The following is a 57,671-nucleotide window of genomic DNA, read 5'->3' as shown; positions in this document are numbered from 1 at the left end:
TGCTCTTGTTAATTTCTGGAATTCTCACAAGAGCATGGATGTTGATTCTTTGATAAATTTCTTAAAACTGTTGTCTGAGCATCCGGATGGTGAAAATGTTCCCTCTATTGCTGCTGAAGCAGAAGGTCTTGATTTTAACCTCGAATAGAAAGGGGGTGGAGCGCATTGGGGTGGGGAAAGGTGCTTGTGTCATATTCTCCATTATAGTTGTTGCTGTTATAGTTGTTGGACCATGGAAAGTTAATCCGAGATTTTTTGGTATTGACCGCAGTGAGGCTGGTCAACGCCAGGTCACGGTTTTTATTGACGATGGCTTGTCGGAATCTGATGGTGTAGAAGTAATCACACTTAATTCGGGAGGTTCCCCCGGGGAGCATTTTGATATATTGTGGAGGAGGTATAGTGCCAATGTGGGGGAACCTGAAGACGTCTTTGTGATTGATGTGGTTGGTGAAAACAAAATTGCTAACCCTGAGGATATCGCTAGGGCTATTAATCTTGCTATTGAAAAAAATGCAAAAATAATAAATATTAGCCTGTCGACAATAAATGCTGATGTTTATCTTGAGCAGGCGGTGAAAAGAGCTGTTGATGAAGGGATAATAGTAGTTTCATCAACAGCTAGTGGTCTAGAAAAAATACCTTCATACCCCGCGTCCCTTCCTGGTGTTGTTGGTGTATACCCTAAGGCCTCTAATAATAAAAACTATTGGTTTTCAAATACCTATGGTGCAGATCTTGGAGTTGTGGTTGAACCTGAAGGGGGGTCATCTCTGGCAGCTGTACTTGTGACAGCGAAAATTAATCAGTGCGTTGATAATGAATTTCGCACTGAGCGTCAGGTGATTCAAGGCTTACTTGCATGTAGGGCGGGAGTTGCTGTAAGTCAGTAGAAATACAGGAATCTGCGAGGGGGGGATGTGTTTAAGTTGAGCTTAATGAGTAGGTAACTGTGCACCGATAGAATTTTTATAGATTTAGTAAAATCATCACTCGTATTGTTGAGTAGTAAGGCTTATTCATTAGGGTAAGTGGAGCAGGCTCACAGTGAAGCTGCTGGCTCGGTACCTGGCGTGAATCGCCTAGCGAGGGAAACGAATCAGGCGAGAGGGTCGGTAACGAGTGTGAGTCTGCAGAACCCATTATGAATAAACTTCAGTCTCTCGTGATTCTGGTCATGCAGGGTGTGAATATTTGTGACTTAGTGGGGATATGGTGCCTGCCCTATTAAGGCTGACTGTACTTACCATATCCAATTTCGGGTGAGGACGAATAGACCAGGTCGGCCTTGCCGTCGGCCAGGTGGTAGAAGACGCCAATGACGGCCAGGGAGCCGTCCTCAATGCGCTGACGAATAATGCCCGACTGCTCAGCAATCCGGGCCGCAGTCTGGCGGGTATGCTCCACCACCATATCGTTGATGGTGGCCCCCTCGGGTAGCTCCGGGGAAATCACCGACGGCAAGATACCCTCCACCAGGTTGCGGATAAAGCCACCGGGCATTTCACCCTCGACCAGGGCCTTCTGGGTGGCTGTGATCGCGCCGCAGGAGTCATGGCCCAGCACCATAATCAGCGGGGTATTCAGGGACCCGCTGGCATACTCCAGGGAGCCGAGGACGGCGTCGTCCAGCACCTGCCCGGCAGTGCGCACCACAAATGCATCGCCTAAGCCGAGGTCAAAAATAATTTCAGCAGCCAGGCGGGAATCCCCGCACCCAAAAATGGCGGCAAAAGGGTGCTGGCCAGCTACGAGTTCAGCGCGGCGGGCGGCGTCCTGATGGGGGTGGGAGCGGTTGCCCTCCACAAAGCGGGCATTGCCTTCAACGAGGCGTTCCCATGCCTGGACGGGGGTTTCGATGGCGGTCATGGCAGGCGTCCTTTCGCAGCGGTTTAGCTTTAACCTAGCAATCTGCCCGGCCGATGGTGTGTGTAAGGCGGATTACATTTTACGGCAGGACGCCGGTGGTCGGCTTACTGAATTCCGCTTGAGGGGGTGGGGGAGGCAGTGGAGGAGGGGGCTGCCATGTAGGCGACAGTAGCCTCAGCCAGGGCCTGGAACTCAGCCGCCTCAGCCTCGCCCTTGAGAATGACGGTGGTACCGTCCACCTCACCGATATAGAAAGTGGTGACCTTGCTCTTGTCGTCAGCGTCCACGAGAGAGCGCACGTCCCAGTCCACGCCCCCGGCCTGCACCGTAGCCTCGGGCACAGCCTGCCCTACCGTCTGGGCAACCCAGGTGGGGTTGGTGTCGGTGGCCTGAATGAGCTCGATAAAGTCGTTGGAGGGGGTTACTTGGCCGGTGGACCAGTAATTGATGCCGTCTGCCTGGCCGGTGTTCCAGCGGGCATAGTTGTAGTGCCAGCCTTCCTGCTCGGCGGCTGCGACCGGGTAGCCTGCCTGGTCGCTGGCCTCGTAGGCAATCACGGGGAGGTCAACGGTGGGTCGGTAGGGGTTCTTGTTGGGCTGCGGCATCAGCCAGATGACCGGCAGTAGCAAGAGCACCATGACGATCATCGAAATCACCATATTGCGGGCGGGCGCATTGATGCGGGCAGCCTGCTTTTCGGTAATTTGTGGGACTACCTGCTCGGTGGCGTCCGGGGCCTGGGTTTCAGGGGCGGACGCCTGTGGCAGGGGCTGGTTGCTGGGGTTAGTCGATGAAGTCACGCCTTCTATTCTGGTCTAAAGGGGGCGCCCTGTGCCACTTGCGAGCGAGAATTGCCGGCATCATCTGTGTCAAGTAGGGGCGCACCGGCCCGTAACACGGCGGGGAAGCGAGTACTCTAGAGTGTGGAGGCTGAGCGCCCCATAACAGGGAGCCAGCTGGCACTGTTAGAAGCTACTCGAAGGTGAGTCATGTCAGAAGTAATGAACGAAGATCGTAACCTTGCGCTGGAACTGGTGCGTGCAACCGAGGCTGCCGCTATTGCCTCGGGCCCGCTGGTGGGCGCAGGCGATAAGAACATGGCGGACGGTGCTGCTGTTGATGCCATGCGCGCTCGCCTTAAGACCGTGCACTTCAACGGCACCGTGGTGATTGGCGAGGGTGAGAAGGACGAGGCCCCCATGCTCTTCAACGGCGAGCAGGTGGGCGATGGCTCGGGAGCTAAGTTCGATGTTGCTGTTGATCCCATCGACGGTACCCGCCTGACCGCTCTGGGTATGGATAACGCGCTCTCCGTCATTGCGGTAGCTGAAGGCGGCACCATGTTTGACCCCTCCGCTGTCTTCTACATGGAGAAGCTGGTTACCGGCCCTGAGGCAGCTGACCTGGTCGATTTGCGCCTGCCGGTCAAGCAGAACCTGCACCTGGTCGCTAAGGCTAAGGGCACCAGCATTAACCAGCTCACCGTCTGCGTACTGGATCGCCCCCGCCATGCCAAGCTCGTTGAAGAGATTCGCGCAACTGGCGCCCGTACCCGCATGATTCTTGACGGCGACGTTGCTGGTGCTATTGCCGCCTGCCGTGAGGGCACTGGCGTGGATTTGATGATGGGCACCGGCGGTACCCCTGAGGGTATTGTGGCTGCCTGCGCTATCAAGGCCACCGGTGGCATTATCCAGGGTCGTCTTGCCCCTATCGATGACGCTGAACGCCAGAAGGCCCTGGATGCCGGCCATGACCTGGACGCTGTGTTGACCACCGATGAACTGGTCACCACCGATAACTGCTTCTTCGCCGCAACCGGCATCACCGACGGTAAGCTCCTGCGCGGTGTGCGTTACGGCCGCGACACCGTCACCACCCAGTCCTTGGTCATGCGTTCTAAGTCAGGCACCGTGCGCCTGATTGAGGCTGAGCACAAGCTCTCCCGCTACTCGGCAATGATCGCCGGGACCATGAATCGTTAGAACTCTAGAGCAGATGTAGGTTCGGATACTAGAGATTGAGCAGGTCTTCCCGAAAGCCGACTGGCTGGGGCTGGCATGAATTGGGCGAGCGCCCAGCGCGAGCCCAAGAAGGTTAGTCGGCGAAGGGAAGACCTGCTCAATCTTATTTGCTGATACGCGCGCGAACCTTACCGGCGGCGTCCTTGGCCTTGGGGAGCAGGGTGCCGGTGGCGAACTTCTTGCCCTGAGCTAGGGCTTCGCGGCCTGCGCGGATGCCCTGGTAGGCCTTGTAGCCGAGGGCGGAGACGGGCAGGTCCCAGGTGCCGGGGTAGGCAACTGAGGTGCCGCCGAAGGACTTCTTGAACTTGGTGAAGCCTGCCCACTCGTGGTTGGGGTCGTCGTTGGGGGCGATTCCGAAGAGGTCCATGTAGCTCAGGCCCTTTTCTTTGGCATCGAGAATAATGGTGGAGAGCAGCGGGTTTCCCACCTGTAGTTTTCGGTGTTCGAATGAGGTTGCCGCATGGGCGTAGACGCGGGTGTCGTCTGAATCGTAGGTGAGGGAGGCACCGATAGGTTGGCCATCTACCTTAGCGATGAAGAGGGTAGCGGCGTCCGCGGGCATAAGCACCTGAGCAACTCTGGTGAGGTAGTCGTCCTGCTGACGGTTGAAGCCAGCGCGGCCGGCGGTTTCGTCGAGGTATTTGAGCAGAATCGTGATGTCCGCGGGGTTCTGAGATTTCTCGAAAGTCACGCCCTTCTTATGGATGTTCCGGTGCAGGTTGCGGTTGGTCGATTTCATGTCTTTCAGAATCTGATCTTCAGATTGGGTGAGATCAATGATCTGAGTGTGTGAGGGTTGCACCTGGCGCGGTGCAAGGGTGAAGCCGCGGGCTGCGAGAAAGGCTTCACCGCTCTGCGAGCCCCAGATAGAGCTGTTGATGGGCTCAACGCGGATGAACCAGCACTTGTTGTCGGTGGCTACGCGTTTCATATCTGCGATGGCGGCGTCGAAGGCGGCGGCGCTGTCGGCTTCGGGCCCGTAGGGGGCGTAGAGGTAGCGGCCGGTGGAACCGCCTTCGAGGGTGGCCATGTAACGCCAGCCTTTACCTTCGCCACGGAAGACCTGGTGGCCGTTGGCTTCTTGGAGCTGGGCCCAAATATCTGACTGCAGAATTGTACTCATGGGCACCAGCTTACCGTTTTGCCGCGGGGCGTGGGGTTAGGGGACCGAGCAGGTACCGTTCTCGCTGAGTTCTGAGGTGAGCTGCGCGCGGTAGGCGGCGGTTTCAATCACGTCGAGGCCTGAGGGGCCGGACGCTGCTGAGCCGGTGCTTGAGGCAGCTGCGGTGGTGACGGTGGGCTGGACGCCTGAGGCTGAGTCTGCAATGACCTGCTGGACTGCGGTGTGGAGCTGGTCGAAGTCGGGGTAGGTGGGGAAGCTGGTGTCGAAGTAGGGTGGGCCTGCTGCGAACTGGATCAGGTCGTAGTTTTTGGATTTGAGGGCAACATCACCGAGGGCTGCGAGGCCGTTTTGGGGGATGTTGGTTTCGATGACCTGTTCGCCGGCTGCGGTGATGTCTGCGAATTTGGTGAGTACGTTGGCGGGGTCGAGCTGCTTGAGCATAGCTGCCTGTACGCAGCGTTGGCGGGCTTGACGGTCATAGTCTGAGGCTCCTTCGCGGGAGCGAGCGTACCAGAGGGCGTGGAAGCCGTCGAGGTGCTGTACACCGGGTTCGATGTAGCCGTCGATGGGGTTGGGCAGGCCGGTAATTTCGTTGGTGCCGCCGCCGATGGGAACGTAGCCACCTACGTCGATGGTGATGCCGCCCAGGGCGTCGATGAGCTGCTCAAAGCCCGACATGTCGATGAGGATGTAGTTCTCGACGGTGATGCCGAGGACGCCTGAGACGGCGTCCATGGTTGCTTCGGCGCCGGGGTCGTCGGCTCCGGGGTAGAGGTCAGCGTAGTCGGCGGTGACGGTGGGGTAGAGGGCGTTGAGGATGCATTCGTCACCGCAGTCGAAACCAGTCGGGTAAACCTCCCAGAGGGGGGAGCCGTCTTCAAAGATGGCGTTTTGTAGGTTGCGGGGTACTGAGATGGTGATGGCCTGGCCGGTGGTTGCGTCGATGGATACTACGGTCATGGAGTCGGGGCGGCGGCCCACGCGGTCGGCGCCGGCGTCCCCGCCCATGAGCAGGATGTTGTAGCGGCCGTCCTGTTCCTTGATGGGGGTGCCGCCGGCGAAGATGTTGCCGAGTGCACCGCGCCCTACCCAGGTGATGTAGGCGGCGTAGCCTAGCCCGCCGCCGGTGAGAGCGATGCAGGCGACCAGTGCGAGGGTTATCAGGGGTTTGGAGCGGCCTTCGAGCAGGCCGGGGCGGATAGCGCGCAGGGTCGCTAGGAAAAGGTAGACCCAGCCCAGGGCTAGCCCTAGGAGGGCGGCAGTTACGAGTAAGAGCACCCAGGTGTTGGTGACCAGGGAGAGTACTAGGGTGCGGCGCAGGGTCCAGAGGAGCAGGAGGGCCAGGAGCAGGCCCCAGACGGTAAAGGTGATTTTTAGAGCCTTGCGGCCCAGGGGTTTCTGCCCGGTTAAGAGCTGGGCAGAGCCGGGGAGGAAGAGAGTGAGCAGAAGCAGGAGCCAGGCCCGGCGGGTGCGGACGGAGGCCGACGCGGCTTCGGGGTGCCGGAGCGGGTCGGTGTAAGTGGGGTCCACCAGGTGCTGGCCCCGCCCCCTGATACCTGTGATAGGGGCCGTGGAGCGTGGACGCTTGTGCTCACGGGACATGTCTTTGCCTCCCTGGCGTGGTGGGCCTAAAAAATAACTGAGTGTGGTTGAGTATCTTGGTATCTACTCAACCACACTACTGAAAGAAGCTGGGTGCTCCCGGAGCGGTCTTCCTGAACTTGCCGAGGGGCAGGCAGGAGCCGCTGGGCAGGGGGTTAGGGCGCGTAGGGGGTCTTTTGCTGGCCGTCCCGTTCGTCATTGTGGGCGGGAGCGGTGAGCGGCTGTGCGGGTGCGTTGGGGGCGGCCCCTTCACCATCGAGTTCTGCCTTGTGCTCTTCAACCTTGGCGCGCAGAGCGGCACCCTTGTCCATGGCGGTCTGGCGCAGGGAAGCGGCGAAGTCTACGAGGTCGGCCCGTACCTGGCGGGCAAAGCCGTCGCTGCCTGAACCGAGCATACGCAGGGCTAGCAGGCCGGCGTTGCGGGCACCGTTGATGGAGACGGTTGCGACGGGCACACCGGCAGGCATCTGCACAATCGACAGGAGCGAATCCATGCCGTCGAGAGACTTGAGCTTGACCGGCACACCGATAACGGGCAGGGGGGTAACAGAGGCCAGCATGCCGGGCAGGTGGGCTGCACCGCCGGCACCGGCAATGATGACGCGGATACCGCGGTCTGCTGCTTCACGCCCGTAGGCAATCATGTCTTCGGGCATGCGGTGGGCTGAGACCACGTCTGCTTCGTAGGGGATACCGAATTCTTCGAGGACTTCAGCTGCTGCTTCCATGACCGGCCAGTCTGAGTCTGAGCCCATCACGATGCCGACAATGGGGTTATTGGAGTCGTAGGGGGAGGTCATGTTGCTCCTTGAAACTAGGGGTGGTGCGGACGCCCGCCCCACCTGGGTAGGGCCGGGCTGATTCCGCGGGGTTAGGGGGTGGAGGGGCCGTCGGTGAGCAGGGAGGCTGCCGCGGTAGCCTGCTGGCGGAGGGCCGCTAGCTCATCTGCGGGCCCGGTCATATTGATGTGCCCAATCTTGCGGCCGGGCTTTACCGCCTTGCCGTAGTAGTGGACCTTGGCTGCCGGGTAGTCTTCCATAAGCTGCGGGTAGACGCCGAAGATATCGTCGTTGGTGCCGCCCAAGAAATTCTTCATCAGGGCGACTTCGCCCTTGATGTCGGTGCTACCCAGCGGGTAGTTGGCAACGGCCCGCAGGTGCTGCTCAAACTGGCTGGTGACTGAACCGTCCTGGGTCCAGTGGCCGGAGTTGTGGGGGCGCATGGCAAACTCGTTAATGAGGAAGCCCGCTTCAGAGCCGGGAACCTCAAAGAGTTCAGCGGCCATCACACCGGTAACGCCCAACTCGGTTGCAACTTTAAGGGCGGCTGCCTGGGCTGCTTCTGCTACCTTGGGGGAGATGCCGGGGGCAGGTGCAATGACTTCGTCGCAGACCGAGTTCACCTGAATGGACTCAGCTACGGGCCAGGCTATAACCTGCCCAGAATCACGACGGGCTACCAGGGCAGAGAGCTCGCGGGTAAAGGGAACCTTCTCCTCTACTAACAGCGCTGAAAAATCGGTGCGGGCAGGTAGCTGCTCAAACCAGGGCGCTGACTTCTCGCGGGCGTCCTGCTCATCATCGAGCACCATCACGCCCTTACCGTCATAGCCACCGCGCGGGGTCTTCAGAACAACAGGCCAGCCGCCCTCCTTGCCAAAGGCGAGGAGCTCGTCCAGGGTGCGCACTTCGGCCCAGCGAGGATTGGGTAGACCCAGACGGTCAACGGCCTTGCGCATCTCAATCTTGTCCTGGGCGTGGACCAGGGCGGCGGGGCGGGGCTGAACATTGACGCCCTCATCCATCAGACGCTGCAGAAAATCAGTGGGAACATGCTCATGATCGAAGGTCAGCACGTCAACCTCGCGGGCAAAAGCTGCCAGCGTATCGTAATCACGGTAGTCACCCACCGGCGCGAAAGGCACCGCCCTACGGGCGCAGACGTCCTCGCTCTCAGCCAGAATACGAAGGTCAAAACCAAGCTCGGTAGCGGCAGGCGCCATCATGCGCGCCAGCTGGCCGCCACCTACAACACCAATTTTTGGTCCAGTCATAGGGTAAGTCACAGTCACTAGGCTACCCGGGTGCAGGGTGCTTGTAAAAGCGCCCGCTACATGCTGAACAGACCCCTGGAGGCTGGGCAAGCTCCCAGGTAATGCCCCGCGCTATCTGTGAGCAAAACACTACCCCTGCAAGGGAGCAGGTAGGGGATGGCGCCTGTACTATGTGAACAGAATAAGACCTGCTCCCCAGTTCAGTTAGTGCGTTGAGACGCTCCTTGCCGAACTTATGCCAGTTCCCGCCGGGAGGGGGCCCGCACCATACGACGAGGGAGAGAAACGATGAGCGCACTCAAACAGCGTCTAGAGACCCTGTGGCACAGTCACGGCCGGGAGATAGCCCAGTTCCTGAGCGTCGGTGGCCTGGCTTTCATCATTAACTCGGCGGTGACCTGGTCGCTCATGCACTCCGTCTTCTCTGATGGGCACGCCAAGGCTAAGGTTGTAGCCGGTATCGTTGCCACCATATTCTCCTGGGTAGCAAACCGCCTGTGGACCTTCCGCGAAAAACGCACCGGCAACAAGGTGCGTGAGGCAATCGAATTCGGCATCGTCAACGCCATCGGTATCGGTGTTGAGGCATCCTGCGTGCTCTTTAGCGTCTACGTGCTGGGTCTGACTAGCCCGCGGGCGTCCTTTATCTCGGGTACCATCATTGGCACCATCTTGGGCACCATCGTGCGCTATTTCCTCTACAAGTTCTGGGTCTTCTCTCAGAGCAGGAGCCATAGCGGCGATAAGACCTCCGAAGAAAAGCGGGCCGAGCTGATCGAAGAGGCTACCAAGATTATGACCGGCTCCCTGCCTATCGTTGAGAAGGCAGAGACCGGGCCCGTTCGTCGCCTAAAACTCGACTAAGACGCTCCTGCTCCCAGGTCACTGCCGGATCGAGAACCAGAGCTGCCCGGCCTGAAGCCATGACCGCCAGGGCCTGCTCTAGGTAGGCGGCATCAAAAAGCTCCCCCGGAACCTGGAGGGCAGCTACCTCAGGCTCGTATTCAGCGCCCAGGGCTCTAGCCCGCTCGGTGAGCTGCTCCATCAACCGGCCATAGCTGATGCCAGCCCATGCCTGCCCCTCTGCTGCTGGGGCAGCCCAGCCCACATAGACGTCGGGGTGGGACCTCACCTCAGCGGCATAATCAAGTACATCAGGCGGTAGCTGCCCCATAAACCGGGGCGCCAGCGGCTCAGTGGCTACAGCCAGCAGATACTCTGCCCCGGCCCCCTCTAGCTCTGACGTATCAAAGGCGGCGCGGACGTCCGCCCCCGCCTGCAGCTCCCACGTCAAGGTCGCCCCGACCCGCAGACCAGCTGCTGCCAAAACTAGCGAACGCCAGTGCAGGCGCTGGGGGAGCGCCAGCAGAGAGCCAGGCTCTACCTCACACTCATCAACCAAAAAATTAGCGGTCTTTGCGACCCAGTTGTCAAAAACCCGACCCGAAAGCTCAATCCGCTCACCCGGCGCTGAATACCAGAGCAGAGCAGGAGACTGCCGCTGAGCCAAAAGATTCATGAACTGAGGGAACGAAGAAGCTGCCTGGGAAAATGATACTGTCATGCTCCCTACTCTAGGGCACCGCCCGCTCCGCGGCCAGAGGGCCCCAGACGCGGTAAATGCATATACCACAGAGAAACGCAAATTATTGTGAGAGAATCTCGTGTGAAGAAGATTTTTTTAATCCCAGCTTGACGAATAGGCGGTTACACGCGTGTAATTAGGTGCAGGGAAATTTTTTATTCTGTCCTCAGTTTGGGATATGAAAGGGAAGACTATGGGCCTCCACAGCCGCCTACCTCAGGGCGCTGCAGGGCGCACGCCTGATGTGGCCCAGTACCACACTATGCACTCTGCCCAGTACTTAGAAGACCAGGCTACCGCCTTGCTCAATGCTGCCGCCCCCAAAAGCCGCGGCCGAGCAAGCTCACTTGCCAGCAGCTCAGCTACCGACATGTTCTCCACCGACTCCGAGGCCCTCTCCCTCTGGCAGCAGGCCGCCGGTATCTACAGCACAGACGGTGACGACGGCGAACTCTCCTGGCAGGCAGATGCCCTCTGCGCCCAGACCGACCCCGAGGCCTTCTTCCCTGAAAAGGGCGGATCAACCCGCGACGCTAAGCGAGTATGCAGCGAATGCCCCGTTCGCGAAGCCTGCCTAGAATACGCCATGGAAAACGACGAGCGCTTCGGTATCTGGGGCGGCTTATCAGAGCGTGAACGCCGCCGCCTCCGCAAGCAAGCTATCTAAGAAAGAAGGGCTTGATTCATGGCAATCACCCGCCAGTGCTCACGCCAAACCTGCCAGCGTGAGGCTATTTTCACCCTCACCTACGCCTACGCCCAGTCAACCGCTGTGATTGGCCCCCTTTCCGTGCACCGGGAACCTCACGCCTACGACCTGTGTGAATTCCACGCTGACCGTCTCACCGCCCCCCAGGGCTGGGATGTTGTGCGCCTGGACGCGCCCACCACCAGCCCTGCGGCAGAAGAGCAGGCAGAAGCGTCCTACCCACCCCTACGTTCTATTTAGAGCGAGATTCGGTATAACCCGTTGGTCTATGACCAACGGGTTTTCTTGTAGGCCCTATATCAAAAAGAGCCCTTATCCGATAAACTTTGACGAGCACACAACACACTTGCGCCCACAGTACGTGACATAAGGAAGATAAGTTCGTGGTCAACCCCATCAACGCAGCCAACCGAGACACCTTTACCCGTCGGTCCTTCGTGACCGTAGGAGCTCTGGGCACAATGACTCTTGCTGCCTGCTCCACACCCGAGAGCAGTACCAACAGCGCAAGTGCCGCTGCGACTGCAAGCTCAAGCCCCACTCCCACCGTAAAGTTTGCCGGTACTGTAGAGGTTTACCCCGCCCTCGACGAGGTAGAAATCAACCCCATCGAGACCGTCACCGTTACCACTGCTGATTCAACACTCACCAAGGTTACTGTCGCCACCGCGGAGGGTGAGGAACTCGCCGGTGAGCTAGCTGCAGACGGTAAGAGCTGGACATCCACCGACCGTATGCTCTTCCACAGCGATTACACCGTAGAGTGGGAAGCAGAAGACGCTGCAGGTACCGCAGGAACCGGCGAGAGCACCTTCTCTACTGTCTCCGCTGCCTACGAAGTAGACGCCCTCATGAACTTTGAAGATGGAGCCAGCTACGGCATCGGCAAAATCATTCAGTTCAACTTCTCTGAGCCCGTGCTCAACAAGGCTGAAGTAGAAAAGCGCATCACCGTGAAGGGCGGAGGCGACCAAGCCGGTAAGTTCCGTTGGTACAGCGATTACATGGTGCGTTATCGCCCTGAAGATAAATGGGCCACTAACTCTACCGTAACTGTCACCATTGATATTTTTGGTCTCGATGTAGGCAACGGCATGATCGGTAACCACACCACCACTCGTACCTTCAAAACCTGGAATAAGCGCTACGCTTTTGCAGATAACAACACCAAGACCATCAAAATGTACGTTGATGATGTCATGGTGCGCGAAGCATACATCACCCTGGGAAATGCTGATTGGCCTTCAGTAGTGGGCCAGCTGGTCATCATGGAAAAGGCCGAGAGCTACTACTTTAACTCTGGCTCCCTTAACCTGGCTCCTGGTGACCCCCACTACTACGAGCCTTTCTGGGCTTCTTGGACTTCCCGCCTGACCTCCGGCGGTGTATTCGTGCATCAGGCCCTCCCCTCAGCCTGGTCATCGGTAGGCCGGGTAAACGTCTCCCACGGCTGTATCGGTATGCTCCCTGAAGACGCTAAGTTCTTCTACAACACCTTCGGTGTAGGTGACGTTGTGGAGACCGTAAACACCGGCTACCCCCAGGCTGACCCCGACGACGGTTATGGCGACTGGAACATCCCCTTCGCCAACTACCACGACTCAAACTGGAAGGGTAACTGGTAAGGTCAAAGCCTGCCTCAATAGTCTTAGAAACTCCCGCTCTGTAGCACCGCCCCCGGTGCCCGAGCGGGAGTTTTTGATATCTACCGCGTAGAATACACAGGCAGACGCACCCTAGATACCCGGGAGGAAACCCACCGTGGCCCAGCAGCCCGACCAGAACCAGGAGTGGAAGAAACTCACCCCCGCCATCACCACGCCTAAGGCCGATAGCCTACTGTCAGCCCGTAGGGCTGAACGCGGTATTCAGACTCCGACTCATACCGTCCACGAGGTAGGCGACACCGGTTCATCGGCAGAGCAAACCGACACAGATACTCCCTCAGAGGCCGCCCCCTGGACCGCGCCCCTAGCCGCGGTGGCAGCCCCCGAAGGTAGTGCGTCCGCCCCCGAAGCCACCCCGGCTGCAGAACGCGCTGAAGCCCGCGAAGTCGCGGTAGACGACAAGCCCCGCCTGCTGGGGCTGCGCCGGGCCATCATCGCCCTGATCGTTCCCGTGCTCACCATCATGCTAGCCGTGCGTGCCGTCGCCAGCCCCGCCTTCCTCTGGCTCGAATACCACCGCCCCGGCTTCCCCGCAGACAGCTACGGCTTCGATACCCAGGAAAGACTGCGTCTGGGCTCTTATGGGCTGGACTATATCTTGAACTTTGCCCCCCACACCTACCTGGCCGATATCACCACCGGCGGTAACGCTGCCTTCCTTGCCAGCGAAGTTGAGCACATGACCGACGTCAAACGGGTCATGCTCATCAGTATCACGTTTGCCCTCATCATGCTGGTACTGGCCCTGCTCTCAGCCCGAACCCTGCGCCTGCGGGCCCCGGGCGTCCTGCGCTCATCCCTCTTCACCGGTGCCTGGCTCACCCTGGCCCTACTTGTTGGCCTGGGCGTTGCCGGAGCTATCGGCTGGGAAGCCTTCTTCACTACCTTCCACGAGGTATTCTTCCCCCAGGGCAACTGGCAGTTCCGCATGAGCGACACCCTCATCCGCCTCTACCCGCCCCAGTTCTGGGTGGACGCCGCCGCCACCGCAGGCGCCCTCACCCTCTTGATGACGGCAGCCATCCTCGCCATGACCTGGCCTACCCGCTACCGCAAGCAGCTAGCCCTCAAGCGCCGGGCAGAGCGTCAGGAGCTCAAAGAACTCCTGACCAAGTAAGCCCCTAAATCCAGGCGTCAAACCACATGCGCTCGCGCCACTCGGTGTAGGGGATGGTCTGGGCTGTCCAAATAGGCCAGTAGTAGATAGAGACTAACAGCGCGAAGACCACAAAGAGTCCTACCACCAGTAGCCCTGCCCGGCGGCGGCGTACGCTGTCGCCGGGGCGTCCTAGCGCTAGCCCCAAAATACCTGCCAGCATAAGAATCAGGTAGGGCTCGAAGGAGAGGGCGTAGAAGAAGAACATGGTGCGCTCGGGGTAGGCAAACCAGGGGAAATAGCCCACCGCGAAGACCGCGAAAAGGGTTGCAAAACGCCAGTCGCGGCGCAGCAGCACAATGAGCAGGGACAGGGTTGCAACGATGATAAAGGACCACCAGATGAGCGGGTTGCCGATATTCAGCACCGCCTCAGAGCAAGAGTCAACCGTACAGCCGTTCACGCCCAGGTCAGGGGATTCATAGTAGTAGCTGGTGGGGCGGCCCAAAATCAGCCACTGCCAGGCCGGGGACTCGTAAGTGTGGGGGGAATCCAGCCCCGAATGGAAGGCGTAGGCAGAGCGGTGGTACTCCCAGAGCGAGCGCAGAGACTCCGGCAACCAGAGAACTCCTTCGCCGGGGTGCTCTGCTGCCCAGTTGCGGTCGTAGGCTGAGTCTGAAAGGAACCAGCCGGTCCAGGTCGCCAGGTAGGTGAGCAGGCCGGTACCGATGAGAGCAAAGAAGGCGAGGACGCCGTCGCGCAGGAAGCCCGCGACATACCAGCGGCGGATGCCGGCTATACGGCGGGCGTTGGCGTCCCAGAAGACCGTGAGCAGGCCGAAGATAGCGATGAAGAAGAGGGCGTTCCATTTGACGCCGACCGCCAGACCCGCACAGATGCCTGCGATGAACCGCCAGTAGCGGAAGCCCAGCCAGGGGCCATAGCGCATGAAGTCGTCGGTGGGGGCGCCCTTGTGCTCGCGGGCGTGAGCTGCGATCCGGGCAGCGAGCTGGCGCCTTCCCTGGTAGCGGTCAAGCAGCAGGGCCACGAAGGTGGCCATCAGCCAGAACATGAGGAAGATATCGAGTAGGGCAAAACGGGACTGCACAAAGTGCAGGCCGTCGATAGAAATCAGCAAGCCAGCAAGGGTTGCTACCGTCACTGAGCGGAAGAGTAACCAACCAGCCAGCATGACCAGGCCCACCGACAGGGTGCCGGTGAGTGCTGCGGCAAAGCGCCAGCCGAAGGGGTTATCGTCACCAAAAATTGCCATGCCGAAGGCGATCATCCACTTACCAACCGGCGGGTGAACCACATATTCGGCGGTTTCAAGGATGCCCGATGGGGCTCCGGCAACGAAAGTCTCGTTGGCTGTATCAGACCAGTTGCGCTCATACCCAAAGTGCAGCAGGGAGTAGGCGTCTTTAGCGTAGTAGGTTTCGTCAAAGACGATGGCGTTAGGGTTAGCCAGGTTTACAAAACGCATAAGCCCGGCAAGTACTAGCACAAGCAGGGGCGCCACCCAGCCGTAGCGGGGCAGCGGTACCGCTGTTACAGCTAGCCGCGCCCGGAGGGCTGACTCGGTGAAAGCGTCTTTGAGGGTCAGGACGGCAGAGGTTGGGTTAGATGTCACCCTAGATATGCTACCCGGGGCAGCAGAATCATGCGCGCGGACGCGTGGGGACCAGATTCCTCTGGTCCTATTTAGTAGGGACCAGATTTCTCCCAAAATACTTCATGCCATGACCTACAGTCGGTATTTTTCTGGTCCCTACGAGGGGCGGGGTCTAACCCACTGGGTGGTGAAGCTACCCTGTGGATATCTGTATATGCGCTGTAACAACCCGACCGATAAAAAATCTTTTTTGGCGCAATACGTTGAGACTGGGAGAAACTTTATCCACAGAAAACATCAGTTCTAGAAAATTAGCTCATACACAACAGAATGCTGTCATGGATATTCTCGATAGCCTTCAAACCGTTTATACCTACAGGGAACTGCAGCAGCTGGGCATGAGCTCTACTGTTATCGCTCGCCGGGTTAGACAACAGGAGCTGACTCGTCTCCTCCCTGGCGTTTATACAACCCAGTCAAATTTTCGTCAGCTTCCCCGCTATCAGCAGTACCCCTATTTTATTTCTGCTGTTTACAAGAAGAACCCTCAAACCATCTTTACCCACCAAACCGCTGCCTGGTTGCACGGCTTTGCCGTAGTAGATCAGAAGCTGGTAGATGTACAGTGCCACCCTAGTTCACGGGGGCGTGCTCAAGGTATTGCAAAGCACTGAGGCTTATTCAAAAGTCCCACCCGCAGCCAAAAACACCAACCCCCGCACCACCGCAAACACCCGCCCATACAACCCCAACGGCCGCCTAAACCCCGTATGAAGAATCCGCCAAGTCTTGATGTGAGCGATAACCCGCTCCACCACCGACCGCAGCCGATTCAGCACCCGATTATTCCGCCTCTGCTCCCGACTCAGCCGCTGACCCGGCTTGCGCCTGGCCGGGGTAGCCAACCCCAACCCGATATAGCCCTTATCAGCCACAGTGCTCTCATCAAGATATCTTTCCAAGCCATGATGTTTGAAGGCGTAAGCATCATGCCTGGCCCCGGGCACCGGGTCTGTGATAGCCAGCAACTTTCCATCCAAGGTGCAAATGACTTGGTGGTTGAATCCGGCTCGTTTGTGCTTTCCAGAGAAATTTGTTTTACCAAGTGAACGCCAATTCCACGTGGGTATCAGAGTCCCGTCAACTACTAAGGACCCGGGTGCTTTGAGGCTTTCTTTCAAAGGCTGAGTCAGCGGAGTGAGAATCTTCTCCAGGGCCTTTTCGATGGTGTTGATAGCTCGTGAGACTGTCGATTGAGAGACAGCAAAAAGTTCTGCGAGGAGTTCTTCGGTGAGGTTGTGGCGGTGGTAGAGCAGGGTGATTTTGAGGGCTTGGGTGAGGGTTAGCGCTGGTGGTCTTCCGCCTGGTTTTGACCAGGTGAGGTGATGGGTGAGGGCTGTGTGTAGTGTGGCGAATTGCGTGGCTGTGAGGCCGGTTGTACGCTGGTGTGGCAACGGTCTTGTCCGGTATGGCTTGAGGTTATTTGTAGAGATTTAACGCTCATATTTTTGCCGCGGGTGGGGTCGTTGTCTAGTTGGTGGGTGTGGGGTGCGTGTCTACTTTTGAATAAGCCTCACTATTCGTATACAGCTCTCGATACGACGTCATCGCACGGTTTATTTCACCTCACTACCCGCCTGCGGACTTTAGCTGACTGTTGCCGCTACCTGCATCCGTCCTCAGCGCTAGTTACGGTTGAGTCAGCGCTTTATCAGGGAGCATGCACCGTTGAGGAAGTCGCGGAATATTTGGGGCGCCAGAGGGGGCGCGGAGTTCAGAAAATGCGGACGGTCGCCGGCCTCATGAGTTCTTCGAGCGAGAGTGCTGGTGAAAGTAAACTGAAATGGGTCTTACACATGAGCCCCTTACCCCTGCCAACCCAGCAGGTTGATGTCTGGGTTGATAACGAACACTTCCGGCTCGACTTTGCTTACGAAGATGAAATGATTGCCCTCGAATTTGATGGGCGGGTGAAATACCTTGATTCCCAGAGCCGCGATGAGGTTTTCTTCAGCGAGGTACGACGCGAGAAGCTGCTGAAAAACGCTGGGTGGGATGTGCTGCGCTATGACTGGTCTACCGTTGTGAACCATCCGCAGAGGATCGTTCGTGAAGTTCTTGCCACCATGCAACGGAAAAACGGGAGCAGCAGAATCGCAGCGCTCAGGTAACAATGGACCAGAAAAGTAACGATTGTATGTGTGGTGGACAAGGACGTCGGGAGGAATCTGGTCCCTACTTGTAGGGGAACAAAAGTAGTAGGGTTTAACCCTATGGAATCCTCCCCTCACACCACGCCCGCTGCGCCGGCCGAAGGCGGCGCCCTCATCCTTGGTGGAACCCCCATCGGCAACCTAGCCGATGCCTCCCCGCGCCTGCGCGAGGCGCTCGCGTCCGCCGACGTCCTCGCCGTTGAAGACAGCCGTACCCTGCGTAAACTAGCCGCCGGGCTGGGCGTCACCACCCGGGGGCGGGTGCTGGTCAACCACGACCACAACGAAGCTGACCGCGCCGGGCAGATCGTTGAGGCTGTGGCAGCCGGGCAGACCGTGCTGCTCATGTCGGACGCCGGTATGCCCGCTGTCTCCGATCCCGGCTATGTCGCGGCAGCTGCTGTGGCCAACGCCGGTCTGACCGTTACCGCCCTGCCGGGCCCCTCAGCCGTCGTCACCGCGATTGCTGTTTCTGGCCTGCCCTCGGGGCGTTTCACCTTTGAGGGTTTTCTTGCGCGGAAGGGAGCCGACCGCACCCGGCGCCTGGCCGCGCTCGCTAGTGAAGAGCGCACCATGGTCTTCTACGAGTCCCCCCACCGGCTGGCCGCGACCCTGCACGATTTTGCCGAAACCTTCGGAGCGCAGCGCCGGGCGGCTGTCTGCCGCGAACTCACTAAACTGCACGAAGAAGTAGCCCGCGGTAGCCTGGCAGAACTTATCACCTGGGCTGAGTCCAAGCAGATCAAGGGCGAAATCGCCATCGTGGTGGAGGGTGCCCCTGAACCCGAGGCAGAAGAGGCAGAGAACCTGACCGACCTCGTCCTGGAGCTTGTGGCCGGTGGCGTCCGCCTGAAAGCCGCCTGCGCCCAGGTCGCCGAAGCCCACGGGGTGTCCAAGCGTGACTTGTATGAGGCGGTACTAACGGTGCGTGAGGGGTAGTATTTGGGTATACTGGAGCTCAGGAATATACAAGTATATTCCTGTCCATGATAATGAAATTATCCTCTTTCTCTTCGAGAATTTTGGTAGTGCGATGTCCAGTATTTTTTACCAAGTAAAACATAAATTTAAACCCCACATAGAAAATGGAAAAGACAAGTTTTGGATTACAAAGGATAGGTTGATTCTCTATACCTACCGAGAAAATCCTGGGGATACTTTTATGTCAAATAGTCTTGACCCAGTTCCAGCACCAAGAGAAGCTCCTTTGAAATTGTGGTTTTTGTGGATGGGGAAGAATGAGCTCACAGCGAACCGTTTGCGCAATCTTGAATATCTTAAGAAATTAGGAATTCCTTATGAGCTGGTAACCAACCCTTCTCAGGTCGAAGTAAGGGGAGGTGTTCACCCTGGTTTTAGATATCTAACACCGGTGCATAAAGCTGACTACTTGCGTATGTATATTATGTATCACCATGGTGGCATTTATACGGATATTAAAGAAATCCGTGGAGATTTAGCTAATAGTATTCGGATTCTTAATAGTGATGATGGACTGTGGGCGACGGGCTATCCTGAACTTGGGAGGTGGAGCACCGCAAATGTTCCTGGTCATCTTGGGCAGCAGATTAGACGCCACTACGGTCTATTGATGGGCATGGGTTTATTTGCCTTTAAGCCACAGACTCCATTGGCCGGTGAAGCTTTGCAAGAAATGGAGCGTCGTATGACTGAACGCATGATAGCTCTAGAGGCTGCTGATGCAGGTGAAAGTGATAGTTATAATCCACCTCAGGGTTACCCCTTTGGCTGGACGGAATTATTAGGCGAAATCCTTCATCCAATTTCCTTAAAATACCATAAACATATTTATAAAGATGATACTCTTGGTGTAATTACAGAAAATTACCGATAATATTTAACGAGGGTTGCTTAAAAGTTCTCATTGCAAACTAAGCAAAGCATCGCGCAGCAGTAAAGATCAGATAAAACGCTAGGGATACTCTCAAGATTGCGCCGGAGGATGTTGTTGCCCAACAAACCTGCAACAGACCTGAAGTGCCAGCAATTCGCAATACTCCTTCGCAGCTCTATAAGTCCACAGCGCCTGGGTAAAATCAGGCGGCTGACTCCTAATGGTGACCGCGACTCGGCCCTTGGGGTTAGGTGTGACGCTTATGCTTTTAAATCTCATGGGCTTGGGGGAGTATCTAAATGCGACGACTTTAGCGAATAAGAGCTGCATAAGCCTGGGGGTGGCTACCCTGATGAAGCGTCAGGCATAGTTTAGGCCTAGTGCCGAGGAGTAGGCAGAATGGCTGGGTGCTTAGTCGGTTGCGGTCGGTGATGGAGTGAGTCATTGCTCAGATCAAGACGTGGCGTGTTCTGCATACTAGTTTTAGGTGGTCTCTTAGTATGAGTGGATTATTACTTGCTGAGGAGGGCTGGGAGTGAATTTATGGGTCATGATGTTTACGGTTAAAAAGTTTTTATTTTCTAATTATGGAAAAAATTTATTAAAATAGAATATATCTATCCCTTGTGGGAAATCATTGAGGCTTATTCAAAAGTCCCACCCGCAGCCAAAAACACCAACCCCCGCACCACCGCAAACACCCGCCCATACAACCCCAACGGCCGCCTAAACCCCGTATGAAGAATCCGCCAAGTCTTGATGTGAGCGATAACCCGCTCCACCACCGACCGCAGCCGATTCAGCACCCGATTATTCCGCCTCTGCTCCCGACTCAGCCGCTGACCCGGCTTGCGCCTGGCCGGGGTAGCCAACCCCAACCCGATATAGCCCTTATCAGCCACAGTGCTCTCATCAAGATATCTTTCCAAGCCATGATGTTTGAAGGCGTAAGCATCATGCCTGGCCCCGGGCACCGGGTCTGTGATAGCCAGCAACTTTCCATCCAAGGTGCAAATGACTTGGTGGTTGAATCCGGCTCGTTTGTGCTTTCCAGAGAAATTTGTTTTACCAAGTGAACGCCAATTCCACGTGGGTATCAGAGTCCCGTCAACTACTAAGGACCCGGGTGCTTTGAGGCTTTCTTTCAAAGGCTGAGTCAGCGGAGTGAGAATCTTCTCCAGGGCCTTTTCGATGGTGTTGATAGCTCGTGAGACTGTCGATTGAGAGACAGCAAAAAGTTCTGCGAGGAGTTCTTCGGTGAGGTTGTGGCGGTGGTAGAGCAGGGTGATTTTGAGGGCTTGGGTGAGGGTTAGCGCTGGTGGTCTTCCGCCTGGTTTTGACCAGGTGAGGTGATGGGTGAGGGCTGTGTGTAGTGTGGCGAATTGCGTGGCTGTGAGGCCGGTTGTACGCTGGTGTGGCAACGGTCTTGTCCGGTATGGCTTGAGGTTATTTGTAGAGATTTAACGCTCATATTTTTGCCGCGGGTGGGGTCGTTGTCTAGTTGGTGGGTGTGGGGTGCGTGTCTACTTTTGAATAAGCCTCATTGATTTAAAATTTATTATTTCTTGTCGTTGTTTCCTGAAGGGAAGTCCTACTATCTCGTGATTTAACTGCTGTAAGGCTGCTGGTGGGCAACGATGTATGGGAGGATTTAAGCTGTATGAATTAATGTTCTTTATCTATATCAAGAGGATCTACCCGTGTGCATCAACCGCCATTCGATGGCTGCTAATGAGCTATCAGAGCTTGCCCAGCGTTTTGCTTCCTACCTACCCAGTGAGGCAGAGCAGGCCGCCACCATCTTTGAAACCCCTGAGCCGATTCTTGAGGGCGAGGTGCCCCCGGCCTATCAGGCTGACCGCTACAACACCGCGGGCGAGCCCAGCGGGGAGGGCACCCGCCGCCGCGGTGAGAAGGGGGAGGACGGACGCCGCCGCAACCTGGTCTTCCCGCCCGCTCCCGCGCCCCTGCCCTACGCCATCGTCGATAACCACACCCACATGGACCTGCTCGACGGCGAGGTTGCCGTCACCGCCCGCGACGCCCTCGATACCGGCGAAGCCCTGGGCATCGGCGCAATTGTGCAGGTGGGCTGTGATGTTCCCAGTTCCCTCTACGCTGTGCGTGCTGCCCAGGCTGACCCCCGTGTGCTGGCCGCTGTGGCCCTGCACCCTAACGAAGCCCCCAAGCTGGCAGAAGCTGGCCAGCTAGAGGCAGCCCTGGCCGCTATCGATGCGCTGGCAGCTGACCCGCGCGTCCGTGCCCTGGGTGAGACTGGCCTGGACTACTTCCGCACCGGTGAGGAGGGGAAGGATGCCCAGGAGGAGTCTTTCCGCGCCCATATCCGTATGGCGAAGAAACACGGTAAGGCCGTGCAGATTCACGATCGCGATGCGCACGAGGATGTCGTCCGCATTCTGCTTGATGAGGGCGCGCCCGATACCGTGATTTTCCACTGCTACTCCGGCGGGCCCGACCTGGCTGAGATCTGCAATGAGCAGGGCTGGTACATGAGCTTTGCCGGCACCGTGACCTTCAAGAACTCGCACGGTATTCAGGAGTCCCTGAAGCTAGCCCGCCGGGAGCTGATTCTGGCTGAGACCGACGCGCCCTTCCTGACCCCCCACCCCTTCCGGGGCCGTCCTAATGCCAGCTACATGACCAACTACACCGTCCGCTTTATGGCTGGCCATCTGGGTGCCGACCTTGAAGAGCTGTGCCGGGATATCCGAGCTAACTCCCTGGCAGCTTACGGGAGTTGGGGGATTGAGGGCTTCTAGCCCCTAGAGCCAGGTAGGCGACTGCCCAGGCCACCGGTAGAGCATGCAGGAGAGCCAGGTGCTCGGGCCACTCGTTGCCGCCCCAGTCGTGCCCGCCAAACCAGACCGCAAAGGGCATGGCAAAGATGAGCACACCGGTGTCGGCTAGGTAGAGGTAGCCGCTGTGGGCAGTGCGCCAGCCGTAGAGACCTGCGAAGATGAGGAAGGTCACGAACCAGACCCAGTGGTGGGTCCAGGAGATGGGGGAGAGCAACAGCCCCAGCACCGCAACACAGGAGGCCGCCCCCAGGTAGGCGCCGGGGGCGTCCTGCCCCGCTAACCTGCGCACGGCCAGGTAAGTCAGCACTACCGACCCCAGGGCGGTAATGGCAAAAAGGACGCCGGTGAGCCAGCTGGGGAAGAGCATGGCCCAGGTGCCCAGCAGGTTATAGTTCAGCGCCCCGGTAATCGACCCCACGCGGGAGGATTCAAAGATTTTCTCGGTGAAGTACTCGCGGGCTACCTCAAAATCGACGGCAAAACTTAGCGCGATAGAAGCTAGGCCGGTGCCCACGAAACGGGCCAGGGACTTCCAGTCGCGGGTGGCGATGAAGAGCAACCCGAAGATAGCCGGGGTGAGCTTGATGCAGGCGGTCAGAGCAATCAGTACCCCGTGCCAGCGGGTGTTCTTGAGGTAGATGACGTCGGTGAGAATCAGCAGTACTAAAAAGAGGTTGATCTGCCCCAGTTCCATATTGAAGCTGATGGGGAAGAACTTGAGCAGCAGGGGAGTGAGCCAGAGCCCGGCAGCTAGGGCGGGGCGCTTGCCTACCCCCATACCCCGGCAGGAGAGGTAGACCAGGGCCACCAGTGCGGCAATGTTGAGCAACAGGAATATAGGTCCTGCGGTATCTGCACTGGTGAGCAGCACAAAGGGGGTGAAAACGAGGGCAGCAAAGGGTGGGTAGGTGAACCCGTAGATTTCTTCGGGTGGCAGGGCCCAGTTGTAGAGCTGGCCGGTTTCTAGCCAGTGGGCAACCCCGCCGTAGTAGACCTGTAAGTCGAAGAATTCCCGGGCCACCATTTTTTCGTCCCAGAGGAAGGGGTAGGCACTGATAACGGTGAGCGCTAGGGCGGTGACCAGGGCCGGTGTGCTGGTGAGCGCCCTGGTAAGGGCGGTGATGGGCGGACGCTGGTGCGCGGCAGGTGCGGTAGGCATAGGTTCCCCGGGGTTGGGTGGCTGGGTACGAGCAGTAATTCTACCGGTGGCGCTCTGACTACGGGGAGACCCTCTGTGCTGGAGCAGACCCGGTAGACTAGGGTGCGTGACTGAACAGCAATCTCCTGCGCCCGATGCTCTGTTGGGCCCCCAAGAAATCCGTGACCTAGCTGCCACCCTGGGTATCCGCCCCACTAAGACTCTGGGGCAGAACTTTGTGATTGATCCTAACACTATCCGCCGTATTATCGCTGTTGCCGATATCAGCCCTGATGAGACGGTGGTTGAGGTTGGCCCGGGCCTGGGTTCGCTGACCCTGGGCATCTTGGACGCTGCCCGCGACATGGTTGCTGTTGAGATCGATCCGCCTCTTGCTGAACAGCTTCCGGCGACGATTGCTAAGTTCCGCCCCGGCTCAGAGGACCGTATCGACGTGGTGCTCTCCGATGCTATGAAGGTCACCGAGCTGCCGCGTACCCCGTCCGCCCTGGTAGCTAACCTGCCCTATAACGTGGCGGTGCCGGTGCTGCTGCATATGTTTGCTACCTTCCCCTCGATTGAGCATGCCCTGGTTATGGTGCAGGACGAGGTTGCTGACCGCCTCTCGGCCAAGCCCGGGTCTAAGATTTACGGGGTGCCTTCGGTCAAGGCTAACTGGTTCGCTGAGGTGTCTAAGGCCGGGGTGATCGGTACTAACGTTTTCTGGCCTGCCCCTAAGATTAAGTCGGGTCTGGTGGCTTTTAAGCGCCGCCCTGAGCTACTGTCTGACCTGCCTCGTGAAGAGGTTTTTGCTATTGTCGATGCTGCCTTTGCCCAGCGTCGCAAGACTCTGCGGGCTGCCCTGGCCGGTTGGGCCGGTTCAGCTGCCCGCGCCGGAGAGATTCTTGAGACCGCCGGCATTGACCCGCAGTTGCGCGGGGAGAAGCTTGATATCTTCGATTTCATTAAGATTGCCGAAGCCGCCCGGCAGGTACCTGCCGGCGCGGAGCAGGGCGGGGAGGGCGCGTCCTCATGACCCTAAGCGTTTCTGCTACTGCCCCGGGCAAGGTCAACCTCTACTTTGCGGTGGGGCCCCTGCGCGAGGACGGCTACCACGAGGTCGCCTCGCTCTATGCCGCTACCGATGTGTTAGAGCGCGTCACGATTTCTTCGGCCCATGAGCCCGGTATCGCCCAGTCTATGAGTGTTGCTGAAGGTTCACCGGTTGCGGAGCAGGTTGCTGCCGGGGCTTTTGACCCGGCTGTCGTTCCGCTTGATGAATCTAACCTGGCCTATCGCGGGGCAGCAACGGTGGTAGCTGCCCAGGGCTTGGATATTCAGGACGTCGCCGTTCAGCTTCACATTGATAAGGCTGTTCCGGTCGCCGGTGGGATGGGCGGAGGGTCTGCTGATGCTGCCGCCGCCATGAAGGCCATGAACGACTACCTGGTGCAGGCAGGCCTCGCTACTGAGCTTCTAGGGCTTGAGCGTCTGCTGGAGTTGGCTGCTCCGCTGGGCGCCGACGTGCCCTTTGCTCTCTTGGGTGGCCTGGCTGTGGGCACCGGGGTGGGGGACAAGCTCACGCCGATTGAGGTACCTGAAGGCGTTGAGCCACTGAAGTTTGGGTTTGTGCCTTCAACAACGGCTGGGCTGTCGACCCCCGCCGTGTTTAAGGAGCTGGACGCCGGCCGCGCGGCGGGGCGCTACCCTGCTCCGGATGCCACCCTGCAAGTTCCGCAGGAGCTGCTAGACCTGTTGACCTCTGCTGAGCCATTGCAGAAGCGTCTACCTGCTATTGCCGGACTGCTGCGCAACGACCTGGCTGCGCCTGCCGTAACCTTGTTGCCAGAAATTGCTAAAATAATGGTCAGGATAGCTTCGCATTCAAATGTAAAAAGCTTGTTTCTCTCAGGATCAGGGCCGACTGTAGCTCTTTTAAAAAATATTAGATAGGTAAAATATTGTGGGCAAAAAAAAGGTTATAATTGCGGTCTCGGACTTATTTCTTCCGAACGGTCTTGTCACCTCAACTCGAAATCTTTACAATGCTCTCGTTGACCAAGGGTATAGCGTTGAGTATTTTTTACTATATTCAGCTGATGAATATTTTCAAAAAAATTATGATATATTTCGAATCAATCCCTGGATAAAATTTACTGACGGCATGAAAGGTTATGATACATCAAAAAAATATTTAAAATTTATTCGTAGGCTCCTTGGCATAGCTGGAAGGCCCATTTTCTCGTTAAGGGTCCAACAGAAGTTAAAAAAATATAAGAATGATGATATCTTAATTATTGGTGCATCGTTACAGAGCTATAACTATCTATCTACCTTAATCGATTTAGGTAAGATAAAAAGGGTTGTTCAATTGCACATGTCTCGGTCAGGGCTTACTGATCAGGATGTGGCTAATCTGGAAGAATCTCTCACTTCTTGCGACCATGCTACAGTTCTGTCAGAAACTGATGAGATCTTATTTTCTCAAGAATTTTCAAAAAAATTCCATTTTATTCCTAATATTATAGATATTCATAATTCCAATAAGGATTTATCTCATCTGGATAGTAAAAGGGTTGTGTACGCGGGAAGATTTTCTGATACTAAACAAGTACATCATCTGATAGAAGCATTCATAAAAATTCCTCATGATGGATGGACTCTAAATCTTTATGGTGAAGGTGAAACTAAAGAAAATCTCCGGAGAAAATATGCTTCTTATCCAGAAATAACTTTTTATCCGGCGGTTCGGGATATAACTCAAGTTTTTGATGGTGCATCTTTAAATGTTCTTTCTTCACAAATTGAAGGCCTGCCCATGACTATCATCGAGGCAGCTCAATTAGGAGTTCCTACTGTGGCGTACGATGTTTCACCTGGGGTACACGACATTGTTTCACAATGTGGTCTTCTTGTGTCGCCTCAAGATATTGATTCTTTTAGCGAAACCCTTATGAAGTATATGAATGATTCTGCACTGAGGAGGGATCTATCTACTAGGGCACAGCAGTATTCTGAAAGATATCGTAGCAATTCGGTAATCAAAATCTGGGAAGCCCTAATAGAAAAAATCTGATCGATTGTGGGCTACCTTCAATATAGTAGCCCACATCATTATTAATTATCTTTGAGTAATAATTTCAGAGATAGAACTCCATATAAGTTCGGGTGATTCTTTTTTCTTTAATATTCTATATTGTATATTTCCTACTAAAGCCCCCAGCCTCCCTCCATACCCGGCGATGTCGTTGATAGAACGTTTACGTAGATACAGATAGGGCACTGCGGCAGCTCTTATGACAGCAGTTTTTAGAGAAACAGAATTAATATACTTACCTCGATCTTTGCACCTCTTCCATAATAATACATTTTCACGGGCATACCGATAAACCTGTAGATAGGTATTTCCTTCATTTTCTCGAGCCCTGTAATATAGAAAAGTATTATCACAAAAATATAGGGGCCGACCCGAGTCTGTGAGTCTCCATGAAAAATCAATATCTTCTGATCCTCCACGAAAGCTCTCATCGAAACCTCCGACTTCGATAAATGAGGACTTTCTATAAGCTGCTGATCCTCCTTGTGCAAATGGGAATTTATTGAGGCCCAACAGCATCTCTTGAGTTTTTCGTGAAGCTGGTGCTGTCTCAGGAGATTCACCTGAGTGAGGATAAAATGGCAAAAGTGGAGTCGTTACAATACAATCTTCATTTAATATGTACTGTGAGAGGCAGGATACCCAGTTGGGGGCCACAATATCATCAGCATCACAGGACAAAATAAAATCAGTTGAAGCTTTAAAAACTGCAAGATTTCGTGCGTATGATTGCCCTTTTTTTCGAGATGCATCAACAATAGAAATATTAAGTAAATGTTTATATTCTTCAATAATTTCGCTTAGATTATCAGTTGATCCATTGTCAGCAATAATAATTTCAAAAGGTGGAGCATTTAACTGCGATGCTAGGGAATTGAGTTGATCAGATATGAAGCTTGCTGCGTTGAAAGCAGGGATGATGACTGTGACAACCGGGTATTCTGCCATTAGATTGAATCCTTAATTAATTATTCTAGATATTGAGAAATTCCTGAGGTTATTCGGGGTGTAGTATAGAATATTAAAATTCTCAGAAAAATCCCCATCTCACAAAGCAAATTTCTAATAATTCGATTAGATAGATTGATGTTGATGGTGCTTAGATTTCTAATTGTAGCTAGAGTTTACACTCTATCAAATTTCTATACTAGCTTACATTGAATAAAGCAAGCTATGTAAATTTTAAATCCTGTAGATTCTCTGGTCGACTTGCATCGGTATCTTCGTGATATTTATCCCCTATAACAATTCACTTAATTCTAACCATCGAATCTCTAACCTTTCACTCTCTTCTTCTATACTATGTCTTTGTCTAACTAATTTAGCTAGGCCTTCAAAATCTGAATAATTATAACTAGTCATCTTATCCTCTAGCTTGATTTTCTGGTCTGATAGTTTGGCTAGTTTTCGGTCAATCTGGTTGATTTCCTTCTGTGCTGCCCGGATTTCAGCTCCGCTAGCCTTAGTAGCCGAGTTGTTACCGGTGTCCTGCTTACCAAGAGGAGAAGAATCAACCGCCTTGGTCGACGGCACGGCAGCGGCAGAAGCTGAAAGTTGCAGGTATTCATCAACCCCGCCTGGCAGATGCCTAAAAGTACCGTCAATCAATGCGTACTGCTGATCGGTGACACGCTCCATCAGGTAGCGGTCGTGCGAAACCACCAGCAGCGTACCCGGCCAGGTATCGAGGAGGTCCTCCATCGCAGCCAGCATGTCGGTATCAAGGTCGTTGGAGGGCTCGTCCAAGATGAGAACATTGGGCTCATCCAAGAGAATAAGCAGGAGCTGAAGCCGGCGTTTCTGCCCGCCTGAGAGATCTTTCACCGGGGAAGATAACTGTGCCGATGTAAAGCCCAGGCGTTCCAGAAGCTGCCCGGGAGTCATTTCCTTGCCGCCAGCTACATACGAGGTACGCTTGCGCCCAATGACATCTGATACCCGGTCATTCTCAACTTCCCGCAGCTCATCGAGCTGCTGGGTGAGCGTCGCGACCTTCACGGTCTTGCCGTGCTTAACCCGCCCGCGGGTAGGCTCTACCGAGCCCGTCACAAGGCCTAGCAGAGTTGATTTTCCAGCACCGTTCACACCCATAATGCCGGTGCGCTCACCAGGAGCGATGCGCCAGGTAACCTTTTTGAGCACGTCCTTCGTTGCCCCGGGTGCATTGGCATCGGGGTAGCTGACATCGACGTCCACGATATCCACCACGTCCTTACCCAGGCGGGATACAGCCATCTGTGATAGTTCTACCTTGTTACGTACCGGGGGCACGTCGGCGATAAGAGCGTTAGCGGCGTCGATACGGAATTTGGGCTTGGAGGTACGCGCAGGGGCACCTCGGCGCAGCCAGGCAAGCTCCTTACGCATGAGGTTTTGACGCTTTGCTTCGGTTGCAGCTGCCTGGCGATCGCGCTCAACACGCTGCAGAATGTAGGCAGCGTATCCGCCCTCGAAGGGCTCGACAATACCGTCGTGGACCTCCCAGGTATCTGTACAAATTTCGTCCAGGAACCAACGGTCGTGAGTGACGGTGAGCAGACCGCCCGCATTCTTAGACCAGCGGGTTTTAAGGTGGTTAGCTAGCCAGGTGATAGCCTCCACATCGAGATGGTTGGTAGGTTCGTCAAGCATGAGGACGTCCCAGTCGCCTACCAGCAGAGCGGCAAGGGCAACGCGTCGGCGCTGACCACCTGAGAGAGAAGAGACGGGCGCGTCCCAGTCTAAATCTGATACCAGACCCGAAATAACATCGCGAATCATAGAGTCTGAAGCCCACTCATATTCAGGCATGTCGCCAACGATAGCCTGGCCTACAGTGAGCGAATCATCGAGCACATCAGCCTGGTCAAGGAAGCCTATCCGGGTGCCGGATCGCACCGTGACCTTACCTGAATCGGGGGTAAGCCGCCCGCCGAGAAGGGAGAGAAGGGTCGACTTACCGTCACCGTTACGGCCTACGATGCCGATGCGATCGCCTTCGTTCAGGCCAACCGTGATGCCCTCAAAGATGGTACGGGTAGGGAACTCAATATGCAGGTCTTCGCCGCCAAGTAGATGTGCCACGTTAGCTATCTTAGCTGATGATAGTGGTTCATTGCGATAAAGTAACTGTTATAATATTTCAGGAAGATAAATCTAAAAATCTAATTGAAAATAATAGACAATCAAAGAATGTGAGTTCTTTATGCATTATGCACACCCTTTAAACAGGTTGAAACGCTCTTTAGGTCGTATTCATTACTATTGGGATGTTGTCCCTAGTCGAAGAGCTGTAAAGATTGTAAAGACATTTTGGTGGGATCAAGCGCCAAATTTTGGTGATCTTTTAACAGAATATATTCTACCACATTATGGGATTGCGCCAGTTTTGGTTGCGGCTGAAAAAGCGAAGCTTGTCTCGGTTGGTTCAGTTCTGAATATGGTGGATGCGGATTTTGGTGGGTCTATTTTAGGGTCGGGTGTTATGCACCCTGATAGAGATATAGATTTGAAAAAGGCGAAAATATATGCACTTCGAGGAAAGCTTTCCAAGAAAAAATTAAATGTAAAAGAAGATATCGCGCTAGGTGACCCTGGTCTTCTGATGAGTAAAATTTTGCCGCTTGAAGAAATTTTTCCCACGGGTAAAATTGGTTTTATACCTCATTTTACCCATCAAGAAAAAGATTATATTAAAAATATTTGGAAAACTATTGAATCTAACGCTATTTATATTGATGTTAGAAAATCGCCTCGTGAAGTTGCTGTGCAAATAAAAAAATGCAGCGCCATTTTCTCCACTTCCCTTCATGGGGTGATTTTGGCGGACTCTTATGGGGTTCCTGTTGTCTGGTCGATGCCCCCCGCGGGGCTGCCTGGCGGTGATTTTAAATTTAGGGATTATGAGTCTGTGGTGCTCGATAGCTCGGAGTCCCGTAAGGTAGATATATTTAGTATCCGCACAACTCAGGATATCTTTGATAATGCAAAGGTTGCATCACGGGATAAAGTGAATCAGTCAATTGAAGAGCTTGAAAAAGCAATTGATAGGCTTGGAGATGAGATTAAAAGTGCGAACTTCTATCGAGTGGTTTTCTCCCAATTAAGAGGTCCGGCGATTTCTGCTATAAAAGCTGTCCCTGGGATGAAGGAAATCCGTAGTTTATTTTAGCTTCTGATTCAATGATTAAAATGAAGGAGGTCGGAAGGCAGTGGGATTCAATGTAAACTTGCTGAAAGAGAAAGGGCGAAAGCCATTCTCTCAGATGGAGACCCGATTAATATCAAAAAAGAAAATATTGTTTGTTTGTACAGGAAATATTGCTCGAAGTGCATCAGCGCAGTACATCGCCGAACAGCTTTCTGGCTCTGAGTCGGGGTGGACTTTTGATAGCGCTGGAACAGGAGCTGTCATAGGCTCAGGGGTAGCTCCATTTATTGACGCCGAGCTAGAATCGCGAGGTGTGAACTTTCATAGTCATCAAGCTAAACAGATTACTGCTCAGTTACTGGAAGAATCTGCGCTTGTCTTAGTTATGGAGAAAGAACACCTAAACTGGATTGTGCGTGAGTGGCCTCAATACCACTCGAAAATTCATCTACTAAAGCAGATGGCACGAGTCCGAGAAAAAGCAGGACGGCGGGTTAATCCTGTGGATTTCATGGCTGCCCTTGATGAGCCTCCAGCAAAAGAAGACAGAATCGCTGACCCCTATCGCAAGGGGCCAGAAGCAGCACGAGTCGCGGTAGAAGAAGTCGAGATGGCTCTGACTAAAATTATCCCCTGGTTAGGTGCTTAGGTTGCTAACTGGAGAACTTTTACCAAAACTCACACTCAACGCGTTTCATTCTGAGCATGAGACTTGGTAGTATCTAGATTCGTCCGTGCTACTCCACTGGAGTAGGTCGGACGGTAATCCGCCATGGTGTAATTGGCAACACAGCGGCCTTTGGAGCCGTTATTCAAGGTTCGAGTCCTTGTGGCGGAGCTCAACACCCCATACATCTCGCAAACTACCGGGGTCTCACTCGCTCAAGGAGTACCAACTAGTGACTGCTACTGCTTCAGTTCCGTCCGCTGTTATTGTTCTAGCCGCCGGAGCTGGAACCCGTATGAAGTCTTCTACCCCCAAGGTCATGCACCCCATCGGCGGGCGTTCCATGGTAGAGCATGCAGTAGCTGTGGCTCGTGAACTTACCCCCAAGAACCTGGCCGTTGTTGTACGTCACCAGCGCGATAAGGTAGCTGCTCACGTCACCGCTTTTGACGCTGACGTCACTATCGTAGACCAGGACGAAGTTCCCGGTACTGGTCGCGCCGTTGAGGTTGGACTGCTGGGCCTGGACGCTGAAGCTGGGGAAGTTGATGGTACCGTTGTGGTGACCTACGGTGACGTTCCCCTGCTGAAGACCGAGACTCTGCGCAAACTCATTGCCTTCCATGAAGAAGGCAAGAACGCTGTTACTGTCCTGACAACCCACATTGACGAGCCCGGTTCTTACGGCCGTATTGTCCGTAACGAGGCCGGCGAAGTAACTGCCATTGTCGAAGCCAAGGACGCTACCCCTGAGCAGCTTGCTATCACCGAAATCAACTCCGGTATCTATGCTTTTGACGCAAAGGTCCTGCGTGACTCGCTCACCCGCGTCACCACCGACAATGCCCAGGGTGAAAAGTACATCACCGACGTTCTCTCCATCGCCCGCGAGGACGGCTACCGCACCAGCGCACTCGATATTGAAGACCGCTGGGAAGTTGAAGGCGCAAATGACCGCGTGCAGCTGGCCCAGCTGGGGCGCAAGCTCAATGACCGTCTAACCCAGGTGCACATGGTTGCTGGCGTCACCATCGTTGACCCCGAATCCACCTGGATTGACGTTACCGTCACCATTGAGAACGACGTTACTATCCTGCCTGGCACCCACCTGCGCGGCACCACCCACATCGCGACCGGCTCCGTCATCGGCCCCGATACTACTCTGACCAACGTCAAGGTAGGGGAGAGCGTCACTATCTCCCGCACCGAGGGCTCCGATTCAGAAATTGCGGACGGTGCCACCGTTGGACCTTTTGCTTACCTGCGCCCCGGCACCAAGCTTGGCCCCAAGGGCAAGATCGGTACCTTTGTTGAAACCAAGAACGCCGAAATCGGTGCCGGTTCAAAGCTGCCCCACCTCTCCTATGCAGGGGATGTCACCATTGGCGAAAATTCTAATATTGGCGCAGCATCAATCTTTGTGAACTACGACGGCGTGAACAAGCACCGTTCCACCGTAGGTAACAATGTCCGAATGGGGTCCGACAACATGTATGTCGCACCCGTACATATCGGAGATGGCGCGTATTCTGGAGCTGGAACCGTCATCCGCAAGGACGTCCCCGCAGGCGCCCTGGCAATTAACGAAGCCCCCCAGCGCAATATTGAACGCTGGGTCATTGAAAAGCGAGCCGGTACTGAAGCCGCAGAGGCAGCTCAGGCTGCACTCAACGCGGAGTCAGCCGACTCAGTTAAGGAAAGCGAATAGCAGTAATGACTGAGATTACGAATCCAGGTGAAAAGAAGATGGCGCTGGTCTCAGGCCGCGCCCACCCCGAACTCGCTGAACAGATTGCAGCGGAACTGGGGAATGAAGTTCTTCCTTCATCCGCCTACACCTTCGCCAACGGTGAGACCTACGTACGTTTCAACGAATCGGTGCGTGGGAAGGACGCATTCGTTATCCAGTCACACCCGGCACCGATTAACGATGCCATCATGGAGCAGCTGATTATGGTTGACTCGCTCAAGCGTGCATCGGCCCGTTCCATCACTGTAGTTTCCCCCTTCTACCCCTACGCCCGTCAGGACAAGAAGCACAAGGGCCGTGAGCCTATCTCAGCTCGTTTGATTGCTGATCTCTACAAGACCGCTGGCGCCCACCGCCTGATGAGCGTCGACCTGCACACCGCCCAGATTCAGGGCTTCTTCGATGGCCCAGTTGACCACCTGATGGCTATCCCCCTGCTGGCAGAGTACGTTGCAAGCAAGGTCGATACCTCAAACGTCACCGTTGTATCGCCCGATACTGGCCGTGTTCGTGTTGCAGAACAGTGGGCCGAGCTGCTCGATGGTGCGCCCCTAGCCTTCGTCCACAAGACCCGCGACGTCAACGTCCCCAACCAGGCTGTATCTAAGACCGTGGTGGGCGACATCGAGGGCCGCACCTGCGTGCTGATTGACGACATGATTGATACCGGTGGCACTATCGCCGGTGCTGTGCGCGTGCTCAAGGAACACGGCGCTAAGGACGTCATCATCGCAGCCACCCACGCTGTCTTCTCTGACCCCGCTGCGGAGCGTCTGGCTAACTGCGGTGCTAGCGAAGTCGTTGTTACCAACACACTGCCGCTCAAGCCCGAGCAGATGTTCGATAATCTGACTGTGCTGTCCATTGCGCCGCTACTGGCTCGTGCCATCAAGGAAGTTTTCGATGAGGGGTCTGTGACTAGCCTGTTTGACGGACGAGCTAACTAACATCGTCAATATCACTGGAAGATAGCTTCTTATCTAGTGATGCAAAGCTTTATTTTACTGCAGTGTAATAAAATAGGGAATTAGGCTGCAAATTCGACTTTAGAGGAAATTGAGTAGATTTTATGATTACAAGACTAAAGTATCTTTTTCCAGGAAGAAAATTTTACTTACTGATACTTGCACTATTGCTTTTATTTTTTACCTCGCTTTTGGATCTAGTGGGCGTAGCGGTCATCCTGCCGGTAATTCAAGTAGCTACAGGCGAAGACTATACTACTGGCTACCTTGGAAAAATCTATTATTTATTAGGCGGGCCAACTAAAGAGGAATTTATTCTTTGCTTAACTTTTATTCTTGTGGGTTCATTTATCCTTAAGGGTGTTCTCTCACTAGCAATTAGATGGTGGGTGACCGGGTTCATAGCGAAGCAGCAGGCTGCAAGCTCGGTTGCGATATTGGGAGCCTACACTCGTGAGCCTTACACTGCTCATCGTCAGCGTTCAACAGCTGAGATCCTTCAGATAACAGGTTCTGCAAATTCTCAGGTGTATACAGGATATGCAGGTAGCATAATCGGTATTGCAGGTGAAGGACTTTCTATTATCTTACTTATAGTTCTTCTATCTATTGTAATGCCTTTTGAGACCCTAATTGCTTTTGCGTATTTTGGAATTGCGTCGTTTCTTATACAAAATTTCTTGAAAAAAAGAAATATGAATGCTGGATATACTGTTTGGACAAAGGAGCTTAAGGCATCTGAAGCCACGCTAGCAGCTACCGATGGTTTCCGTGAGAATATTATTCATGGTGTAGCTGAACGTGGTCTATACGCCTATCAAGAGGCCCGAACCGACGTTGTTAACGCAACAAGATTAAAAGGTTTTTACTATGAACTTCCAAAATACCTGTTAGAAATAATTTTTATTGGCGGTATTTCTCTAATTATGTCATATATGGTATTAACAGGGGGACTAGGGCAAGCTGCTTACATGGCGGTTTTCGCAGCTGCATGTGTAAGAATACTTCCCAACTTCGTCCGTGTTGTTGCTGTTCTTGGCGGTCTGCGTGCGTCTATTCCTTATGTTGAAAAATATGAGAAGGCTGTTAAGGAACTTGAAGTCGGTGAGTTTAAATTCCTTGAGCGGGATCCAGATATTGGTGTGTTTAGTAAAGTTAATTCTGCAATACATCCTACAAATGTTCTTGTTGAAAACTTAAGCTATCAATACCCTGATGGAAACAGCTTTGTATTGAAAAATATAAGTTTTTGCGTGCCCGAGGGAAGCTCCGTTGCTTTTGTGGGCGGTTCAGGGTCGGGTAAGACAACTCTTATAGATCTTATACTGGGTCTTCTTGAACCTAGCGAGGGCCAAGTCTTAGCTAACGGTTTGGATATTAGTAGAGACTTAGAATCTTGGCATTCTAAAATCGGTTACGTCCCCCAGGACGTTTTCCTGTCCGGAAAAACTGTTAGGGAAGAAATTGCCTATGGGTTGAAAGATTCGGAGATTGATAATGATCGAGTAGTAGAGTGTATCAAGCTTGCAGAACTAGAGGATGTTATAGCTGGTTTAGAGGAAGGAATATATACTACGTTGGGGGAGAATGGCACTAGACTCTCAGGCGGGCAACGTCAACGTATTGGGCTGGCCAGGGCTTTTTACCGAAACCCCAGTATTCTGATTCTTGATGAGGCAACTTCTGCCTTGGATAATGAAACCGAACATAAAATTACGCAAGCAATCAACAGGCTAACTGCAGGGCGCACGGTTTTTGTTGTAGCACATCGCCTATCTACAGTAAGGAACGTGGATCAGCTACTTTACTTATCTAACGGGCAAATTGTCTCAAGGGGCACATTCTCTGAAGTGAAGCGAGATAATGAAGAATTTGCTCGGTTGATTAGCCTTGGTCAGTTGCCGGAGTAGAATATAATGAAAATGATAGAAACAGTAAATGCTTCAGTTATCATCCCTTGTTATAATTCTGAAAAAACTCTTTCAACGCAGCTTGAGAGTCTTTCCATGCAAGAAGGATGTAAACCCTTTGAGGTATTAATTGTAGATAATTGTTCAAGCGATTCCACCCGGGAAGTTGCTCAATCCTGGCAGGCAAAGCTTAATCTTAGAATAATCGATGCAACACAACATCAAGGCGTATCATATGCCCGGAATAGAGGGATAGCTGAGGCTAGGAGTGATAAGCTGATATTTCTCGATGATGACGATGCCGCTTTGCCTGAGTATGTGGGATTTTGTCAGAAATCTTTAGATGAATATCCTGTTTATGTCAGTGGATTTGATCCTGTTGACGATATGGAATTTGCTTATGGTCTCGCTCATGTTTTAGATACTGTGAGTCATAAAAGCCTGCCCTATCAATCCCCGCTTCCTAGCGAGCAAGATCCAAACTGGCCAATTTTGCCTGGTTGCAGTTTCGGGGCGCTAAAATCTGTTATGGAAGAAATTGGTGGATTTGACATTACTATGGAACCAGGTGCTGAAGACAATGACTTAGCTTTTCGTCTAATGGCGGCTGGGTATGAGTTAAGGGTTCAGCGCAGTACAACTATTGCCTATCGGACTCGCAAACGGCGGAACAGCATAGACGTCTATTATCGGCGTGCAAAAAGTGTTGCTTTGCTTCTAGAGCGTTATAACAAATGGAATAATAATCCATTGGGAAATCAGCATCCAATAGTCGAGATGATTAAAGTACTTTTAGCAGGTGTCAAGATTCTTTTGGCTAAGCCCAGAAAAATTAAACAATGGGTTCCTCGTTTTGCTATTAATGCAGGTATATTTAGTGGATGGTTTCTATATCGCTTGCTTGGTCGGGCACCTTCACCAAATCTTGGAGTGGGGCTGTAGATATTGATGGATTAAGAATAATACTTCTTGAATAGGTATATTCTTAAAATAAACCCACCTTTTGGTGTGTAATAGAAAGATTCATTTGACAGCTAAAAGGAGCATAAATTGGATTTATCAGTGATTATCCCTCATTATGGCAATACTCAAGATACCATACTTCTTATCCGCTCACTAGAAAAACAAATTTCTCCTGATTTTTGCGAAATTATTGTATCAGACGACTGTTCGCCGACTCCTTTTCCGGATATTGAAAATGTCAGCGTCATTCGTCGTAACGAAAATGGGGGTTTTGGGGCAAATGTTAATAGTGGGGTTGGTGGTGCGGTAGGCGAATGGATTCTAATTTTAAATAGTGATCTTATTCCACCAGATAATTTTATTGAAGATATGTTGCAAGCTGCTTATGCAGAAGGTTCAGCCCTTATTTCTCCTCAGATAGTCGGGGTTGATGGCGAGTCCCAGTGGGTTGGCAGAGACTTCCCTGCAACCAGGCATCATGCATGGGAGTGGTTCACTCCTGCTGCTCGCCTGCGGTCCACGAAGTTCTGGCACTGGATGGTGGGGCACGCCCTAGACTGTTCGACTGGGAACGTGGCAGAACCTGACTGGCTCATGGGCGCCTGTATGATGCTTCGCCGTGAAGACTTCAACGCAGTCGGAGGTATGGATGAACGCTTCTTCATGAATAGTGAAGAAATCGACCTGCAACGTCGACTTGCGACCCACGGTATCAAACGAATCTTCCGAGGCGATATAGTGGTAGAACACGTAGGTGGCGGCTCATCGGGAGCTTCTGTTCAACGTCGCCAATGGGTACTCGATTCTCGCTTTATCTATAATTCAAAATGGAATGAAGGTAAGCACCTGGCTGCTGCCTTGAGAACCGTATCTATTGCAAACTTCCTCTTCAACTCCCTACGGGTATTCCGAAACCGGGCTGTTACCCCTTACGCCACACTTCGCGAAGAACTTAGCTATATCAAGAAAGCAGAAAGCAAACGATAAATGGCAGAGAAACTCCTCATCATCAGCCCTGCCTTTCACGGCTACTGCTACTCCATTGCAGATGGCTTCACCCAGCTAGGCTACGACGTAACGGTACATCGCTATGACGCCTTCGACACGGTCAAAGACAAGCTACGCAATAAAGCTTTTTACGAACTACCCTCAAAAGTTGGCTTCGACGGGCAAAAGACCGCCGAAAAAGCGGCTACAGCAAAAGCCCTTCATGTCCTTCGCGAGGTGGACCCGGACAAAATCATTGTTATTAAAGCAGATACCCTAGGCGATAACTTCTGGCAGGCTGTTACTGACCGTAAAGTCCCCTATATTCTATGGCTGTACGATGATTTAAAGCGCCATCGCTACACCAAAAACTTCTTGCATGAATTACCTCTTGTAGTTAGTTATGCTCGTACAGAAGCTGAGGAGCTCGCGTCAGAGGGCATCAACGCTCACTTCGTCGCAAACGGTTATGATCCATCTCTTGCCGATTTCCCACAAAAACGAAACAATGAGATCGTTTTCGTAGGATCACGTTATAAAAACCGTGAAGAAATGATAGTCAAACTGTCAAATTCTGGGGTTCCGGTACGGGCCTATGGCCGTGAATGGTCTCATCACATTTTCGACCGTTTGCGTACCTGGGAACTAAAACGTCCAGGCATTCCCTCCGAACGAGACATCACTTTGGCAGAGGCCTACGAGGTTCAAGCATCTGCTGCTGCTGCACTAAACATTCACGGTTTACAGGCTGGTTTAGCTATGCGAACCTTTGAAGTACCTGGTATGAATGGCTTACAGCTGATTGACAGACCTGATGTTGAGGAGTTCTACGACATTGGCTCTGAAGTACTCGTTTACCAAAGCACTGAAGAGCTTATTGAACTATGCCAACGTATAATCGGGGACCCCACATGGAGCGATTCAATCCGAGCAGCAGGCCTTAAACGAAGCCAGGCTGAACATACCTTCTTCCACCGCGCGCAGAAAATGGATACCTTATGGGTCTAATTTATCCTGAAGACCTCGATGCCTGGAGCAAATGGCAGGCTAATGCTCATCCTCTTCGTAGAGCTAAAGTCACAATTAAGGAAGTTCCAGCTCGAATACGTAATTATAAGAAGCCCTCTAACTCATCTACCCCTGTATCGGGTTATCTACATACAGTAGGTGAAGACCCACAGATTCTTATTGCGCTGGACTCCACATCTCCTACATCTTTAGGCGCCTTGGTGCAGCCCGCTCATTATCTTTCAGCTAATTCGTATGCAGTATGGGCTCCCGAGGACGTTACAGCTCGCCTTCCGAAGGGAGAGTGGAAAGCTACCCCTCTCATAGAGGGGGAACTCGATAAAAAAATTACCTCTGTATCTCAGGTTGTAGCGCTGGGCCATTATATGGCCTGGGGCGGAGCCGCAGCTCGGTATGCTCAGCGTTCAGGAGCTCGTTTTATCACCGTACAGCATGGCTTGCACACCCCTTATGCACCGCCACTGGCCCCTGAAACTCACCTTCTTGCTTTCAGCCAAGCGGATGCTGATTTCTGGATATCTGGGCGCAACGACGTTACGTACGATGTAGTTGGGTCGCAACTTTTTTGGGAAGCAGCTCAGAAATCTCGGGTAGATAATTCCGAAATAGAGGGATTACCTATATTCCTGGGGCAGATGCATGGAGCTGAACTTTCTCGACTGTCGTACGCTCAGGCCGGGTACAAGTTCTGTAAGGATACAGGGGCTCGTTACCGACCTCACCCTAACGAAAAGGACAAACTGTCTGTACTTACCCATGCTCTATGGGACAAAATGGGTATAGAGATTGACCGAGGTTGCGAGCCCCTCAATACGCTGACCAATCCTGTAGTATCAATTTTTTCTACAGGAGTACTTGAAGCGGCAATTAGGGGAATCCCTGCTTGGGTTTATCATCCCAACCCGCCTGCGTGGGTTAGAGAGTTTTGGGATAGGTATGGCCTTAGCCAGTGGGGAGAAGCCCCCACTCCAGCACCGGCTGTGCCTTCAACGCCTCCAGCAAAGGCAATCGCACAATACCTAGAGGAGAAACTTAAATAGATGCGCGTTCTATGCGTGATACCCGTTCGCGGCGGGTCTAAGGGAATTCCGCGCAAGAATCTCAAACCTATTGCGGGTAAACCCCTCGTTGCCTGGACCATCGAGCAGGCCCTTGCCGCAAAGGCTGAGCTGGAAGGCGAGCACCTGGTTGACGTGCTGGTCTCAACCGATGACGCTGAATTGGCTGATATCGCTCGCCAGTGCGGGGCAGAGGTTCCTTTTATGCGCCCGGCTCGCCTGGCAGAAGACACGACTGCCACCGAGCCGGTGATTGAGCATGCTATCGAGTTCTACACAGCTGCGGGCAAGCGTCCGGACGCCGTTATGCTCCTGCAGGCGACCTCTCCCGTCCGCCTGCCCGGCACCTTAGCTCGCGCTATCCGCCAGTTCGCTGCCTCCACCTCAGATTCCATGGTGGGCGTTATCCCTATCGGTCCCTTTATCTGGGCCGCCACAGAGCCACCAACTGCCCAATACGAGGTCATGGCCCGTCCTCGCCGTCAGGAGCTCACCCGAGAGACCTTCCGCTACCGCGAAAACGGCTCCATGTACATCACCAAGACCGAGCTCTACGAAACCCTGCACAACCGACTGGGCGGCAACATCGAGCTCTTCATGCTCGATGAAGTCGAAGGCGTAGACATTGACGCTCCCATCGACTTTTCCGTCGCAGAGCACCAGTTGCTCAGTACCCTCGCATCAGAAGAAAACGAAGGCTAAAACACTATGATTATCGAACGTAATATCACCCCCTACATCGTTTTCTCTGAGGATCCGGTACTGACCGCCCTACAGAAGATTTCTGCTAACGGGCAGCGCATTATTTTTCTGGTCAACGAATCTGGTGTGCTCAAGGGCTCCCTGTCAGACGGCGACTTCCGCCGCTGGCTGATTGCCAACCCCGCGGCTTCCCTTGAAACCAGCGCCCTTGAGGTGGCCAACCAGGGCGTCAAGACAGCTCCCATCGGCTCAGAGCCGGCAGAGCTGCAGGGCGAATTCGCCAAGGGTATCAGCCTTCTTCCACTGGTGGATGAGCGCGGCCACCTGGTTGCTATTGCCATGGACGAGCAGAACGTGCTGCGCATTGGCCGCACCGAAATCACGGAGGATTCACCCTCCTTCATCATTGCCGAGATCGGTAACAACCACCAGGGCGACGTTGACCTGGCTAAGCGCCTGGTTGACCTAGCCGTTGATACCGGGGCGGACGCTGTTAAGTTCCAGCTCCGTGATATGGATGCCCTCTACCGGCAGAAGGGATCTAAGTCAGCCGGCGAAGACCTGGGGGTTCAGTACACCCTCGACCTGCTTTCCCGCTTCTCCTTTACCGTGGATCAGATGTACGAGGTCTTTGACCACGTCAAGCAGCACGATATGGATATCATGTGCACCCCCTGGGACGGTCCCTCGGTACAGGCTCTGGTTGACTACGGTATTCAGGGGCTCAAGGTTGCCTCAGCTGACCTGACGAACCACGACCTGCTGCGCGATATGGCCTCCCGTGGCCTGCCCATGCTGGTCTCCACCGGTATGAGCCGTGAAGAAGAAATCCGGGAGTCGGTCAATCTGCTGCGCTCCCTGGGTGCTTCCTACGCCTTGCTGCAATGCCAGTCCACTTACCCGGCGCCCTTCAAGGACGTCAACCTGGCCTACATGGATCGTCTAGCTGACATCGGCCAGTGCCTGGTGGGCTACTCGGGCCACGAACGCGGTTACCACGTTCCTATCGCCGCTGTTGCCCGCGGTGCCAAGATTATTGAAAAGCACTTCACCGTCGATAAAACCCTTGAAGGTAACGACCACACTGTCTCTCTGCTGCCCGAGGAATTCAAGGCTATGGTTCAGCAGATCCGCGAGGTCGAGGAGTCTATCGGTACCTCTGCTCCCCGCGAGGTCTCCACCGGTGAGCTCATGAACCGCGTGAACCTGGCTAAGTCTCTGGTTGCTACCCGTACCATAGCTAAGGGCGAGGTTGTGACCGAGGCGGACGTCGAGGTCAAGTCACCCGGCCGCGGTCTGCAGCCTAACTACCTGCCCCAGCTGCTGGGCCGCACCATGCAGCGTGAGGTTGAGGCAGGCTCCTTCTTCTTCGAGGGCGACCTGAAGGACGACCTGGTGACCCGCCGCGACTTCAAGTTTGATCGCCCCTGGGGTCTGCCCGTCCGCTACCACGACTACAAGCCCCTCATTGAGGACACCGAACCCGACTTCCTGGAATTCCACTTCTCCTACAAGGACCTAGAAGTCAACATCGACGAGGTCTTCGACCGCAAGCTCGACATGTCCTTTACCACTCACCTGCCCGACCTCTTCGCCGGCGACTTCCTGGTAGACCTGGCCTCTCGTGACCAGGAAATCTGGGAACGCTCCATTGCAGAGGTCCAGCGCACCATCGATATCACCCGCGACCTAACCCGCTACTTCACCGTAGACGATGACCCGGTCATGGTAGTCACCATGGGTGGCTTCACCAAGGACGGCCACATCGCCCCCTCCGCCCGTGCCGACAAGTACGAGCGTATCGGCGAGGCCCTGGCCAAGCTCGACACCTCGGGTGTGCGCATCGCGGCCCAGACCCTGCCTCCCTACCCCTGGCTCATGGGTGGTCAGCAGTACCACAACCTCTTCCTTGACCCTAAGGACACCGCTGACTTCTCCGACACCTATAACACCGCTCTCTGCCTGGACATCTCCCACACCATGCTGGCGGCCAACTTCCTCAAGATTCCTCTCTCCGAGGCCGTTGAGCTCCTGGCGCCCCGCTCCATCCACCTGCACCTGGTAGACGGCATTGGCGTGGACGGCGAAGGCGTTCAGGTCGGCGAAGGCGACGTGGACTGGGCAGCCCTCGGCAAGCAGCTGCGTGAGCTAACCCCTAACTCATCCTTTATCCCCGAAATCTGGCAGGGCCACGTCAACAACGGCGAAGGCTTCTTCACCGCACTCGATAGGCTCGAAAAGTGGCTGTAAATTCAACTCACCCCACTGTTCTACTGTGTATGCCGGTGCCAGACTTTGCAGGTGTGGCCCGGCACCTAGTAGATATCGCCCGTAACGGTATCCCCGGGCATAACCTGGTCTTTTTCTGTCCAGAAGGTGAGCTGTCTGAGCACCTAGTAAACATGGGTGTCGACGTGCGAACCGGTGAGTTTGGACCTGACTTTGGTTTTAAGAAGTCATTCTTGGCTCTAGACCGTATTATTGGGGAGATCCAGCCTGCGATAGTTCATACTCATCTCGCGTATGCAGATGTCGTTGCTGTTGCTGTAGTAACCGCACGTAAAGCGCGGCACCTCGTGCAAGATAAGGTTTGTGCACCGAAGCTTATTAGCACGGAGCACGGAATCGCTGTTGATGATCTTGTCTACCACGAAACTGTGCGTCAGCAGAAATTAATGGAACTAGTGCATCGTGTACGTCTATGGTTTACCGATGGCAAGATTGCTGTTTCTCGTTTTAATGCTGTACAAATGGGTAAGAAGTGGGGCGCCAAGGATGTAACTGTAATTCCTAACGGTGTCGACTTAGACATTGTTGCTCAGAAGGTCGAAGAAAAGCGAGTTTTCGGGGAGCCCGGTAGGCTACGGGTCGTGTCTATGGCTCGTCTGGCGCCGGAAAAGAAAATTGATGTGCTCATCGATGCTTTTGCCCTAGTGCTCAAAGAGCACCCGGATGCTCGCCTTGAAATCGCGGGTAAGGGCGAAAAGGAAGCTGAGCTAAAGAGACAGGTAGCAGATCTTGGTATCGAAGAGAACGTTTGGTTCTCTGGTTTTAACGACCCCTTTGAAGTGATGGGCCGCAATGATGTGCTGGTCCAGCTGTCGATTGCTGAGAACAATTCTTACACCCTGCTTGAGGCTAAAGCTGCCGGGCTACGTGTTTTAGCGACAGCTATGGGTGGTAATCCTGAGCAACTCGAAGCTGAAGAAATGGTACCGGCCCTTACCTCAAGTAACCGAGCAGAGGTTGTTGAAGCTGCTGCTATCAAGATTCTGTCTGACATGGACCGCCCCGATAATTCGGATGCTTTTACCTGGGACAGTACAGAAGATATGACGCGTAACATTGCTACCGCTTATCGGGAGGTACTGAAACGATGAGCGCTTTTTCCCAGCATGAGAGTTGGCAGGCGAATAATATATTGACGCCTGAGGAGCGGGTTAAAGCCTTTCAAAATCGGGCCAAAGAAGAACTGAAATCGGTCGCCGAGGGCACTGGGAAGATTGTCATTATTGACTTTATTCTGGGCATCCTCATGGTGTTTGTTACCATCCCTGTATTTGGCATGCCTTTTGCTGCCTTGGTTATTTTACTGGCAGTGGTTTACAAGTCAACCAAAAAAGCAAAATATGAGTTGGCTCAGTCCAATGTTTATATCGGTGTCTTTATTCTGGGGGCGCTCTTTATCATGATCTCTTCGGTCATGGGGAACGACATTGACTTTATAAATGCCCTGCAACGCATTGTTCGAATGATATCGGTAGTCTTTCTCGCTCTTTTTATTGCTGAGCGGCGAATCGACCTTAAATCCTTGATTCTTGGTCTGAGCTCTATGATGCTGGTGAACGCCGTGCTCTTCTTTGCTGGGGTTGCCCCTGCTAACTATGGTCAATATCTTACTGGTTGGCTCAGCGATAAGAATGTTGCTGGGCTCTACCACGCAATCGTACCAATCATTATGTTCGCTCTTTATACAAAGACCTGGCAACGATTGCTTATTATTGGTATTGGCTTTCCGCTTCTCTTTGCAACCGGTTCGCGCACCAGCTTGGGTGCCTTTGGTATTGCTTTGCTCTGGTACTTTTTTGCTCAAAAATTAAACCTGTTTTTTAAGCTGTTTTTGGCTGGTTTTGTGGGCTGGTTCTTTGAATGGCTTCAGAATAACTTTGCTGACTCTGCTGTATTCGGTGATCGTACAGGTACAGACTGGTTCCGCGAACAGATTGATAAGGCTTCATGGGCTAAGGTGCAGGAGACTCCCTGGTACGGTCAGGGGTTAGGTCAGGCTTATGCTTCCGTTCCAGGGCACAATAACCAGTATTTCCATAATTCTTTCTGGACCCTTTTTGTTGAGGGAGGATGGCCTTGGACTATTCTGGTATTAGCTATTACGCTGGCTGCCGCCTTGTTCTGGAAGCAACCTCGTCCTCAACGCTTAGTCGTTGGAGAGGCGGCAATTATCGTTATCGCTATTTGTAGCTGGAGACTCGGTGAGGTTTTTTTGACGGCTCCTTGGGGCCTGGCTATGGGGGTTGCGCTGAGTCTACTGGCAGTACCTATCAACTCGGCTCAACAATTTAGATATGTACAGTCTAGAAGGTAGCTAGAGGTGTATCAAACAGAAACCCTCAATATATTTTGAATCCATCGGATTTTAAACCTTCTCGCTTTAGAGAGCTAGATGGGTTGAGCGGTCTAGCGGTTTTGGCTGTTGTGGTTTCCCACTTCGGAGCGACTTATAATGATAGTTACCCTTCCGCCCCGGTGGCGCCCTACAGTTTTAGATGCGGAGAATTAGGTGTTCAGCTTTTCTTCATAATTAGCGGCTTTTTAATCTTACTGATGGCTATAGACGTAAGAAGTGCTCGTGTATTTATCACTTCACGTTTTTCACGACACTATCCCGCCTATTGGTTCAGTTTGTTGCTGGCAGGGGGGGGGATTAATTGTACTAATAGGAATTGAGAGTCGTTCTTTCATTTTTACTCAGTGTATTTAAGGATTGCCACAGAAAGAAGGTGGATAGTGGAAATTAGCGTTGTTATTCCATGCAAGAACGGCATGCCACATATTCAGAATCAAATTAAGGCGCTGGCGCGTCAGCAAGTGAACTGCAACTGGGAAGTCATCGTATCCGATAACGGATCCAACGACGGTACAATAGATTACATCCAAAGCCAGCAGAGCTCTTACAAAGTGCCACTTGTACTGATAGATGCATCCGACCAGCCTGGTGCGTCCTATGCTCGTAATAAAGGAGTCCTCGCTGCTAGTGGTAAAATTATTGCCTTTTGTGACTCCGATGATGTTGTATCAGATAACTGGTTACAAGCAGCTCAAAACTCAATGCAACGTGTCGAAGTCGCAGGCAGTCCGCTCTATGCGCTTCACCCCTCGGGGTCGCAAAAAATGCCCTTGGGCCGAAGCTCTATCTTCAAAGGAATCCGAGGGGACTATTCCCTGCTAAGTTGCAACCTGATTATCCAAAAGGATACTTTCTTTAGGGTAGATGGTTTTGATTGGGGGCTGCCTCCTTATGGTGGTGAAGATACAGAAATCACTCTCAGACTGAACAAAATAGGCGCTAGTTTTGAAGAAAATCCAGACCTAAAAATTTACTTTCGCGAGACAGCTGGTGTAATAAGAAAAATTAAAAAAGTCCTTGACGCAAATATGGCAGAAATACAAATATGGAAGCGACATTCTGAGCGTTTCAATGCTTACGCCCATAAATTTTGGCCACTAATAGCTATAAAAGACTCGCTTCTCTCGATGTCTGATTTATTAAAAAGAAGAAAATTTAGTTTTGCGTTGCGTTACTTCCGCAAGTCATTTACTATTATTTACTTTGTGGTAAGTAAAATTGATATTAATAACCCCGCAAAATTCCTTTCGGATGTGAAGTAGTGCGTTAATGAAAAAAATTATTTATGATGCGCGTTGGGTGGGTCAGTATGGAATTGCACGATACGCCCACGAGACAACCTCTCGACTAAATGAACTTAAATTTAAAAGCCTAAATTCAAGGCAGAGCCCATTGTCACCTGTAGGCCTACTGGCTTGGCAGGCAAAAGTTTCTTGCAATCTACTTTTTGATCCCTCGAGTATTTACTACTCGCCGTCTTTTACGCCGGTATATGGTTTTAATAATCGCCAGGTTATTACGGTGCATGACCTTATTCACTTGGATATTGCTGCTGAGAGGAGTTCTGTAAAGGAACAGTACTACGAGAATATTGTTAAGCCAGTTGTCATTAATTCGCCGGCTGTTATTACGGTTTCTGAGTACTCTAAAAAGAAGGTGGTGGAATGGTCAGGCGTAGCTGAGGAAAAAATTTTCGTTACAGGAAATGCTGCAAGTTCAGAGTTTACTACTGAGGGGTCAACACGGAATCTTCCGTATGAATATATTTTATATGTCGGGAATACAAAACCCCACAAAAATATTGATATGCTTTATCGTCTGCTGACTGATGTGTCACAAGAGCTGCACCTTGTTATCATTGGTCAACAAACGAATGAACTTGCGGAGCTTGCTCATCAGCTAGGCGTGAGTAACCGGGTGCATTCTCTGACGCAGCTGGCTGAAGCTGAGCTTGCTCAGTACTATCGGGGGGCACGTCTCTTCATCATGCCTTCGGTGTATGAAGGATTTGGCATCCCAGTGCTTGAAGCAATGGCTTGTGGCACTCCCGTCCTTACCTCTAATACAACCAGTTTGCCTGAAGTTGCTGGTGCAGCTGCTCTCTACTTTAATCCCTACAACTATGATGAACTGGTTGAAAAAACGCGCTATCTCCTTGGTAGCTCCTCTATACTTCACGATATGACTACGAAAGGTCTCCAACAAGCTAAACAGTTCTCGTGGGAGAAGAACGCTGAAATTATACGAGAGGTTTTAACTAGTCTCTAATGAATAGTCCTTTAAAATCCCGGCGGAATGGCTATTTTGATGCTATTTGAGGTATAGCCATTGTTTTCATTGTCATAGGACACGCAACGGCTGGATAGGTGTCTCTGGTCTAATATCTACTACCCAGTACCCTTTTTATCCGCTCTTAACAGTGCTCTATACCTAGTGCACCTACCTCTGCTAGCTCTGCTCATGGGAGCTGGCATACCCCTAGCCGTGAGTACCCATCACACTGGTCACTATCTTAGGGTGGGGTATTAACGGGACTTATATTGGGCAACAGGACAACACCCTCTATATCTTTCTGATTTTCGGCGCTATTATTGGCCCTTGGGCTTTGCAAAATGTTCCAGAAAGACTGTCAAACCGGAATATCCTACCTTCTCTAGTGATAACCCTGGTTGGTTTCTTTGTCTGCTACTGAACTGGCACCTCACAAAGCCCACCAGCGGTGACCCTACCCGCACAGTGAACAATATCGCTCTAGGTATCACCGGTAGCATCTTTGATTCCGCCATGGTGTTAGCTGCTCTGGCTATTATCTATAAGAAAGGCATAGCCCTCAGCTGGGCAGAGTATCTCGGTCAAAAATCACTGCAAATTTACCTTGCCCACCTACTTTTTACCCCCAAGAACCGCGTGATTCTTGTTAAAATTGGTCTAGAGAACCCATTCCTCGTCCTCATTGCAGCAACAGTAGCCGGCGTAGTATTTTCATTAATCATGGACAAGATATGCTCAAAGATTGCTCCCTGGCTCTTTACCCTGCCTGCAATGAATAGAATTGCACCCAAAATTAAACCCCGTCATATTAAGGACGCCTAGATTATGTATAAAGCAGCGGTTATTATTCCCACTCGCGGGGGCGCCTCAAAACTGCACTACCCCCTGGATGCCCTCGAACAGCAAACCGAAAAAGACTTCCAGGTCATCGTGGTGATAGATGGAGACATCGACAATACAGAAGCTGTGGTGGAGACTTATCGGGAGCGTGGCATCCTCAATATTGAAGCAATCATTTTCCCTGAAAATCGCGGCAGGAGTAAAGCTCTCAACGCAGGTCACCGCGCCGCCGATGCCCACGTCCTAATCCGCTGTGACGATGACCTTGAACCTAAGGCAGATTTCATCGAACAACACGTGCGCTACCACAGCGGTGACGCTGAAGTAGGGGTAGTAGGTCTCGTCCATAATCTATACCCCGATACTCCCTATGCCCGTGCCTATGGTAACTATAGAGATAAGAAGTTCCGTGAAGACGCATATTCAACTCCTGCAGAGAAATACTGGCACTTCTGGAACGCTAATGCGTCCATGACAGCGAAAATGTTTGAAGAGATTGGTGGATACGACGAACGTTATCGTCTTTACGGGTGGGAAGACGTGGATATGGGGTATGAAATGCATCTGGCTGGAGCAGAAATTATCCTTGCTCCCGAGCTAGAAAGTAAACATCATATCGCAGCAACCACAACAGCCGGACGTGCAACCCGCGCATTACATTCAGGTGCTGCACGGGATATTTTTGTGAAGAAACATGGCGAAGACGTCTTGGGAAATCCTAACCCTGCTGGTCTCTGGGGACTGGCCACAAAACTACTTGCCAGCGTTTTAACAGAAGGACGAATTAGTCTAATAGGTAATACTGTCGACCGAGTTGCTGACCACCTACCTTGTGCTATCGCTGAGAAGCTTATCGCTCTTACCGTAGAAGCAGCAAGCTACGCTGGTATCACCTCACCTGAAAAAGCCAAAAAAGTTTTCTAGCCTCAAATAACGCTAGAAAACTAACAATACCTTAGAGACACAGGTCAAATGTCCCAGTCATCCTCCGAAATAAACCACAGTGCTGCCGCCCCCATCGCTATCGCGCATGATTACCTCACCCAGCGTGGGGGAGCTGAACGCGTCGTCCTTGCCATGCATAAGGCCTTCCCTGAGGCACCTATCTACACCACCCTCTACAACCCCGAAACTACCTACCCGGAGTTTAGAGACTGTACGATTATCACCTCACCGCTCAACAAAATACCCCTCTTCAGAAAAGACCACAGGTTAGCGCTTCCGCTGCTGCCTATCTTCTCAAGTCTGCTAAGAGTCAAAGCTGATAAAGCACTGGTATCCACAACTGGTTGGGCACACGGGTTCAGCCTGCCCCAGAAAAGCTTCATTTACTGTCATTCACCGGCACGCTGGGTCTACCTGACCGACCAATACCTTGGAGCAACCCCTAACCCAGTTATCAGCACCGTCTTTAAAATAATGCGCCCGATGCTACGTCTGTGGGACCAACGTGCAGCAGCTCGTCAAGAACAGTACGTTGCTAATTCAACCACCATTAAACAACGTATTTTCGATGTCTACGGGAAAGACGTTAATATTCTGTTCCCTCCCCACAGCGTCTCAGCTAGTACTTCTCAGGAACCCATTGAGGGGCTTGAAGATTTCATGAGCGACGGTTTCTTTATGATTGTTTCGCGCTTATTGCCCTATAAGAACGTACAGCACGCTATTGAAGCTTTTTCTGACCTTGACCAGAAACTTCTGGTTGTGGGGTCAGGGCCGATGGAAGATGAGCTGCAGGCTATGAGTACCCCTAACGTCCGTTTTGTCTCTAACATCTCTGATAGCCAGATGCGGTATGCCTATGCTCATTCTAAGGCTGTACTCGCTATCTCGCATGAGGATTTTGGGCTTACTCCTTTGGAAGCCGGCTCCTTTGGTAAACCTGTTATTGCTCTACGGGCTGGTGGCTTTCTTGATACCATCAGCGAGGGAGTCAATGGAACTTTCATTGATACCCCGAGCCCGGAGGCTATCCACGCTGCGGTGGCAACCTTCGATGAACATCAGTTTAATGCTCAATCAATTCAGAGCCATGTAGAAAAATTTAGCGAGGAACGCTTCATTGATGCTCTGCGTCGGGCGATGCAGTAACAGAATAGACTAATAAAAGACGGGGGGGCTGGTGCTGCTAAGTACCGGAGCCCCCGTTTTTGATTGGTTTTAGACTAGTCAGTTGCACCGGTTTTGGGCGTTGGCTCAGCAACTTCGTCGAGGACGACGAGCCCCTGCTGTTGCATTGCTTCTAAGAAATCATTAATCCCGGGTGAGACTAACTCCTGCTCGACGCCGTAGATATCTGATACGTCGATCAAGAGTTCTTCGAGAGAGTAAGGCTTTTCTAGAAGCTCCCAGATGAGAACGCTAGAGCCTTCAAGTACCGATAGCTCAGAGGTCATCAGATTAGCTACATAGAAGATAGTCTGCGCTTCATCAGAGACCGAAGATTTAGTAGCCGTTGCTGAGACCGGGCTTCGGCGGAAAACAGAGGGCATCGGGTTATTTCTTCTTTCCAAAGGTGAACCGGCTAAAGAATTTACGCCGGACTTCCTGGCGGCTAGGTGTATGACCGAGTTCCATCGCCAGATGGTCACGGTTAACGGTGAAAATTTTGTATAGAACCCTTATTTTCGCTTTTATGCCGCGGGCTAGTTTAAGGCGTCCTCTCCACTGAATATAGTCCGGGGTCGTATCTGAAACAGACTTCCACAGAAGGTACTCAGGGTCACCCTTATAAGCTTCTAAATCTTTAAAAGCCGCAGCGAATGCGATACCCGCATCGAGTTCCTGAACCCGCTCTTTGATAGCTGACCAGTCTTCATCGGTAAGTTGAGACTGGATGAACTCAACATCCGGGTGCACCGCAGCCTCAGAACGTCCAGCATGAATGAGAACGATAATTTGGCTATCAAGAACACTGGGGAGGTCGCAAGGGTAGGATGCAATGTTTTTCTTTCGTCTGCTCTTCCACAGCTGCTCGAAAGCTACAGCTGAATCTTTACCGAGACCAGGAAAAAACCTATGGATATCAGCCAGACCCCATTGAGGGTGATAAATCGTCATCGCATGTTCAAAGATAGATCCCGTCTCAAAATGTGTTAAGATTTCCCAGCCTTGGGCAAGGAGCACCTCTACGAAACGGTCTACATGGGCAGGGCGGATGAGCACATCAATATCACTGCTCTGGCGATGAGCGCGATAGGTATCTGTGCCAAAAGCGTACCCCTTGACATGTAGAAGGTCAATAGCGTTGCTTTCAGCCTGATATTGGAAATAAGCGTGAGAAAGCATGAGCCGGAACCTGAGTGGAACATTATTTTCTTCTACCTGGGTACTATCCATGCTATCCTCCCGATTCTTGTGAATGTATTTATCATCTTGTTTTAACAGTTTATGCCAGTGCCCCTAGGGGCACTGGCATAAAAGGGTTATTAAGCTGTTATCACAGCTTATGACTTCTTAGAACGCTTGCTGCCACGACCGGCTTTCTTAGCTTTCTCATCGTCCTGACCGTAGTAGGAGGAGTAACCGCCGTTTGAGCTGTAGGCAAAGCCGTAGTAGGAGTTACCCAGACCAGTGCGAGGTGCACGGTTGATGACTACACCCAATAGATTGGCGCTTACCTTGCGTAGATTAGCAGCAGCTTCAGCGAGGTTTTCCTTGCGGGTTTTTCCTACGGTACCTACGAGAACAACACCGTCAACGGCAGTAGATAGCAGAGCAGCGTCAGTGACTGGAAGCACCGGGGGGACGTCTACGATAACAGTAAACTCGCCGGAAAGCTCTGAAATAAGTTGACGCATTTTGTCAGACCCAAGAAGCTCTGAGGGGTTTGGGGGGATTCGGCCGGCGGGCAGGATGAAGAGTTGGGTATCTTCGAACTGCCGCACAGCGTCGGCAAGCTCAACCTGACCTGCGAGTACCTGAGTCAGACCAATCTTAGAATCAATCTTAAACTTTTTAGCAATAGTGGGTCGGCGGAGGTCCGCGTCGATAATGATGACCGGCTCACCAGCATCCGCCAGTGCCCGCGCAATAGAAGTTGAAACTGTTGATTTGCCTTCACCAGGCTCAGCCGAAGTAACAATAAGCGACTTAGGCGGGTTATCAACGTTGACGAAGCGTAGATTGGTACGCATCTGACGGATTGATTCTTGTGCAACGTGGTCGCTGTTAGCACGAAGGATATTTTCTTCGGTGAGTTCGTCAGAGACAGGAAGGACGCCAAGCACTCCAGCTTCTGTTGCTTTAGTAGCATCGTCACGGGTACGTAACTTAGTATCGACAGTGCGACGAAGCAAGATTGTTGCAAGTACGAGACCGAGACCAACACCAGCACCAATTAGAACTAGCTTCTGCACATCAGGGCTGATGGGAGTGTTGTTCAGGGTTGCATCTTCCAGCGGAATAACTCGTACGGAGCTTGAGCCCTCAAGATCATTGACTACCTTAGCTACGGCTTCTAGAGATGAGTTTGCGAGAGCTTGTGCTTGCTCAGGCGTCGAACCATGTGCGGAAACATTGATGAGTGCAGAATTAGCATCAACTGTGGCTGAGAGGTTACCCTGTACCTGCCCGCGGCTCATGTTGAGTTCTGGGTTTGCTGCGATAATTTCATCGGCTACTGCTGCCGAATTCACTAGAGCTAGATAAGCCGCGGCCTTCTCTTTGGCAGCAGCTGAGCCAGAGATAACGTCACCGATTCCTGCGCCGTCACCAACAGTTACATAGCCCGTAGAGCTAGAAGCATAGACGCGAGGCTGCATGAGGGAATAGCCAAAGCCCAAGAGTGCACCAACGACCAAGCCAATTATTAGTAGCTTGAGGTTGGCGCGGAGCATGCGTAAGAAGTCAAGGATAGTCATATAAGCCCTAAAAGGTTAAAAGTGAAAACCAGACTGTTCCTGAGACAACAGTCGGAATGATTCTACCAGCGGTAGAGAATGAAGAAGTCGTGTTGTCGACGCTTGTCTAAGCGCACTTGAAGTTGGCCCTACTTAAGTAGACCGAGCAGGTAGGCTCCGTAACCACTTTTGACGAGAGGCCGCGCTAGTTCTTCGAGACGGTTATCATCAATCCAGCCCATACGCCAGCCAATTTCTTCAGGAGAGCCGATCGAGAGCCCCTGACGCGCCTGTACCGTACGAATAAAGTTCGTGGCATCTGCCAACGAATCGAAAGTGCCAGTATCTAGCCATGCTGTTCCACGGGGAAGGACTTCGACCTGGAGTTTCCCCTGCTCGAGGTAGACACGGTTAAGATCAGTGATCTCAAGCTCGCCACGGGGGGAAGGTTTGATAGCCTTCGCATATTCGACTACATCGTTATCGTAAAAGTACAGGCCGGGAATCGCGTAATCGCTCTTGGGGCGTGCCGGTTTTTCCTCGATGGAGATAGCCTTAAAGCTTTGGTCGAACTCCACAACACCGTAGGCAGCAGGATCTGCAACTCGGTAACCAAAGACAGCAGCTCCGTCTACGTGGTTATATTTACGGAGCTGGTTGCCGAGGCCCGGGCCATAGAAAATATTATCGCCCAAAACAAGAGCCGCTGGATCATCTCCGATGTGTTCTTCACCCAGGATAAAAGCCTGTGCGAGGCCGTCGGGGGAGGGCTGAACTTTGTAAGTAAAGTTAACGCCAAACTGAGAGCCATCGCCAAGAAGCCGCTGGAACTGGTCCTGGTCCTGAGGCGTGGTGATAATCAGAATATCTTGGATACCTGCCAACATCAGGGTTGAAATGGGGTAGTAAATCATCGGTTTGTCGTAAACCGGAGTGAGCTGCTTACTGATGCCGAGTGTGATGGGGTGGAGGCGTGAGCCAGTACCACCTGCTAGTAGAATTCCCTTCATACCCCCATTCTGGCATGAACACCACATTTTTAGGTGCTATCGGAAACCCAAAATAAGGTGATTTGCCACTACTGTTAAACCTATGGGAAATATTCTTGTTACCGGCGGCGCCGGCTTCATCGGTTCTAACTTCGTTCACTACCTGGTAGATAACACTGACCATAAGGTCGTGGTGCTCGATAAGATGACCTACGCTGCCAATGAAATGTCACTCGCAGGGCTACCGTCTGACCGCTTTGAGCTGGTTAAGGGGGATATCGCCGATATGGACGTCGTTGACCCCCTGGTCGCGCAGGCAGACGCTGTCGTCCACTATGCAGCTGAGTCACACAACGATAACTCGCTCAACGACCCCAGCCCCTTCATCCACACTAACCTCATCGGTACTTTCACCCTGCTTGAGGCTGTGCGTAAGCATAAGGCCCGGTACCACCACATCTCAACAGATGAGGTGTTTGGTGACCTTGAGCTAGACGATCCTGCTAAGTTCACCGAAACTACCCCCTACAACCCCTCCTCACCTTATTCTTCAACCAAGGCCGGCTCAGACCTTCTGGTCCGTGCTTGGGTCCGTTCCTTCGGCATTGAAGCAACGATTTCTAACTGCTCTAATAACTATGGGCCCTACCAGCACATTGAAAAGTTCATTCCCCGCCAGATCACCAATATCCTGGCTGGCATTAAGCCCAAGCTCTATGGCGAAGGTCTGAATGTGCGCGACTGGATTCATGCCTCTGACCATTCTTCAGCGGTGCACACCATCCTCGAAAAGGGCAAGGTCGGTGAGACCTACCTGATTGGCGCTAACGGGGAAGAAAATAACATCACCGTTCTGCGCACCATCCTGCGCCTTATGGGCCAGCCCGAGGACGCCTTTGAGCACGTCGTAGACCGGCCCGGTCACGACCTACGCTACGCTATTGATGGCACCCGTCTGCGTGAAGAGCTGGGCTGGGAACCCCAGTTCACCAACTTCGAGGCAGGTCTGGCAGATACCATCGCCTGGTACACCGATAACCGCGTCTGGTGGGAGCCCCTCAAGGCAGAGGTTGAAGCCAAATATGCAAAGGCAGGCCAGTAATGCCCAAAGAATTGGCCGTTCACGCAACGGATATCCCCGGTCTACTTGTTATTGACATTCCCCAGCACGGTGATAACCGCGGCTGGTTCAAGGAAAACTGGCAGCGCGAGAAAATGGTTGCTGCGGGTCTGCCAGACTTCGGCCCTGTACAGAACAACATTTCTTTCAATGCAACCGCAGGTACGACCCGAGGCATCCACGCTGAACCCTGGGACAAGTACGTCTCGGTAGCCACCGGCCGTATCTTCGGAGCCTGGGTTGACCTGCGTGCCGGTGAATCTTTCGGCAAGACCGTCACTGTAGAGCTTGGCCCCGACACCGCTGTTTTTGTTCCCCGCGGAGTAGGCAACTCATTCCAGACTCTGGAAGACAACACCGCCTACACCTACCTGGTAAATGACCACTGGTCAGCGGATGCCCAGGGGGAGTACTCCTTCCTGAACCTTGCAGACGAGACCGTGGCAATTGACTGGCCGATTTCTCTGGACCAGGCAGAGCTTTCTGAGAAGGATAAGAATCACCCCCGTCTTTCTGAGGTAGAGCCTCTTGCTCCTGCCCCCCTGCTGGTGGTTGGCGCTAACGGGCAGCTGGGCCGCGAACTGGTCAAGCAGCTTGAAGCAGCCGGTACCCCCTACATTGCTGCAACTCGTGCGGAACTTAACCTGGCGCGTCCTGATAGCTGGGTATCTGCCTACCGTTGGCGTTCCCTGCGCGGCATTATCAACGCGGCAGCCTACACCGCGGTTGACCAGGCTGAGACGCCCGAAGGGCGTGCGGACGCCTGGGCCGCCAACGCGAGTGGTGTTGCGGCTTTGGCCAGGGTGGCGGACGAAGCAGGAATTCCGCTGGTCCACGTGTCGACTGATTACGTTTTTGACGGTTCCCTACCGTTGGGGGATGAATATACCGAGGACGCCCCGTTGGCACCTCTCGGTGTGTACGGCCAGTCAAAGGCAGCTGGCGAGATGGCTGTTCGATCGGTACGCCGTCACTACATTGTGCGAACCTCTTGGGTCATGGGCGACGGCAAGAATTTCATTGAAATTATGAGGTCGCTGGCTGAGCGCGGATTAAATCCCACCGTGGTGAATGACCAGTACGGCCGCCCTACCTTTACAGAGGATCTTGCTGGAGCAATTCTGCACCTGGTGGAGAACAGCTGTGAGTTTGGTACGTACCATGTCTCAAACTCCGGTGAAGTTGTCACCTGGGCTGATATTGCCAAGATGGTCTTTGAAACTATGGGTCACTCTGCAAACCGGGTTACTCCTGTGACTACAGCTGAGTACTTTGCGAAAACCGATGTTTTCTCCCCTCGCCCAGGTAACTCAACTATGGATATTTCGAAAATTATTGATTCTGGTTATAGACCGCGTAATTACAGTGCGTTGCTAAAAGAATATCTACTTAGTGAGTAAAATGAAAAAAAAATATAAGGTTACTATCGTCTCTGGTGGGGATGAAATTCGTCAGAGGTCATATATTAATCATAAAATATTTGCTTTAGAACATGGCTTTGACTATCGCTTAGAAATCGGTCTAGCTGAGGGGGTCAAGACAAAATTTGATTATAAACTAAATTCTATTTTGCATGTTCTGCCGTTAACTGAATGGGTTTTATGGGTAGATGACGATATGTATTTTACTGACTTCTCATCGCAATCAGTTGAGAAACTTATTGACAGAATGAATAAGTCAGATGCATATTTTGCTGTTGCAGAAGGAATTCTAGAGCCTAATGGTTTTTGGTCAAAGATAAATTCTGGATCTATGCTCATTCGAAACTGTGAAGAAGCAAAAACTCTTCTTGAAGATGCTCGAAATCTTTCACTTTCTAAGGTTAGAGATGAATGGTCTGATGACGAAGACGGCCTCTTTACCGGAGGTGATCAGGATCAGCTGTGGTACTTGATAAAAAATAGAAACCTTGAAATAACCGGTAAAGTTATTATTGTTGATCATTCTTCACTGAACTCCCGTGGTCATTACTACTCTCAAAGCCTTACAGATAACTTTTCTATGCATTTTTGTGGTTACCCTGATAAAGCTCTCGGTGCAGCACAGTTTGCGCGGAGGTTTGGGGTAGGCCAGGAAATTGTTCCTGTGTACTTACTTGATAAATATGGAGTTACAGTTAGAAGCCCTATGGGGAACCTAGAGTATTTCATAAGACTTCGCAAGCAGAGAACAGTATCAGGCGTAAAAGCTAGACTGAGACCGCTTAAGAAAAAATATTTTAATAAAATGGTAGGAAATTAATTATGCAAGGAAAATTTTCTGTTATTATTCCAACATTGCAACGCTCTCAATATTTATATAAATTCGTTGACCTCTGTGAAAAGCACCAACTAGTTG

The 57,671-nt window shown here is 52.7% G+C and carries 56 protein-coding genes and 1 tRNA gene (2 of these 57 running past the window's edge); 40 read left to right on the top strand and 17 right to left on the bottom strand.

The window, feature by feature from the left end; translation table 11 throughout:
- Both ACEE43_RS06165 and ACEE43_RS06160 read left to right on the top strand, forming a co-directional pair.
- Positions 1-148 carry the 3' portion of a hypothetical protein gene (locus ACEE43_RS06165; protein WP_449108232.1) on the top strand. Its footprint begins 248 nt before the window's first position, so the window shows 148 of its 396 coding nt (coding positions 249-396); its start codon lies off the left edge, out of view; it ends in the stop codon at positions 146-148.
- Positions 149-155: 7 nt separating this feature from the next.
- A complete protein-coding gene (locus ACEE43_RS06160) occupies positions 156-893 on the top strand; it encodes a S8 family serine peptidase (RefSeq protein WP_449108231.1) in 738 nt (245 codons plus the stop codon).
- Positions 894-1,227: 334 nt separating this feature from the next.
- On the opposite strand, the gene ACEE43_RS06155 is transcribed toward ACEE43_RS06160, so the two are convergent.
- Positions 1,228-1,869, bottom strand: coding sequence for a carbonic anhydrase (locus ACEE43_RS06155; protein WP_449108230.1), 642 nt, complete (start codon positions 1,867-1,869; stop codon positions 1,228-1,230).
- Between the two features lie 104 nt (positions 1,870-1,973).
- Positions 1,974-2,669 (bottom strand): DUF4245 domain-containing protein, encoded by a 696-nt coding sequence (locus tag ACEE43_RS06150; protein ID WP_431464860.1) that lies wholly within the window; start codon positions 2,667-2,669, stop codon positions 1,974-1,976.
- A gap of 189 nt (positions 2,670-2,858) precedes the next feature.
- On the opposite strand from ACEE43_RS06150, the gene glpX reads away from it, so the two are divergent.
- Complete coding sequence (gene glpX / locus ACEE43_RS06145; RefSeq protein WP_237205912.1) at positions 2,859-3,854, top strand: class II fructose-bisphosphatase; 996 nt, start codon at positions 2,859-2,861, stop codon at positions 3,852-3,854.
- Positions 3,855-3,996: 142 nt separating this feature from the next.
- Here the strand turns inward: glpX and ACEE43_RS06140 are convergent, their stop codons facing one another.
- The 4 genes from ACEE43_RS06140 to ACEE43_RS06125 form a co-directional block, all read right to left on the bottom strand.
- Entirely contained in the window at positions 3,997-5,016 is a 1,020-nt protein-coding gene (locus ACEE43_RS06140) for a lipid II:glycine glycyltransferase FemX (protein WP_449108229.1), read from the bottom strand.
- 36 nt (positions 5,017-5,052) lie between these two features.
- Positions 5,053-6,618 (bottom strand): LCP family protein, encoded by a 1,566-nt coding sequence (locus tag ACEE43_RS06135; RefSeq protein WP_449108228.1) that lies wholly within the window; start codon positions 6,616-6,618, stop codon positions 5,053-5,055.
- 155 nt (positions 6,619-6,773) lie between these two features.
- Positions 6,774-7,418, bottom strand: coding sequence for a 5-(carboxyamino)imidazole ribonucleotide mutase (gene purE / locus ACEE43_RS06130; RefSeq protein WP_237187140.1), 645 nt, complete (start codon positions 7,416-7,418; stop codon positions 6,774-6,776).
- Positions 7,419-7,489: 71 nt separating this feature from the next.
- Positions 7,490-8,671 carry a 5-(carboxyamino)imidazole ribonucleotide synthase gene (locus ACEE43_RS06125; protein WP_449108227.1) on the bottom strand — a complete coding sequence of 394 codons (1,182 nt, stop codon included), beginning with the start codon at positions 8,669-8,671 and terminating at the stop codon, positions 7,490-7,492.
- Between the two features lie 288 nt (positions 8,672-8,959).
- Here ACEE43_RS06125 and ACEE43_RS06120 point away from each other — a divergent pair, with 288 nt between their 5' ends.
- Positions 8,960-9,535: a GtrA family protein gene (locus tag ACEE43_RS06120; protein WP_449108226.1), complete on the top strand. Its 576-nt coding sequence runs from the start codon at positions 8,960-8,962 to the stop codon at positions 9,533-9,535.
- Here the strand turns inward: ACEE43_RS06120 and ACEE43_RS06115 are convergent.
- Complete coding sequence (locus ACEE43_RS06115; protein WP_449108225.1) at positions 9,483-10,235, bottom strand: TIGR03089 family protein; 753 nt, start codon at positions 10,233-10,235, stop codon at positions 9,483-9,485. The two genes, ACEE43_RS06120 and ACEE43_RS06115, sit on opposite strands and share 53 nt — an antisense overlap.
- Positions 10,236-10,449: 214 nt before the next feature.
- Between ACEE43_RS06115 and ACEE43_RS06110 the strand changes: the two genes are divergently transcribed.
- The 4 genes from ACEE43_RS06110 (at position 10,450) to ACEE43_RS06095 (ending at position 13,749) form a co-directional block, all read left to right on the top strand.
- Entirely contained in the window at positions 10,450-10,923 is a 474-nt protein-coding gene (locus tag ACEE43_RS06110; RefSeq protein ID WP_431464866.1) for a WhiB family transcriptional regulator, read from the top strand.
- An 18-nt stretch (positions 10,924-10,941) separates the two neighbouring features.
- Positions 10,942-11,205, top strand: a complete 264-nt coding sequence (locus ACEE43_RS06105; protein WP_449108224.1) for a DUF3499 domain-containing protein — start codon at positions 10,942-10,944, stop codon at positions 11,203-11,205.
- 143 nt (positions 11,206-11,348) lie between these two features.
- Positions 11,349-12,590, top strand: coding sequence for a L,D-transpeptidase (locus tag ACEE43_RS06100; RefSeq protein ID WP_431464868.1), 1,242 nt, complete (start codon positions 11,349-11,351; stop codon positions 12,588-12,590).
- Positions 12,591-12,726: 136 nt separating this feature from the next.
- Complete coding sequence (locus tag ACEE43_RS06095; protein WP_449108223.1) at positions 12,727-13,749, top strand: TIGR01906 family membrane protein; 1,023 nt, start codon at positions 12,727-12,729, stop codon at positions 13,747-13,749.
- A 4-nt stretch (positions 13,750-13,753) separates the two neighbouring features.
- Here the strand turns inward: ACEE43_RS06095 and ACEE43_RS06090 are convergent, their stop codons facing one another.
- The gene (locus ACEE43_RS06090) at positions 13,754-15,361 is read right to left on the bottom strand and encodes a dolichyl-phosphate-mannose--protein mannosyltransferase (RefSeq protein WP_449108222.1); all 1,608 of its coding nucleotides are present in this window, start codon (positions 15,359-15,361) and stop codon (positions 13,754-13,756) included.
- A 320-nt stretch (positions 15,362-15,681) separates the two neighbouring features.
- Here ACEE43_RS06090 and ACEE43_RS06085 point away from each other — a divergent pair, with 320 nt between their 5' ends.
- Positions 15,682-16,017, top strand: a complete 336-nt coding sequence (locus tag ACEE43_RS06085; RefSeq protein WP_449108221.1) for a hypothetical protein — start codon at positions 15,682-15,684, stop codon at positions 16,015-16,017.
- 3 nt (positions 16,018-16,020) lie between these two features.
- Here the strand turns inward: ACEE43_RS06085 and ACEE43_RS06080 are convergent, their stop codons facing one another.
- Entirely contained in the window at positions 16,021-16,797 is a 777-nt protein-coding gene (locus ACEE43_RS06080; RefSeq protein WP_449122291.1) for a transposase family protein, read from the bottom strand.
- Between the two features lie 402 nt (positions 16,798-17,199).
- Here ACEE43_RS06080 and ACEE43_RS06075 point away from each other — a divergent pair, with 402 nt between their 5' ends.
- The 3 genes from ACEE43_RS06075 (at position 17,200) to ACEE43_RS06065 (ending at position 19,411) form a co-directional block, all read left to right on the top strand.
- Positions 17,200-17,514: a DUF559 domain-containing protein gene (locus tag ACEE43_RS06075; RefSeq protein WP_449108346.1), complete on the top strand. Its 315-nt coding sequence runs from the start codon at positions 17,200-17,202 to the stop codon at positions 17,512-17,514.
- Between the two features lie 102 nt (positions 17,515-17,616).
- Positions 17,617-18,495, top strand: coding sequence for a 16S rRNA (cytidine(1402)-2'-O)-methyltransferase (gene rsmI, locus ACEE43_RS06070; RefSeq protein WP_449108347.1), 879 nt, complete (start codon positions 17,617-17,619; stop codon positions 18,493-18,495).
- Between the two features lie 94 nt (positions 18,496-18,589).
- Positions 18,590-19,411 (top strand): glycosyltransferase, encoded by an 822-nt coding sequence (locus ACEE43_RS06065; protein ID WP_449108348.1) that lies wholly within the window; start codon positions 18,590-18,592, stop codon positions 19,409-19,411.
- A 644-nt stretch (positions 19,412-20,055) separates the two neighbouring features.
- On the opposite strand, the gene ACEE43_RS06060 is transcribed toward ACEE43_RS06065, so the two are convergent.
- Positions 20,056-20,832 carry a transposase family protein gene (locus ACEE43_RS06060; RefSeq protein ID WP_449122291.1) on the bottom strand — a complete coding sequence of 259 codons (777 nt, stop codon included), beginning with the start codon at positions 20,830-20,832 and terminating at the stop codon, positions 20,056-20,058.
- 300 nt (positions 20,833-21,132) lie between these two features.
- Between ACEE43_RS06060 and ACEE43_RS06055 the strand changes: the two genes are divergently transcribed.
- The gene (locus tag ACEE43_RS06055) at positions 21,133-22,191 is read left to right on the top strand and encodes a TatD family hydrolase (protein WP_449108293.1); all 1,059 of its coding nucleotides are present in this window, start codon (positions 21,133-21,135) and stop codon (positions 22,189-22,191) included.
- On the opposite strand, the gene ACEE43_RS06050 is transcribed toward ACEE43_RS06055, so the two are convergent.
- Complete coding sequence (locus tag ACEE43_RS06050; protein ID WP_449108258.1) at positions 22,145-23,389, bottom strand: glycosyltransferase 87 family protein; 1,245 nt, start codon at positions 23,387-23,389, stop codon at positions 22,145-22,147. The two genes, ACEE43_RS06055 and ACEE43_RS06050, sit on opposite strands and share 47 nt — an antisense overlap.
- 106 nt (positions 23,390-23,495) lie before the next feature.
- Here ACEE43_RS06050 and rsmA point away from each other — a divergent pair, with 106 nt between their 5' ends.
- The 3 genes from rsmA to ACEE43_RS06035 are packed head-to-tail and all read left to right on the top strand — an operon-like array spanning position 23,496 to position 26,444.
- Positions 23,496-24,404 (top strand): 16S rRNA (adenine(1518)-N(6)/adenine(1519)-N(6))-dimethyltransferase RsmA, encoded by a 909-nt coding sequence (gene rsmA, locus ACEE43_RS06045; protein WP_449108259.1) that lies wholly within the window; start codon positions 23,496-23,498, stop codon positions 24,402-24,404.
- Positions 24,401-25,321 carry a GHMP family kinase ATP-binding protein gene (locus ACEE43_RS06040; protein WP_449108260.1) on the top strand — a complete coding sequence of 307 codons (921 nt, stop codon included), beginning with the start codon at positions 24,401-24,403 and terminating at the stop codon, positions 25,319-25,321. Before rsmA ends, ACEE43_RS06040 begins: the two co-directional genes overlap by 4 nt.
- Positions 25,322-25,331: 10 nt before the next feature.
- Positions 25,332-26,444 (top strand): glycosyltransferase, encoded by a 1,113-nt coding sequence (locus ACEE43_RS06035; RefSeq protein ID WP_449108261.1) that lies wholly within the window; start codon positions 25,332-25,334, stop codon positions 26,442-26,444.
- A gap of 45 nt (positions 26,445-26,489) precedes the next feature.
- On the opposite strand, the gene ACEE43_RS06030 is transcribed toward ACEE43_RS06035, so the two are convergent.
- Positions 26,490-27,413, bottom strand: coding sequence for a glycosyltransferase (locus ACEE43_RS06030; protein ID WP_449108262.1), 924 nt, complete (start codon positions 27,411-27,413; stop codon positions 26,490-26,492).
- Positions 27,414-27,704: 291 nt separating this feature from the next.
- Positions 27,705-29,528: an ABC-F family ATP-binding cassette domain-containing protein gene (locus tag ACEE43_RS06025; protein WP_449108263.1), complete on the bottom strand. Its 1,824-nt coding sequence runs from the start codon at positions 29,526-29,528 to the stop codon at positions 27,705-27,707.
- Between the two features lie 121 nt (positions 29,529-29,649).
- Between ACEE43_RS06025 and ACEE43_RS06020 the strand changes: the two genes are divergently transcribed.
- The 20 genes from ACEE43_RS06020 to ACEE43_RS05925 all read left to right on the top strand — a co-directional run bounded on the left by ACEE43_RS06020 (position 29,650) and on the right by ACEE43_RS05925 (position 50,475).
- Positions 29,650-30,615, top strand: coding sequence for a polysaccharide pyruvyl transferase family protein (locus ACEE43_RS06020; protein ID WP_449108264.1), 966 nt, complete (start codon positions 29,650-29,652; stop codon positions 30,613-30,615).
- Between the two features lie 40 nt (positions 30,616-30,655).
- Positions 30,656-31,243, top strand: coding sequence for an arsenate reductase/protein-tyrosine-phosphatase family protein (locus ACEE43_RS06015; RefSeq protein ID WP_449108265.1), 588 nt, complete (start codon positions 30,656-30,658; stop codon positions 31,241-31,243).
- A gap of 117 nt (positions 31,244-31,360) precedes the next feature.
- Positions 31,361-31,432, top strand: a tRNA-Gln gene (locus ACEE43_RS06010).
- Positions 31,433-31,493: 61 nt separating this feature from the next.
- On the top strand, positions 31,494-32,969 hold the full coding sequence (glmU, locus tag ACEE43_RS06005) for a bifunctional UDP-N-acetylglucosamine diphosphorylase/glucosamine-1-phosphate N-acetyltransferase GlmU (RefSeq protein ID WP_449108266.1): 1,476 nt from the start codon (positions 31,494-31,496) through the stop codon (positions 32,967-32,969).
- A 5-nt stretch (positions 32,970-32,974) separates the two neighbouring features.
- Entirely contained in the window at positions 32,975-33,958 is a 984-nt protein-coding gene (locus ACEE43_RS06000; RefSeq protein WP_237198693.1) for a ribose-phosphate diphosphokinase, read from the top strand.
- 122 nt (positions 33,959-34,080) lie between these two features.
- Positions 34,081-35,886, top strand: coding sequence for an ABC transporter ATP-binding protein (locus ACEE43_RS05995; RefSeq protein ID WP_449108267.1), 1,806 nt, complete (start codon positions 34,081-34,083; stop codon positions 35,884-35,886).
- 6 nt (positions 35,887-35,892) lie between these two features.
- Positions 35,893-36,828: a glycosyltransferase family 2 protein gene (locus ACEE43_RS05990; protein WP_449108268.1), complete on the top strand. Its 936-nt coding sequence runs from the start codon at positions 35,893-35,895 to the stop codon at positions 36,826-36,828.
- A gap of 108 nt (positions 36,829-36,936) precedes the next feature.
- A complete protein-coding gene (locus ACEE43_RS05985; RefSeq protein ID WP_449108269.1) occupies positions 36,937-37,836 on the top strand; it encodes a glycosyltransferase family 2 protein in 900 nt (299 codons plus the stop codon).
- Positions 37,837-38,844, top strand: coding sequence for a CgeB family protein (locus ACEE43_RS05980; RefSeq protein ID WP_449108270.1), 1,008 nt, complete (start codon positions 37,837-37,839; stop codon positions 38,842-38,844).
- The gene (locus ACEE43_RS05975) at positions 38,835-39,905 is read left to right on the top strand and encodes an RNA-binding protein (protein ID WP_449108271.1); all 1,071 of its coding nucleotides are present in this window, start codon (positions 38,835-38,837) and stop codon (positions 39,903-39,905) included. The genes ACEE43_RS05980 and ACEE43_RS05975 overlap by 10 nt, the downstream gene beginning before the upstream one ends.
- Complete coding sequence (locus ACEE43_RS05970; protein WP_449108272.1) at positions 39,906-40,625, top strand: acylneuraminate cytidylyltransferase family protein; 720 nt, start codon at positions 39,906-39,908, stop codon at positions 40,623-40,625.
- Between the two features lie 6 nt (positions 40,626-40,631).
- The gene (locus tag ACEE43_RS05965; RefSeq protein ID WP_449108273.1) at positions 40,632-42,875 is read left to right on the top strand and encodes an N-acetylneuraminate synthase family protein; all 2,244 of its coding nucleotides are present in this window, start codon (positions 40,632-40,634) and stop codon (positions 42,873-42,875) included.
- Positions 42,866-44,005, top strand: coding sequence for a glycosyltransferase (locus tag ACEE43_RS05960; protein WP_449108274.1), 1,140 nt, complete (start codon positions 42,866-42,868; stop codon positions 44,003-44,005). Before ACEE43_RS05965 ends, ACEE43_RS05960 begins: the two co-directional genes overlap by 10 nt.
- Positions 44,002-45,228: an O-antigen ligase family protein gene (locus tag ACEE43_RS05955; RefSeq protein WP_449108275.1), complete on the top strand. Its 1,227-nt coding sequence runs from the start codon at positions 44,002-44,004 to the stop codon at positions 45,226-45,228. Before ACEE43_RS05960 ends, ACEE43_RS05955 begins: the two co-directional genes overlap by 4 nt.
- 35 nt (positions 45,229-45,263) lie before the next feature.
- Positions 45,264-45,590: an acyltransferase family protein gene (locus tag ACEE43_RS05950; RefSeq protein ID WP_449122305.1), complete on the top strand. Its 327-nt coding sequence runs from the start codon at positions 45,264-45,266 to the stop codon at positions 45,588-45,590.
- Positions 45,591-45,650: 60 nt separating this feature from the next.
- Entirely contained in the window at positions 45,651-46,532 is an 882-nt protein-coding gene (locus ACEE43_RS05945) for a glycosyltransferase family 2 protein (RefSeq protein WP_449108277.1), read from the top strand.
- A 7-nt stretch (positions 46,533-46,539) separates the two neighbouring features.
- Positions 46,540-47,538, top strand: coding sequence for a glycosyltransferase family 4 protein (locus ACEE43_RS05940; protein WP_449108278.1), 999 nt, complete (start codon positions 46,540-46,542; stop codon positions 47,536-47,538).
- Positions 47,539-47,868: 330 nt separating this feature from the next.
- Positions 47,869-48,363: a hypothetical protein gene (locus tag ACEE43_RS05935; protein WP_449108279.1), complete on the top strand. Its 495-nt coding sequence runs from the start codon at positions 47,869-47,871 to the stop codon at positions 48,361-48,363.
- A 3-nt stretch (positions 48,364-48,366) separates the two neighbouring features.
- Positions 48,367-49,305 carry a glycosyltransferase family 2 protein gene (locus tag ACEE43_RS05930; protein ID WP_449108280.1) on the top strand — a complete coding sequence of 313 codons (939 nt, stop codon included), beginning with the start codon at positions 48,367-48,369 and terminating at the stop codon, positions 49,303-49,305.
- 48 nt (positions 49,306-49,353) lie between these two features.
- Complete coding sequence (locus ACEE43_RS05925; protein ID WP_449108281.1) at positions 49,354-50,475, top strand: glycosyltransferase; 1,122 nt, start codon at positions 49,354-49,356, stop codon at positions 50,473-50,475.
- A 74-nt stretch (positions 50,476-50,549) separates the two neighbouring features.
- Here the strand turns inward: ACEE43_RS05925 and ACEE43_RS05920 are convergent, their stop codons facing one another.
- The 4 genes from ACEE43_RS05920 to rfbA all read right to left on the bottom strand — a co-directional run bounded on the left by ACEE43_RS05920 (position 50,550) and on the right by rfbA (position 54,235).
- Positions 50,550-50,876, bottom strand: a complete 327-nt coding sequence (locus ACEE43_RS05920) for a PqqD family protein (RefSeq protein WP_449108282.1) — start codon at positions 50,874-50,876, stop codon at positions 50,550-50,552.
- Between the two features lie 4 nt (positions 50,877-50,880).
- On the bottom strand, positions 50,881-51,723 hold the full coding sequence (locus tag ACEE43_RS05915; RefSeq protein WP_449108283.1) for a nucleotidyltransferase family protein: 843 nt from the start codon (positions 51,721-51,723) through the stop codon (positions 50,881-50,883).
- A 107-nt stretch (positions 51,724-51,830) separates the two neighbouring features.
- The gene (locus ACEE43_RS05910; protein WP_449108284.1) at positions 51,831-53,186 is read right to left on the bottom strand and encodes a polysaccharide biosynthesis tyrosine autokinase; all 1,356 of its coding nucleotides are present in this window, start codon (positions 53,184-53,186) and stop codon (positions 51,831-51,833) included.
- A 188-nt stretch (positions 53,187-53,374) separates the two neighbouring features.
- Positions 53,375-54,235, bottom strand: a complete 861-nt coding sequence (gene rfbA, locus ACEE43_RS05905) for a glucose-1-phosphate thymidylyltransferase RfbA (protein ID WP_449108285.1) — start codon at positions 54,233-54,235, stop codon at positions 53,375-53,377.
- An 82-nt stretch (positions 54,236-54,317) separates the two neighbouring features.
- Between rfbA and rfbB the strand changes: the two genes are divergently transcribed.
- The 4 genes in view from rfbB to ACEE43_RS05885 are tightly spaced (at most 2 nt apart) and all read left to right on the top strand, a layout consistent with a single transcriptional unit that may run on beyond the window.
- Entirely contained in the window at positions 54,318-55,316 is a 999-nt protein-coding gene (gene rfbB, locus ACEE43_RS05900; RefSeq protein ID WP_449108286.1) for a dTDP-glucose 4,6-dehydratase, read from the top strand.
- On the top strand, positions 55,316-56,734 hold the full coding sequence (gene rfbD, locus ACEE43_RS05895; RefSeq protein ID WP_449108287.1) for a dTDP-4-dehydrorhamnose reductase: 1,419 nt from the start codon (positions 55,316-55,318) through the stop codon (positions 56,732-56,734). Before rfbB ends, rfbD begins: the two co-directional genes overlap by 1 nt.
- Positions 56,727-57,575, top strand: coding sequence for a hypothetical protein (locus tag ACEE43_RS05890; RefSeq protein ID WP_449108288.1), 849 nt, complete (start codon positions 56,727-56,729; stop codon positions 57,573-57,575). The genes rfbD and ACEE43_RS05890 overlap by 8 nt, the downstream gene beginning before the upstream one ends.
- Positions 57,576-57,577: 2 nt before the next feature.
- Positions 57,578-57,671: the beginning of a glycosyltransferase family 2 protein gene (locus ACEE43_RS05885; RefSeq protein WP_449108289.1), read on the top strand. 635 nt of this gene lie beyond the right edge of the window; only the first 94 of its 729 coding nucleotides appear in the window; the start codon lies at positions 57,578-57,580; its stop codon lies off the right edge, out of view.

This window comes from Rothia sp. 11254D007BW (assembly GCF_053548195.1).
The sequence above is the reverse complement of the archived record's forward strand: the minus strand, read 5'-3'. Positions and strand labels throughout refer to the sequence as shown.

What these genes read in the sequence shown, in the direction of transcription:
- ACEE43_RS05925 (WP_449108281.1), top strand. Translation starts at nt 49,354, where the DNA reads ATGTCCCAGTCATCCTCCGAAATAAACCACAGTGCTGCCGCCCCCATC.
- ACEE43_RS05955 (WP_449108275.1), top strand. Translation starts at nt 44,002, where the DNA reads ATGAGCGCTTTTTCCCAGCATGAGAGTTGGCAGGCGAATAATATATTG.
- ACEE43_RS06065 (WP_449108348.1), top strand. Translation starts at nt 18,590, where the DNA reads ATGTCCAGTATTTTTTACCAAGTAAAACATAAATTTAAACCCCACATA.
- ACEE43_RS06050 (WP_449108258.1), bottom strand. Translation starts at nt 23,389, where the DNA reads ATGCCTACCGCACCTGCCGCGCACCAGCGTCCGCCCATCACCGCCCTT.
- ACEE43_RS05965 (WP_449108273.1), top strand. Translation starts at nt 40,632, where the DNA reads ATGATTATCGAACGTAATATCACCCCCTACATCGTTTTCTCTGAGGAT.
- ACEE43_RS06140 (WP_449108229.1), bottom strand. Translation starts at nt 5,016, where the DNA reads ATGAGTACAATTCTGCAGTCAGATATTTGGGCCCAGCTCCAAGAAGCC.
- rfbD (WP_449108287.1), top strand. Translation starts at nt 55,316, where the DNA reads ATGCCCAAAGAATTGGCCGTTCACGCAACGGATATCCCCGGTCTACTT.
- ACEE43_RS06055 (WP_449108293.1), top strand. Translation starts at nt 21,133, where the DNA reads ATGGCTGCTAATGAGCTATCAGAGCTTGCCCAGCGTTTTGCTTCCTAC.
- ACEE43_RS06125 (WP_449108227.1), bottom strand. Translation starts at nt 8,671, where the DNA reads ATGACTGGACCAAAAATTGGTGTTGTAGGTGGCGGCCAGCTGGCGCGC.
- ACEE43_RS06135 (WP_449108228.1), bottom strand. Translation starts at nt 6,618, where the DNA reads ATGTCCCGTGAGCACAAGCGTCCACGCTCCACGGCCCCTATCACAGGT.
- ACEE43_RS05975 (WP_449108271.1), top strand. Translation starts at nt 38,835, where the DNA reads ATGGGTCTAATTTATCCTGAAGACCTCGATGCCTGGAGCAAATGGCAG.
- ACEE43_RS05915 (WP_449108283.1), bottom strand. Translation starts at nt 51,723, where the DNA reads ATGGATAGTACCCAGGTAGAAGAAAATAATGTTCCACTCAGGTTCCGG.
- ACEE43_RS06020 (WP_449108264.1), top strand. Translation starts at nt 29,650, where the DNA reads ATGCATTATGCACACCCTTTAAACAGGTTGAAACGCTCTTTAGGTCGT.
- ACEE43_RS05930 (WP_449108280.1), top strand. Translation starts at nt 48,367, where the DNA reads ATGTATAAAGCAGCGGTTATTATTCCCACTCGCGGGGGCGCCTCAAAA.
- ACEE43_RS05920 (WP_449108282.1), bottom strand. Translation starts at nt 50,876, where the DNA reads ATGCCCTCTGTTTTCCGCCGAAGCCCGGTCTCAGCAACGGCTACTAAA.
- ACEE43_RS05940 (WP_449108278.1), top strand. Translation starts at nt 46,540, where the DNA reads ATGAAAAAAATTATTTATGATGCGCGTTGGGTGGGTCAGTATGGAATT.
- ACEE43_RS05970 (WP_449108272.1), top strand. Translation starts at nt 39,906, where the DNA reads ATGCGCGTTCTATGCGTGATACCCGTTCGCGGCGGGTCTAAGGGAATT.
- ACEE43_RS06085 (WP_449108221.1), top strand. Translation starts at nt 15,682, where the DNA reads ATGGATATTCTCGATAGCCTTCAAACCGTTTATACCTACAGGGAACTG.
- ACEE43_RS05980 (WP_449108270.1), top strand. Translation starts at nt 37,837, where the DNA reads ATGGCAGAGAAACTCCTCATCATCAGCCCTGCCTTTCACGGCTACTGC.
- ACEE43_RS06155 (WP_449108230.1), bottom strand. Translation starts at nt 1,869, where the DNA reads ATGACCGCCATCGAAACCCCCGTCCAGGCATGGGAACGCCTCGTTGAA.
- ACEE43_RS05995 (WP_449108267.1), top strand. Translation starts at nt 34,081, where the DNA reads ATGATTACAAGACTAAAGTATCTTTTTCCAGGAAGAAAATTTTACTTA.
- ACEE43_RS05990 (WP_449108268.1), top strand. Translation starts at nt 35,893, where the DNA reads ATGAAAATGATAGAAACAGTAAATGCTTCAGTTATCATCCCTTGTTAT.
- ACEE43_RS06110 (WP_431464866.1), top strand. Translation starts at nt 10,450, where the DNA reads ATGGGCCTCCACAGCCGCCTACCTCAGGGCGCTGCAGGGCGCACGCCT.
- ACEE43_RS06040 (WP_449108260.1), top strand. Translation starts at nt 24,401, where the DNA reads ATGACCCTAAGCGTTTCTGCTACTGCCCCGGGCAAGGTCAACCTCTAC.
- ACEE43_RS06000 (WP_237198693.1), top strand. Translation starts at nt 32,975, where the DNA reads ATGACTGAGATTACGAATCCAGGTGAAAAGAAGATGGCGCTGGTCTCA.
- ACEE43_RS06115 (WP_449108225.1), bottom strand. Translation starts at nt 10,235, where the DNA reads ATGACAGTATCATTTTCCCAGGCAGCTTCTTCGTTCCCTCAGTTCATG.
- rsmI (WP_449108347.1), top strand. Translation starts at nt 17,617, where the DNA reads ATGGAATCCTCCCCTCACACCACGCCCGCTGCGCCGGCCGAAGGCGGC.
- ACEE43_RS06075 (WP_449108346.1), top strand. Translation starts at nt 17,200, where the DNA reads ATGAGCCCCTTACCCCTGCCAACCCAGCAGGTTGATGTCTGGGTTGAT.
- ACEE43_RS06030 (WP_449108262.1), bottom strand. Translation starts at nt 27,413, where the DNA reads ATGGCAGAATACCCGGTTGTCACAGTCATCATCCCTGCTTTCAACGCA.
- rfbB (WP_449108286.1), top strand. Translation starts at nt 54,318, where the DNA reads ATGGGAAATATTCTTGTTACCGGCGGCGCCGGCTTCATCGGTTCTAAC.
- purE (WP_237187140.1), bottom strand. Translation starts at nt 7,418, where the DNA reads ATGACCTCCCCCTACGACTCCAATAACCCCATTGTCGGCATCGTGATG.
- ACEE43_RS06105 (WP_449108224.1), top strand. Translation starts at nt 10,942, where the DNA reads ATGGCAATCACCCGCCAGTGCTCACGCCAAACCTGCCAGCGTGAGGCT.
- glpX (WP_237205912.1), top strand. Translation starts at nt 2,859, where the DNA reads ATGTCAGAAGTAATGAACGAAGATCGTAACCTTGCGCTGGAACTGGTG.
- rfbA (WP_449108285.1), bottom strand. Translation starts at nt 54,235, where the DNA reads ATGAAGGGAATTCTACTAGCAGGTGGTACTGGCTCACGCCTCCACCCC.
- ACEE43_RS06120 (WP_449108226.1), top strand. Translation starts at nt 8,960, where the DNA reads ATGAGCGCACTCAAACAGCGTCTAGAGACCCTGTGGCACAGTCACGGC.